Source organism: Planctobacterium sp. AWM4_229, from assembly GCF_056160305.1.
Window position 1 is genome coordinate 57,672 of the sequence record NZ_JBSWWX010000010.1, and the last position, 57,671, is coordinate 115,342.

Sequence of the window (57,671 nt, forward strand, 5' to 3'; positions counted from 1 at the left end):
CCCGGCGCTCGCCTTTTTGCTCAGGCTCTACTGTGTGGATCTTACGCGGAGGTTCTTGAGCGGGAATTGGCTCAAAGTACTTTTCTGCCAATCGCTTAACTTCGTCGGTATCCACGGCCCCGACAAAAACAGTGACAGCATTATTAGGGGCATAAAAGGTTTTGTGGAAGGACTTTAAGTCTTCCATGCTCCAGTTTTCAATATCCGAAGCATGGCCAATTACTGGCCAACTGTAGGGATGGGCGCGAAATGCCGCGTTTTTAACTTCTTCCCAAATAGTTCGGAAATTGCTGTTTTCCAGGCCAGTGGAACGCTCGGAAGTAACTACGCCACGTTCACTTTCCACTATATCCGGATCGAGTGCCAGGTGCTGGATGCGGTCGGCTTCCAAATCAAACATCACTTCGATGGCATCAGCCGGGTACCAGTTTGTGTAAACCGTCAGGTTTTCGCTGGTATAGGCATTGTTTGCTCCGCCATTGGCCTCCATGGTTTGGTCGAACATTTTGGGGCCGTATTTTTTAGCGCCGTTGAACATCATGTGTTCAAAAAAGTGGGCGATTCCGGTTGTGCCGGGATATTCGTTGCGGCTACCCACCTTCCAGAAAATGTACATGTTGGCATTGGGGATGGAATGGTCTTCCATCACCATGATGGTCATTCCGTTTTTAAGCGTGAATTTGGTCACGTCTTCGGGCGACATGGCGGCGTTTGCATTGAGGGCTGAGCCCATCAATAACAGCAGGCCAAAACAGGAGCAAAGTCGTTTGAGCATGGCTAACCTTTGAATGTTGTTATTTTGAGGCAAAACCTTAGCCTGGAATGACCCTAATGGGAATTGGAAGTGAACGCAAATTGCGTATAAATATTTAACCGATGTTGTAGATTATGGTTACAGAATGTTTTGCGCTATGGTTAATTGAATGCTTTTTTAAGAGGCACAGATGAATATCACCATTCTGGCAAACCGCGATTTGCACGCTAACATTGCCCTTAACCTGTTGCGGCCATTGTTTAAACAGCACCAAATCACGCTATTTCTTTCTGAATCGGTGGGCCTGGCAAAACCGGGTTGGCAAATACCACAGGCGCTACAACAGCTTAAATTCATTGAACAAACGTTGTTTAATCAAGTTGTAACGCCATTAGTGGAGCAGCAAAAACATCAAGACCGATATCTTTCATTTAATGAATTTGGTGAGCTTAGTGGCAATGGTTGCCGGAGGCTGGAAAAGATTAATAGTCCTGATGGACTTGAAATTTTTAAAGCCTCTCAGCCTGATTTGGTGCTGTCTATTCGGTTTGGCAAGATTATCAAAGCGCCAATTATCGCTATCCCCAAGCTTGGGGTATTGAATCTACATTCTGGTTTGTTACCCCAATATCAAGGCATTTTAACTACGTTACACGCCCTCATTGCGGATGAACCTGAGGTGGGCTGTACACTGCACTATATTGATTCGGGGGACATTGATACCGGCAATATCATTCAAACTGCCAGTATTAAAGTCGATAAAACCCTATCCCTTTTTGGTCATGTTCTGCAGTTATATCCATTGGGTATCACGATGATCATGGATGCCATTGCAAAGCTTGCTCAGGAACAGTCGCTTGCCAGTGAAGCGCAAGATGTATCAAAACAGCATTATTTTGGCTTGCCAGACACGCAACACTTTGAGGCGCTGGAAAAGCGAGGTTTTGCGCTATGGCAGCACGAAGAGGTGTTGCAAGTGTTGCAGCGCTATCTGACGCCCGAACTAATCAGTGGCTTGTCACTGAATTAATTTAGCTTTTCAGTTTTGCCAGAAAACCGTAGTAGCCTGCAATCAGGCTGATAGTGCCATACCAGAATAACGAAAAATAATATTTAACCGGGTTGCCCTGTTCGGAAACAATTTGTTTATTGGAATTGGTATCGTAATGATATTGGCCATCCAGCAGTGTAGTGACAAAGGCCAATAAAAATGCCAGACAAAAAATACGCGCAATCAAACGCCACTTTTTGTCACTTACCTGTTTGCTGAACCTCAATTTATTTCCTTCAAACTTTTTTCCTTAAACTGGCGGCGGGAGCCAGATGATGCGTCGACCTGTTATCAACTTTTATGGTCGACGCATTAGCACCACTAGCTTCTCCAGCGTTTGGTGAGATCCTGATAATCATCAATGCGACGATCTCGGAAGTAAGGCCAGATGCGGCGCACTGATTCGCAGCGCTTCATATCGAAGGTTACCACCAGGTTTTCTTCTTTATCGACAGGCGCGCTGGCTAAAATCTCTCCTTGCGGGCCAGCAATAAAGCTTTGTCCCCAGAACTGAATACCTGGATCCCCCTCAATCGGCGATGATTCGAATCCGGTGCGGTTGGCCACCATTACCGGCAGTGAGTTGGCAACCGCGTGCCCTCTTTGAATGGTTTGCCAGGCACCAAACTGGCGCTGTTGTTCTTCTGGTGTATCGTTTTTATCCCAACCAATAGCTGTTGGGTATAACAGAATTTCTGCTCCGGCCATGGCCATTAAACGCGCCGCTTCCGGATACCATTGATCCCAGCAAACGAGAACACCTAAGCGACCCACTGAAGTTTCAATAGGGGTAAAACCCAAATCGCCGGGGGTAAAATAAAACTTTTCGTAAAATCCCGGATCATCGGGTATGTGCATTTTGCGGTACTTGCCCACCATGCCCTGTTTGCCATCAAATACTACCGCGGTATTGTGATAAAGACCCGCTGCGCGTTTCTCAAATAAAGACGTCACTAATACGATGTCTAGTTCTGCGGCTATTTGGGTAAAATAATCGGTGGCGGGACCGGGAATGGGTTCCGCCAGATCGAAATACTCGGTATTTTCTTCCTGGCAAAAATACAGGGTGCTGTGTAGCTCTTGTAACATCACCAACTGGCAACCTTTTTGTGCGAGGCGCTCAATCTGTAGTTTACTGGCTTGCCAGTTTTTGCCCTTATCGTTGTCAGCAATAGCTTGCTGTACCAGACCCACTGTAAGCATACGGTCACTCATAAACTGACACTCCGTGATGTAATTGTTCAATAATTTCAGGTTTTAAGGTGTTTGTGGGTACTTGCATACTAATGCAGTGCAAGCTGCCGTATTGTTGTACCAATGCCCGGCAGTTAACTGGCACAACCTTATAGTCCGGGTAGGCTTTTTCCAGTGTTTGTATTGCCAGACTGTCTTCCGGTTCACCATAAATCGGGGCAAACACATGCTTATTGCTCAGCAAATAATTGGCATACGACGCCGGTAATCTGTCGCCGTCGTCATTAAATATTTCCGGTAGCGGTAGTTCAAATATCTCACATTCCGGCAGGGCAGTTCGACACTCTTCCACCAGTGCCGCTAAACCTGCGAAGTGGCTATCTTCCGGGCGGTTAAATGCCGACTGTATCACCAGGTTGTTTTTGTGGGTAAAGCGCACCAGGGTATCGATATGGCCATCGGTATCATCACCTTCAAGGTGACCATTTTGCAGTATCAGCGTTTTGCGGGCGCCTAGCTGCTCGGCAAATAGCTTTTCGTAGTCGCTAAGTCGTATCTCGCCATTGCGCTCAGGATTACTTAAACACAGTGCGGTAGACAGCAGTAAACCGTCGGCATTGATTTCCAACGCTCCACCTTCCAGCACCAGGCCATATTCCGTGATCTGTTTTCTGCACATATCCGCCAGATAAGCACAATTAACGCGGTTGTCTTTGTCGGCATTAAACTTGTTGCCCCAACCATTGAAGGTATAGCTGACAGGGTAACGGTGGCCACCCAGATCACAGGTTAAAAATCCGTAATCGCGGATCCAGGTATCGTTGTACTCAGCAGGCACCAGCATTACCTTAGCGCTGGGGTGCAAGCGCTCCTGTAAAAAGGCAATTTGCTCTGGACGCGCCAGCAGGATCACCGGACAAGAATAGGTGTTGATCTTATTAATAAGCGAGATGTAAGTCTCTTGTACATCTTCCAGCCAGTTTGCCCAATCGGTTTTGGCATCTGGCCAGCTCAGCAAAATCGCTTCCTGGGAAACCCATTCAGGTAACAGTCGAGGTACGGATTCCATAATGTATTTAGTTAGAGATAAAGAGCACAATTATAGCGCGAGAGATGGCAAAAAGTTTAGCTGAGATTTGATAAAAACAAGGGGAAACTGAAAAAGCTTCCCCATCGCAAGGTTTGAATGTGCTGAAGTATTAACGCACGGTCCAGCCGCCATCCAAAACCAATGATTGGCCGGTCATATTGCAAGCTTCTTTGGCCATTAAAAACTGCACTGTGTGGGCAATTTCGCTCACGTCGATAAAGGCTTTTTTAGGCATGGGCTCCAGCATGATATTGTTGATCACTTCTTCTTCACTAATGCCATGAGCTTTGGCCTGATCAGTTATCTGCTTTTCTACCAGTGGCGTTTTGACATAAGCAGGACAGATGGTGTTGATGGTGATGTCGGTATCAGCGGTTTCTAGCGCCATGACTTTAGAAAAGCCGGCCAGACCGTGCTTTGCCGCTACATAGGCAGATTTATAAGGTGATGCAATTAAACCGTGGATAGAACCGATATTGATAATTCGGCCAAAGGCCAGGTTACGCATACCCGGTAATAATGCCCGAGTCAGGCGAGCCGGTCCGGTTAGTAATATATCTAAAATAAGCTGCCAGCGGTCCATGGGGAACTCTTCCAGTTTACTCACGTGCTGAATTCCCGCGTTATTAATGAGGATATCCACGGGGCAATCTAGCTGTTGCACCAGAGCATCTATGTCTGCTTGAGACGTGACATTCAATACATGAGTTTGACAATGAATATCCGACTCCAGTAGCGTCTCCCGTGCTTTAGCCAGAGCATCCACATTCATATCGGTCAAAATGAGTTGGTGCTCTTTACCTAAGATTTTTGCGATGCCAAGGCCAATGCCACTGGCCGCGCCAGTAATAAGAATGGTGTGCTTCATTGTGCGGCTCCTGTCGCGCGCGTTGCTTGCTCCTGGGCTTTCTTCACTAACTGAGTGTTGCTTTGCAGTGCGCCTACAAGGGCCATTACTGTGCTGATTTGTGGGCCGGATTGCTCCGCAAAATCTTCGCCCGTATAGCCCCACCAATCCCAGCAAGCAAGCGGATTGAGAGGGTTATTGGATGCGGTTTGTGGGTATAGCACCACCTGGTTATATTTGTCTGCGGCAGCGTTAAAGCCACCATGGACGATATAGTCAGTGCCGATTGTTGCCTCGTTTTGTTGGCAACCATGAAAACTGACATGCAAGTCACAAGCAGCACCTGATTGACAAGCTTCTGGCACATATAACCAGCCATGCTGAGCCAGTCCGGTGGCCCTTCCGTCAACCTCAAGGTTCTGTGCTACCTTGTATAGTTGACCTTGAGTTCTGTTATTTTCAGGCGTGGAATTCGGGTTCAGCCAGGCCATGATTTCCTGTGCGGAATCGTAATTACACTTACTGATAAAGGGCGTTGTAGTGGTTGCACAATCAACCCCAAAATCCTTTGTGGGTAAGCCGTGATTAAAGGCTTTGTCGGCTACAAACTGGATATTTTGTTCTGCTACTAAGCCCTGATATTGGGTGTGTAGAGTCTCGGTCACTGACGCGCCAACGCGATTATCCAATGTGCCATGTAGTAACCAAACCCGATCACCTTTAAGATTTGCTGGTGCTGCGATTTTATTGTCTTTGGATAAGTTGTTTATGTCGCTTTGTAAATCTTGTTCAGCTAGCGCACTACCATCGGCAAGGCATTGTTTCATGGCTACCATCAGGTTGCCTGCGGAACATCGATAAGGACCAGCCGCCACGATACCTGCGCCTGAAATCTTATCGGCATGGGCAACATGCATCTGATTGGCCATGTAGCCTCCAGAAGACACACCGGAGACGGTGATTTTGGGGCTTAATTTGAGCTCCAATGTTTGCGGCTTTGCCATGCTCATGCTGGATAAAAGTAGCGAAGTCATCAAGCTGATTTGTAGCTTATTGGTTGTTAACTTGAACATGCTTATTGCTCCAGAAATTGTTTGAGGGTGTCAGCCTGTTGTTGCACATTGTAGATGCCATCAAGGTGGCCCCAGTCGCCGTTTATCTCTGCATATTTTGAGGATTTACCTGCTTGTTGCAGTGTCTTATGGGCCTGATGTGCCATTTCAGGGAACAGCAACAAGTCACCGCTGGCGGGCAGAAATAAAGATTTTGCCTGCACTTTTTGCAGCGCTTTCTCTAAATCACCTTCGTGGCCCGCCATAAACAATTGACAGGCCCGCACTAGATACAAAATATGGTTGGCATCCATACTGGCGGCGCGCTTACTCGCTGCGTTATATAGCCAATCTACTACTTTGAAATTGCTGCGGATGTCCATTGCGGGTGACTGTTCCAACGCTGAATGTTCCGGGTTGAGCTGATTGAAAATACGTGGGTGCATGGCTTCCTGGGTGATAATGGCCAGGGATTGAGTTAAGCCCTCCAGCGGAGCTGAGCCGGAATAATAGTTGCCATCCTGCCAGTTCGGATCGCTAATAATGGGGTTGGCCCATTTTTGTAATCCCGCAACCAGCCAGGCATCCGATTGCGCAACCCCTATCACCGATATCATGCGCTCCACCATATCGGGGTAGGCTACAGCCCATTCTATCGCCTGCATAGAACCCATCGAAGGGCCAATCACGGCGTGCAGTTTTTTAATACCTAAGCTGTCCAGTAAGGCTTTTTGGGTGTTAACAAAATCGCGAATGGTTACCACCGGGAAATCTAGTCCCCAGGGTTTACCCGTTGCCGGATTAGTGCTGGCAGGGCCGGTAGTGATCACCTGTTCGCTATAGGCGCTGACGTTTGCCAGAGTGTCCATACTGAGTACAAAATACTGATTGGTGTCGATGGCTTTGCCCGGACCAATAATGGCATCCCAATAGCCTGCATTGGCATCCTCTTCGGCGTATTTACCGGCGGCATGTGAGTTGCCGGTAAAATAATGGGTGATCAGGATCGCGTTAGATTTATCGGCATTCAGTTCACCGTACGACTCCCAGCCAAGCCTGATTTGTGGAATGGTTTTACCATTGCTGGTGGTAAAGTTTTCAAGCTCCAGGGTTTGTTTTTCAACTAAAAAATTGGCCTGACTTATCTGACAGAACAGCAATTGACAGAGGACTAACAAACTGAGTTTTTTGATAAAGGTTGGCTGATTCATAACAAACATCTTCATGCTCAAAATACGATAAACAGGGTTACAGCCAGGGCCAGGCCAATGAGGGGTACAATACCTGTCATGGCAAACATGGACCAGTAGGCGCTGGCGTGGGTTTCTTTACAAATAGCACGAATCGTGGTGACCACATAACCATTGTGGGGCAGTGTATCCAACGCTCCAGAACTGATGGCTACCACTCGATGCAATTGTTCCGGGTTTACACCCTGGTCAATATAGTGGGGCGCCAACAAAGGTAAAGCGATTGCCTGACCACCGGAAGCCGAGCCGGTCAAGCCCGCAATCAACGACACTGCAACCGCCGCGCCGATGAGTTCATTGCCGGGAATTTGGGTCATCACTTCTACCGCTACCTGAAAGGCTTCGGTGTTTTTCACTACTGTGCCAAAACCTACCACCGCTGCGGTATTACCGATGGCGATTAAGCAGCCAGTGGTACCTTCGTTAATGGCATTGTTGAGGCTTCTGAAATACTTAAAACACAGGATCAGGATGCTCAAAACTCCGCCGCCTAAGGCCAGAATCAGGGCTTTGTGACCAAAGTTATCGTGTAAAAAGAAGGATAGTAACAATACCACCAAAAGGGGAATAAAACCCAAGGCGGGATGGGGTAACTTGTCTTTGTCTTGTGGGCTGCTAAGGCCAGGATCATCCTCGCGACTTTCAAAACATTCACCATTGGCAACCGCTTTGCCAATCATCTTTTTCAGCCACCAGTAACCAAAGATAGCCATAAAAATCGCCACCACTAAACTCACTTGCCAGCCGGCATACGGGGTTGTACCTAGATATTTAATAGGGATCCAGTTTTGAATTTCCGGTGAGCCCGCTGATGTCATGGTAAAAGTCACCGAGCCAAACGCCAGTACTGCCGGAATAAAGCGGCGCGGCAAGTTAGCATCTTTAAACAGGCTCAACGCCATCGGATAAACCGAAAAAGCCACTACAAACAGGTTAACTCCGCCGTAGGTTAAAATGGCACAGGCAGCAATTATCGCAAATACCGCGTGCTGCATGCCAAGCTTGCCCACAATCCAGTGAGCCACGCTGTCGGCAAGGCCGGTATCTTCCATAAATTTACCAAACAGAGAACCCAGCAAAAACATAAAAAACCAGGCTGCGATAAAACTGGTAAAGCCCGACATATAGAAACTCACCAAATCTTCATTGCCTGCCAGTAGCGGTAAACCATTTGTCAATGCAACGATAACGGCACACAGCGGCGCGCTGATAAACAAATTCATGCCTCGCATGGTCAGTACAATCAGCAATACGAGGCCACCGATTAAGCCCATCATTCCAATAAATTCTGTCAAAATCTCATACTCCTTGTGCCGTACCCAAACCGGGAAATTGCCCCGCTGTGTCGGCATTGAAAACAGCCGCCACAGTGTTAAAACCACCGTGGAGGCTGTAAAACCCTACAAAACGGACATTGAGATGGAGGAGTTTCAAATGGATTCTGAAACAGGATTGAATTTTTGCATATGGTACTTAAGTACAGCATACCAAATGTAAAAAATTCGTTAATGTAGCTGCGACATTGAGTGAAGGCGGGCTTAACACCGCTTATATCAACGACGTTAACTTATTAATACTTATAAAAAATAACGTTTCGGAGATATGGCATAGCAAAGGGTATGTACTATGAACAACACAACGATTAAAGCAACGCAGACTGAGAAAAGACGGCGCAGCAAGCTGTCACTTGCTGTGCTGGTGGCACTGGCAAGTAGCGGATTATCCGGTAATGCACTGGCTCAAGAGGCTGAACAGGAAAGCAAGGGTCTGGAAAAAATTCAGGTGACTGCGCGAAAAACGGTAGAAAGTATTCAGGAAGTGCCGGTGGCCATCACCTCGGTTTCGGCTGTGGAACTGGCAGAAAAAGGTCTGGCGGAAATCACTGAGATTCAAACTTTATCGCCCAATACCACCTTGCAGCGCAGTCGTGGTACTAACAGTACCCTTACCGCCTTCATCCGCGGCGTAGGTCAGCAAGATCCACTTTGGGGTTATGAGCCAGGCGTCGGTATTTACATTGATGATGTCTATCTTGCTCGTCCTCAAGGTGCAGTGCTGGATATTCTGGATGTGGAGCGCATCGAAGTTTTACGCGGCCCGCAAGGCACGTTGTACGGTAAAAACACCATAGGTGGCGCAGTAAAATACGTCACCAAAGCCATGTCTGGCGATCCCGAATTCTCAATGCAAGGGTCAGTAGGTAGCTATAATCAGCGGGATTTGAAAGTGACCGGGCAATACCCTATCAGCGAACAGTTATACGTGGGCTTTGGTTACGCATCTTTAAACCGCGATGGCTTTGGGGAGTATTTGCAATCAGATTTAGCCGGTCAGGACCGAGAAAATTACAATAAAGAAGTGACGGCAGCGCGCATTACTCTGGAATATAAACCTTCCGATGATTTGTTTTTCCGTTTGGCCTGGGATAAAACCGACGATGACTCCAATGCCAAAGGTGGCTATCGCTTATTACCCAGCTTGTTAACGGATGCGCCAGTACCGGATAGCGTTTATGACTCTTATACCAGTTTACCTACGAGCAACAAGGTGGAACTGGAAGGTGTGAGCTTTACTGCTTCTTGGGATGTGAACGATAACACCACATTGAAGTACGTGTTCTCCGACCGCGAAAGCTATTCTCCCACCAACATCGACTTTGACAATACCCCGCTGCGTATCTTTGATGTACCGGCCATTTATGACGATGAGCAAACCACCCACGAATTACAGCTCAACTATGTCAACGGTGATTTCAGTCTGGTATCGGGCTTGTATCACTACGACGGTGAATCCTGTGGTCAGTTTGAGGCGATTCTCGAAGTGCTGGGGGTAGGGGCATTTGGTACACCGGGTTTGACTCGCGAAGTATCCGGCTGCAGCAACTCTACCAGTAAGGCCGTTTATGCTCAGGGTAGCTTTGATATCTCTGATAAATGGTCCATGACACTCGGTGCACGCTACACCCAGGATGAGCGCGACGCCACGGTAAACAATGGTCTGGTATTTGAAACCGTTTATCCCGAGTCTGGCTGGGTGCCAGGTTATGTGCGCGACGAAGCCACTATTGCCGCGTTTGTGCCTAATGTACTGAATGATGAAGATGACTGGTCGCGCTTTACGCCAAGAGTAGGGATTGAGTACCAACACAGCGACGATGTCATGTTTTATGCCTCGTATGCGCAGGGCTTTAAATCCGGTACCTTTAATCCGCGTGCTACTACCGCAGAACCTGCGGCGGATCCCGAAATTGTGGACACTGTTGAAATTGGTATGAAAAGTGACTGGGGTGACAACTTAAGAGCCAACCTCACCTGGTTCACTCTGGATCACAAAGATCGCCAGTATATTTCAATTTTACCCGGTGATGGCTTTGCTGATTTAAATCAGCGCCTGGCAAATGCCGGTGAGTCAGAAGCAAACGGTATTGAAGCTGAGTTTGTGTACCTGGCCAGTGATGCATTAACCTTCAACCTCAACATCGGCTGGATTGATGCTGACTTCACTGAAGTACTGGATACCGACCCAACTACGGGAGAGCTGTTTGATAAATCCGACCGCTTTACTATTTCTAATACACCGGACCTGACTTATAACCTCGGGCTGAACTACGCCTTTGAAAATCAGTTGGGTGATTTTGTGTTCAACGCCAATTACTACTATCGCGACGATTATGTGTTGTTCGAAGAAGACAGTCTGTTAACACAGGATGGCTATGGCCTGCTCAATATGAGCTTGAACTGGTACAGCGCCAGTGGCGACTGGACCGCCGGACTGCATCTGAAAAATCTGACGGATGAAGAGTACATGGTGGGCGGCTATCAGTTTGTTACACCAGACCCTTCCGACCCTACAGACATCAGTTTATACACGCCGGGCCTTGGCGGGGACAATACCTTGATTGCCTATTATGGCGATCCGCGCACTGTCACCCTGATGGTAGGCTATCGATTCTAAGTGCGGATGTGTGTGCACGTTTGCGGGTGCCCCGGCACCCGCGGTTTTAATAAAGCTACCCGCTTTTTTCAATGCTCCACCCGCGATTTTCCGAACTGTTATTTGTGGCGGATTGTGTCCGCCGCAACCATCAAGTACATTATGGGGATGATGACCTATGACAACCCCTGATGCCGTGAAAGCCATAGTTGCTGATGACCATCCGCTGTTTCGCGCCGCGCTGACCCAGGCGATTTTACAATCGTTAGGGCAATGCCAAATTGTTGAAGCGCAAAGCTTCCCTGAAGTGCGGGATGCCTTAAAGGCGCAACCGGAAGTGGAATTTATCTTTTTAGATTTAAACATGCCCGGCTGTGATGGTTTCAGTGGTTTAACTGAGCTGCGCCATACCTGGCCGGATATTCTGGTGATCATGGTGTCTGGCAATGAAGATCCCGGCATCATTACCCGTGCCATTCATTTGGGGGCCAGTGGTTACATTCCCAAATCCGCGTCCTTGGGTAATATCTCAGAGGCGGTGGATACCGTCGCCAATGGCGAAGTGTGGTTACCGCAGGGCATCGATCTGAATCAAGTAACGGAAACAGAATCCGAAGAAAAGCAACTGGCCGCCAAAGTGGAAAAACTCACACCTGCGCAATTTAAAGTGCTGCAATTACTCAGCGATGGCCTGTTGAACAAACAAATTGCCTGGGAGCTACAGATTCAGGAACGCACGGTAAAACATCACGTTTCCGCCATTTTAGAAAAACTCCAGGTGAACAATCGCACCCAAGCTGGTTTAATACTGCAACAACTACGACAGGTATAACCGCTGTTTGTTATACCATTCTCAATGGAGTTGCCATGCTGATTACAACGGAAACTGTGGGGCCAAATCTAAGTGGGGCACTGTTACTGAAAATTGCCGCAGGTTTGAGCTTTGTTGCTGCCATGCTGCATCTCGCCATTATCATTGGCGGGCCCCAGTGGTATCGCTTTTTCGGGGCAGGGGAGCACATGGCTAATCTGGCGGAAATGGGCAGTTACCAACCCGCCATAACCACCTTGATCATCGCTGCTATTTTATTTGTGTGGGGATTGTATGGCTTATCGGGCGCGGGAGTTATTCCACCACTGCCTCTGCAAAAACTAGCCCTTTGTACTATTACCTTTATCTATCTGGCGCGCGGTCTGGCGGGCTTTACTCTGCCTTTTGTAACTAATCACCCTGCTATCAGCCAAAACCCCATAACTTTCTGGTTGGTGAGTTCCACAGTGTGTACTCTGTTTGGCGTTTTCTATCTGCTTGGCATCATTAAGCGCTGGTCAGTATTGGGGTAAATAAGCAGCATTGTTATTCAGAATTCCATCCCTTTAATTCTCACAGATTTTCAGTTCTCACAATTTTTTCCAGGTCTCCGACACACAGCAGCGCCATTAACAGTTTTCTCAAGTGGGAGTATGATGCAAGTGCAGCATCTTATTCGATGACTAAAAGGAAGTCGTTTTGAACAACAAGTTACTATTTTCTATTGGGGCCGCAATAATCGTATCGGGTCTGGTTTATCATACTTTCGGTGAGAAAACTGAAGAAAGTGCAGTTCAGGAAGTTTCGATTGGTTCGAATAATAAAAATAACTTACCGGAAGATTTGAGTGTTGAGGTTGGTGAAGCCTCTTTGTCGCAAGAGCGGAATTCAGCGCAGGAAAACGAAGGTAATAACACTGGTCTGGAAGGTGAAGAAGAGCTTACTGATAAAGAACTCGCGAATTTTGCCATTAAAAAAATCACTGAAATTGATTTTGGGTTAAGGCCGGACCGCTACTCAATTGAGCAGTTGGCTATCATTGGCAAATATATCAAAGGCATGCCTCTGACTCGCGAAGAGTTGGAAATAAATCTTACCTACTTTCTTGATATTGCGCTTCGAGTCGAAAATGAAAATCCTGGAGGCCCTGTGGGGGGGATAGATTTTGAGGGCAAAAAAGAGTGGGTTGATGCACATGCTTACAACGAGGGCTTTAAGTATTGGAATAGCTTGGTTGAAGATGGTGATGCTCAAGCTGCCAGGCTTCTTGGTCGCTATTACTCCACTGCTGGTTATACAAATGATGCTATATCAACTTACAAATACATTCTTCCGCATCTAAAAACTCAAAAAGACAAAGGCTATATAACCTACCAATTAGCAAACGAATTGAAAGAAAAAGAACCGTTTATCGCTGCGGTGTATTACTGGCTATCAATTTCAGATTTTAATTCAAATCTAACAAACGGAAAACTGCAAAACATTGTAGAGCAATACGACGCTAGACAATTACAAGAACAGATAAATGCCATAAAAATGTCAGCGAACTGGCATACTACGGACGATTAGCCCATTAGAATTTTGTGTTTGGAGAACCTGTAATGCAATTCGACCATATCAATATCAGCGCCCCGGCGGCATTATTGAAACAAGAAAGAGATTTTTTATGTGAAGTTTTTGCGTTGACGGAGGGCTTTCGGCCTGACTTTTCCCGGCCCGGTTATTGGTTGTATCACGGTGATAATGCCCTCTTTCACCTGATGGAAAGCGACCTTCATGGCAAGCCCGAACAACTCGCTCATTTAGATCATGTGGCACTGCGTATGCAGGGGGTAGGCGATTTTTTACAAAAACTAAAGGCATTGGAAATTGACTATAAAATCATGACGCAGGAGCCCTTAGCCATCACTCAAGTGTTCTTTTACACCCCTGCAGGAATTTGCCTGGAAGCTACTTTTAAGGAATCGTTTTAGTCGTTATGGGATATTGAATACACATGCATTGTGAATTAAAGTGGTGTTCCAGTGTCAAAAAATTACCAGTATTGTTGTCACTGTTTTTGTATACTGGCTGTCTGGCTCATCAATGAGCTTATGCAATTGAAAGGAAATTCACTATGAAAACACTAAAAATGTCGTTAATTATGTTGGGCTCAGCACTATTGTTAGGCTGTGCCAGCTCCGCTGAGCAAGCTAAGACACGCTTTGATAAAGACAACGACCCACGGGTTGGCGAGGAAGTGAGCCAGGTATGTTACGCCCGAAATATTTCTGGTTGGAGTAATGTGGACAATGACGATAACGCCTTGTTAGTGAGCATTCGCAACAAAGAAACCTACAAGGTGGCGTTAATTGGTGGCTGCAACCCCGATTGGGCAATCAACAAGGTGGCGGTTATTACGCGTGGTGCCAATGGTTGCATGAGTGCCGGTGACAAACTGGCAACAGATTCCCAATTGAACAAGCAGGCTTCCTGTACTATTCGCGGTATTTATGAATGGAATGCCGACTCTGGAAAAGAGGTCGCGGAGCCAAAAGCGGCTGAGTAGTTCCGTTCAGTACAATACCTCAAAAGGTCAGCATTGCTGGCCTTTTTTGTTTTTTAGCCGTTTCCTTCTCAGTCTTTGTCTTCTTAGCTTTTTTTTTCTATCTTGGCTTACAACTGTCGTAGGTTGCACTGTACTAAAGTACCAGCTCAATTATGTCTTTATTGCACTAAAGTGGGGAAAGCGTTGGGACGGGTAAATTTTTTAGAGGTGCATACTCAATTCCTGGCGTTAACAACTAACTTGTGACAATAGGAATAATTATGAAACGAACCCAACACCAGGCCAGAAAAATGTTTTCTGCCTGTATGCTACTGAGCTTCTCACTGCTTTTCACAAACCCAACACTGGCCGGGAGCTGGCAAAACAATGTCAGCATTGGCGGTTTTAACAAGGTCCACATTTACACGCCCGACAGCACTTCAGCTATCGGTAATGGCAAAGGCTTGTTGTTGGTCTTGCACGGTTGTACTCAATCTATCGATGCTTATTTAACTGCGAATCTGGAAGATGCCGCCGAGCAGTATGGACTGGTGATCGCCGTGCCCGATGCCATGAACAAGGCCGGGTTTAGTTGCTGGTCTTATTGGCAGGGCACTAAATCGCGTGGTGCCGGTGATTATAAAAATCTGATCAGCCTGGCGAATACCCTGTCTGGGGATAGCAGTCGCGGTATTGATAGCGACCAGGTGTATATCGCTGGGCTATCTTCTGGTGCCGCCTTCGCCAATACCACGGCCTGTCTGGCTCCTGATGTTTTCGCGGGTATGGGCATAAGTGCCGGGCCCAGCATAGGCACCAGTTCTAACGGTGCTATTGGCCCTTGTGAAAGTGCTGATGTCGCCGCCCGCTGCGGGCAATACGCGGGTAGTTACAGTAGTCACTTCGCCACGCAGATTGCCTCCATCGCACAAGGGGAAAACGATACTACGGTAAACTTGTGTTACAACCAGCAAAATGCCGACGGCATGGCCCAGTTGTACGGTGTTAGCCAGTTGCCCGGCACTAATACGCTGTCTGAAGGGGCTTCGAATACCGCACGTGAAACTGAGTGGCAGGATGGTCGTGTCACCATGTTGTGGTTCGACAATCTGGATCACTCCTGGTCTGGAGGTCAGGGTTCCAGCGGTTCCTATGTGAATGGCAACAGCATTAATTATGCGAGTTATCTCGGGCAATACTTTCTGGACAATAATCTCAGGGTGGACCGCAACGCCGGACCGGTACTCAGTAATCTGCAGTTTGCGGTTAACGCTGCGCAGATAGTGATCACGGGCACTGCTGTGGATGTTGAAGGTAGTGTTGTGGATGTGAGTGCCACCATCGAAGGCAGCAGTAATGTGAGTGTTAGCGGCAATGTGGATGCGGGGGGCGCGTTTAATTTAACGAGTCCAGCACTGGCAGATGGTCTCTACACTGTGATTGTGGTGGCCACCGATGATGAGGGCAAGCAAGGCGAGCCGCAAACCGGGCAGGTGCGTGTTGGACCTGAGCCGCCCGCAACCGCGCCGCAATTGTCGGATATTGTGGTGAGTGTCGAGGGGCAATGTGCCACTGTGAGTGGCAAGGTGAACGACGTCAACCTGAACCTGGCCGGGGTCGAGGTAAGTTTTGCCAATGGCAGTGTCAGCGCTGAGGTATCTGTACCTGATTTTAGTGCCCAGGCTTGTAATCTACCTGGTGGTGCCAATACTGCTTCGGTGACGGCGACGGATCTGACCAATCTGTCTTCCTCTGAATCCGTGAGCTTTAGTATTGATGCAGGTCAAACCGCCACGTTAGATGAGCATATCAATGCCGGGCGCCTGGATTATACCAACTACGCCAATTGTTACCTTGAATACAGTACTGCGGCATTTAAATTAAATGAAGTCTCTGAAGCGGGTCAATGTCGCTGGCAAGACGATGATGCCTCCTGCACCGGACCGCTGCAGGCGTGCAGTGGAGATGATGGCGGTAATGGCGGCGATGATGGTGGAGATGGCAGCTCGCAATGCAGTGAATTTACCACCGCCAACTATTATCACAAAGTCGCAGGTCGCGCCTACAGTACGGGTAATATTTATCTGCCAGATTATTTTGCCAATGGCAGTGACGATGCCATGGCTGGTTCCACCTGGGGCAACAACACGCTGCACTCTACCGATGGTATTGTGTGGTATCTGGGTACCTGTCCTTAATTTTAATCACTGAACAGGGGCTTGCTGGATCTTGTCTGGCATGGCCCCAAACGCAGAATATCTAAATTTTCTTTGTTGTTTTCATGGTACTTAAGTACAGCATTCAAATGTTAATAAAATGTTTAAAGTGGCGGGATGACATTAAAGCAACATGAATCTGATTCCGTGCAATCTAGAATGAGTCTGAAAAACAAATTAACGGCGTTGACATTGATCCCGGTTATTCTGCTATGCGCCATCCTGATGTTAACGTTTTGGATAACCCTTGCATCCTCCTCTCAGCAGCAGTCCGTTGATACCCGCAATAACTTACTGGCGTTAAAAAAAGCGGAACTTAAGAATTACCTTGCGCTAGCCCAAAGTGGTATTCAAGCTGTGTTGTCGGACCAAAGCCTAAGCGTCGAGCAAGCCAAACTGAAAGCCCAACGTTACATTCAAACCTTGTCTTACGATGGCAATAACTATTTATTTGCTTATGCCGCTAATGGCGACCGAATTGCTCTGGGTAGTAACACTGCGGGAGTAGGAAAAAACTATTGGGATGTGCAGGATCCCAACGGTCGGTACGTGGTGCAGGGGTTGATCGATACTGCTCAAAACCGCGACGGTTATTACCTTTACCACTGGCCCAGAAGCGAAGGTCAGACGCCACTTCCAAAACTCAGCTATACCATCTGGATAGCGCAATTTAACTGGATGGTGGGAACCGGTTTTTATATTGACGATATTGATCAGGAAATAGATAAGATAGAAGCACAAGACAGTGCTGCCATGGCCAGCTCATTGAGTGTCGCCTTACTGGTATCGCTGCTGATGAGTAGCTTGATGGTGTTTATGGTTCGGCTAATGGCGAAACGCATAATGCAGCCGTTAGAAGTGATGAATCATAATTTACAGGAGATTTCCAGCGGTCAGGGGGATTTGACGCGCCGTTTGCATATCCAAAGTCATGATGAAGTAGGGGAGCTTGCTGCGAGTTTTAATCAGTTTGTGGCAAAGATACAGGGAATAGTGAGCCAGGTCTTGATTTGCGCCGACAAGGTAAGAGAGTCAGCGAAATTATTAGATGCGCGCAATGAGCAAATTCACAAATGGGTGACCCTGCAAAATCAGGAGACCGATATGGTCAGTACCGCCATGACCCAGATGACGGCATCCGCCATAGAAATAGCCCGTAGCGCCGAAAATGCCGCCACATCAGCTACTGACGCAGAAGATAAAAGCCAACAAGCCATTGGCGAATTGAATGGTTCAGTAGCTGATGTAAAAACATTAGCAAGTGATGTGAGTCGTGGTGCTGAAGCGATTGCAACTCTTGAACAAAATGTAAAGAATATTGTATCGGTGCTGGATGTGATCCGCAGTATCGCTGAACAAACCAATTTATTGGCGTTAAATGCCGCTATTGAGGCCGCCAGAGCAGGAGAGCAAGGTCGGGGTTTTGCTGTGGTAGCAGATGAAGTGCGTACCTTGGCCAGCCGCACCCAGGAAAGCACTGAGGAAATACAGCTGACCATTGAGCGTTTGCAGCAAACCGCCGAGGCCGCAGTTGATGTGATGCAGCGGGGCCATAGTAAATCTCAGACCACCGTCAACAAAGTCGAATTGGCGGGTGATGGCATTGCCATAATTACCCGTGATATCAGCGCAATGAGCTCCATGATCACGCAAATTGCCACTGCCTCAGAAGAGCAACATCAGGTGAGCGAGGATGTGAATCAACGCATTAGCAATATTGCTGAGTCCAGCGCAGAAACCGAAAAACTCTGCAATCAAAGTGCCACCGACAGCCATACTTTGTCAGCACTGGCCGAGGAACTGGCACTGCTAGTGAACAAGTTTAAGGTTTAAGCTAATACAGTTGAACACGATATCGTCATAACCCTCCTGCTACATCTAACAGGGTGCCAGTGGTGTAGGAGGATTGTTCTGATGCCAGCCAGAAGATGGCTTCGGCCACTTCTTCTGGCCTGCCGCCTCGCTGCAAAGGGAGTTTATTCTTAAGTCGGTTTACCCGATCTGGCTCTCCGCCGGAAGCGTGGATGTCCGTGTAAATCAGACCTGGGCGAACGGCATTCACACGTATTCCTTCATCGGCCAATTCAAGCGCTGCACCTCGTGTAAAACTATCCATGGCACCCTTTGAGGCAGCGTAGTCGACATATTCGTTGGGTGAGCCAGTTTTCGCCGCCAGTGAAGAAACGTTAACGATGGCACCGCCTGTTCCACCTTGTTTAGTGGACATGCGTTTAATGGCTTGCTGGGTGCACAATAAGCAAGACAGCATATTTACCTCCATCACTTGCATTAAACGCTCAGCGGAAATGTCCGTAAGTCTGGCTTGTTGTTTCAGTATTCCAGCGTTGTTCACTAATACTGAAAGGCGTCCCAGGTTATCCGCTTGCGTAAAAAGTTGTCGTACATCCGACTCTTTGGTCACATCCGCTTGTACTGCACAGCATTCAACTCCCATGGCTTGTATCTGCCGCTGCAGCTCTTCGGCTTCCTGCTGTGCTTGTCGATAGTTCAACACTACGGCATAACCCGCTTTAGCAAAACGCAATGCCGTTTGGGCGCCAATGCCTCTGCTGCTGCCAGTAATGAGTACTACCTTGTTTTGCGCCATTCAGGTCTCCTGTAACTGTATCAAATCTCTTTAAAAACGATTCTTTGTCGACAATATTTTCGATATAAATAATTAAAATGTGATTTAAAGACTTTTTGATCCTATATTGTCGACAAAAATGGTTTGTATGGGAGTTGAACTTTGTATCATGTCTTTGGATTAATTAACACTGCTTTTATCTTTATTAGCTTGTATGGCGTTTATTCACAATTACAGACGGTAAAACGGCGTAAATCATCGCAGGCTTGCTCGGGAAATGCCACGCAGCTTTTGTCTCTAAATCAATTTAGTGTGAGCTTTTTGGCCTATCTTTCATTTTTCGTTTATGGTTATTCCATAACCCCCTTTAATCATTATATTGTCTGGCCGCGTTTAATCGCTGCTGTGTTAGTGGCTTTGATCCTATGGGAGATATGGTGTGACCGACGGACCCGTTTATCCCTGGGCATTCTGTGGTTTGCCGTAGTTTGTTTAGTTGTATCGTTATTTGGGCTGTACTTTGGTGATACCTATCAGGATGAAGGGCGTTGGATTGCTACCACTATGATATTGCTAATTTCTGCTTTGCTGGCTCAAGGCTATGCCCATCAGATTAAGCTTATCGTGACTTCCGGTAAAACAGGTGCGGTGGATATTAAAATGAGCCAGTTTATTTTAATGATGGACGTTTCCACTATTGCATTTGCCTTGAGTATGGGGTTAACAACAAGTTGGCCATTGATGGTACTCGCCGTTACCAGTGGTATCACCAAATTGTTTATTATGTATTTGTTTCGCTGGGTAAAATACAGTCCGATTGCAGAAGCACGGCGGAATCAGGAGGAAATGAAAACGCGCTGTAGTTGCTAGCGTAAAAAATAAATTTGGCGTAGTATAGATATTAATATAGTTAAAGTATGAGTAAGCTATGAAAGCATTACTGGGTAATCTTGCGAAGAAAATCAAAGGCGATTCTCAAGGTAATCAACAGTTACGAGACTTTATCGCCAGTAGCTCCAAAGGAAGCCAAGTGATCACACTGTCTAACGGTGAGAAATATACCGTTACTACTTCCCCCCGAGACAAAGCTGTTGCATGAATATTGCTTTCCCGGCATTTTTTATTTTCATATTGATATTGCCGGGTTTTATTCTTCAAAAATCCTACGAAAAAGTCGAAAACACCAGTATTGAGAAAAAGCCATTTGATGTGTCGTCATCTTTGGCTTTTTTTTATGCTTTGATAGTTCATCTGCTGGTAATTACAACACTGGTGCCTTGGTTTGGTGCTCCGATAGATTACGATGTGTGCGTAAAGCTGCTCATCGGTGCAAAATCTTTGTCTGAACAAGATTTAGCGGCTATCAGCGATAATGTGCCTTATATTTTTTCCTACTTCTCCAGCTCATTCATACTGGCCTATGTATTGGGGAAAGTATTCCAAAAATCTGTTTTCAAGCTAAACCCCTACAAATCTTCTCGATTTGCTTTTGATACCCCATGGTATTACGAACTCAAAGGCCAGTTATCCAACTCTCAAAACGCGGAACTCATCAAGGTATCTTGTTTGGTTGAATCAAAGAATGTTGCGTTTCTATATTACGGTGTGCTGGAGGATTTTTATCTCGATTCCGACGGGCAATTGAATCGTATCGTATTATCTGATGCTATGCGAAGACCGATTGAACTGGATGAGGCAAAGGTTGATAGGCAAGAAAAACCAGAACCACCAGACAATGAAACAGAGTTTCAAGAAGCAGAACTTAAGCGACAAGACGAACCAACAAAGTTGCGCTTCTATGAAATTAAAGGGGATAGACTGATACTGAAATATGAGGATATTAAAAATATCAACATTGAGTACCTGTATATCTACAAAGAAGAGTAGCTCTCTCTCCGTTTAACCTAAACCCTTTTTCAACAGTCGCTTTAAGGTTGCAGGTTTTACTGGCTTGGCAATAAAACCAAAGCCCTGCTCCATGGCCATTTCGCGAATGGTTTCTGCCTGGTCGGCACTGTTAATAATGACGGGTACATTGCGTTTTAGTAACTGCTGAATTTGTTGCACCACAGCAATGCCGTTTTCGCCGTTGTCCAGATGGTAGTCGGCTACGATGATGTCTGGGATAAAGTATTGGCACATGGTCAGTGCTTGCGATTCGCTCTCTGCTTTTTCTACTTTGCAGCCCCAGGTTTCCAGGCGCAGTGTCATGGCTTCCAGCAGCGCTGGTTCATTATCAATCACCAGCACGCTAATACCTTGCATGTCGGTTTTACATACCGCTTTAGTGCTGTTGCTTGGAGATGGATTGATATCGCCTTTGATACAGGGCAGGCTGATGCGAAATTCGCTGCCTTGCTTCCAGGTAGAGTTAAAACTTAATTCATGCCCCAATATGCGGCAAATGCGGGAGGCGATTGCCAGTCCGAGACCTAAGCCCTGTCCAGTTTGTTGACGACTGGCCTGTTCAAAATCTTTAAAAATGCGGGCTTTGTCCTCTTCTTTAATGCCTTCTCCTGAATCTTTAACACTGATCACCAGCTGCTTATCCACCAGGCATTGTACCGAGACAAAGCCAGATTCGGTGTAGCGGATAGCGTTAGTAAGCAGGTTTTGTAGCACCCGAACTAACAACCGGGCGTCGGTGCGAGTGAGTTGATGAGGAATATCTGCAGTGAATTGCAGGTTTTTGTTTTCACACATCAAGCGATATTCATCCAACAGTGGTGTGACTAGTTGATAAATATCCACATCTTCTACTTGCGGCGAAATAACCCCAGCATCCAGTTTGGTGAGTTCCAACACTGAATTTACTAGCTGTTCGGCATTTTCTAGCGAGTTTTGAATATTGTTGCTTAGCTCTGCCAGTTCTGGCGTTTGCAGCTTTTCTTTGAGAATAGAGTTAAACAGTGTCGCCGCATTAAATGGCTGCAGTAGATCGTGGCTGATGGCCGCAAAGTAGCGGGTTTTGTCTTCATTAGCCTGTACTGCCAATTGCCGGGCATCTTCCAGACGATGATTCATGGCTTCTAAATCTTGGGTGCGTTGCTTAACCCGTTTTTCCAGGTGTACGTTGAGCTCTTCCAGGGCTTTTTGGTTTTCCACAAATTCGGTGATATCAGTGTAGGTAGTAACAAATCCACCACCGGGTAGTGGGTTGCCCTTCATTTCCAACACTTTACCGGTTTGATGCACACGGCGGAAACTGTAGGGTTTGCCGGAGCGCAAAAAGGCCACCCGCTTTTCTACTTGTTCATTAATTTGCTGTTTGTTTATTTCGCCGAACAGGCCGCGATTGGCATTGAGCTGGATCACTTCTGCCACAGGGCGGCCCACATAAATCTCGCCGTCGGGGTAGTCGAACATATCAATGTATGCCCGGTTCCAGGCCACAATGCGCAGTTCTTTATCGACCACGGATATACCTTGTTCGATATTCTGAATGGTAGACTGCAGCAAGGCGCGGTTAAATTTGTAGACTTCGCTGGCCTCATCCACCAGTTCTACCACTTCGCTCAGGGCGACATTGTTGCTACCGCTGGCGGATTCCAGTACCAACCGTGCTGAAGCACCGCCGATAATGGCAGATAATTCCTGCTCTAATTTATCCAGCAGTGATTTTGGCGCCGAGCGCTGCCAGTCCGGCTTTGCGGTTCCCATGTGGTTGACAAAAAACTCTTCTACCCGTTGTGGCTCTAAAAACCGGGAAAGTAGACTTTGCACGCTGGCCAGACTGAGGTTGTCATAACTGCCTTTTGGGTTATCAGGTCGACTTTGATTGTTGATAAAAATCGATGCTTGTAATTGTTCTGCCACTAGCGGGCGTCGTCGCCAACACAGCCAGAAAAACGTTAGCAGGTTGCCACCTAAACTCACCAGCAGACCATGGCTGATAAAATCCAGCTGCAGTCCAAACATGGCGGTGGGGATCAGGACACTAATGCCCAAAAAACCGGAATGCAGAATGCTGCTATCGGGCGAGCTGGAATACAATAAGGTGGGCAATAGCAGTGTGTATGCCCAAAGCGCAGTCCCCACCAGAATACTGTGCAGCGCGGCTTTTTCGCTGGCGTTGCGCCAGTACAAACCTAGCAATAATGCCGGAGCACATTGCGCCACTAGGGTCATGGCCATCAGCCCGGTATTCGCCAGCAGCCCGTAATCTCGGGTGATTTGGTAATAAAGCCATGCGGATAATAAAACGATGATGATGGTCAATCGGCGAAACAAGATCAGCTTTTGCGGGCTTAAGCGCTCTGCTACCTGCCTTTGCCGGGTTCGGCTAACAAGCCAAGGGGTGATCAAATCATTGGATACCATGATGCTCAGTACAATGGAGGAAACAATCACCATGCTGGTGGCTGCGGCAAATCCCCCCAGGAATGAGATTAGCGTCATTATTGGACTGTCTGCGGCCATGGGCAAAAGCAACATAATGTTATCGGGGGGCACATCGGTGCCTTGGAACCACAGCAATCCAGCGGAGGCAATGGGTAGGGCAAACAGGTTCAGTGCCAGCATGTAAAAGGGAAACAGCCAGCGAGACGGCAACATTTCTTTTTTGCTGGTTTGTTCGATAAAGCACACATGAAACTGACGAGGTAAACAAAACATCATCAACACGCCAATAAAGGTCTGGCTGGCGTAGGTGAACCAGGAAGTGGATTCACTACTGTTAAAATCCAATTGCTCACTTTGCAGACTCAAATCGGCAACCCCATCAAACATGAACCACACCACAAAGATGCCGACAGCAACAAAAGTGAAAAGCTTGATAATTGATTCAAACGCAATGGCCAGCATCAAACCCGGATTGTGCTCGGAGGTACGCACTCTACGAGTACCGAACAAAATCGCGAATACTGCAAGCAATAGGGTAAACAGCAAGGCGCTATTGCCACCCACACTGCTAGTATCGGTAACGATGTTAACGCTGTTGGCAACGGCGCGAATTTGTAGGCTGATATAGGGCACAATAGCAATCACACATACCAAGCTAATTAACGCCGAGATGCGCATAGAGCGACCATAGCGTGTGGCGATAAAATCCGCCATGGAGGTAAGATTATTATCGCGACAGATACGGGCTACTTTTAGCACCAGTGGCCAGGCAAGGATATAAACCAAGATGGCACCTGTGTAGGTAGGTGTTATCCACCATCCGGTTTCCGCGGTTTGCCCCGGCACCCCATAAAACGACCAAGAGGTGCAATACACACCCAAGCCCAAACTGTAAACGGCAGGTTTAGCCTTGAGCCAACGATTAGATTTATCCCCCCACCAGGCAATACCAAACAGCATCAGCAAATAGAGTAGGGCGGCAATCAATAGCAGAGAAGGCGTCAGCATGGCTTGTTATTGGGGTTTTATTGTTTTTGTGACCTTAACGAACCACTTTAGCGAATCCCGACAGGAATGAGAATGGGTAATTGGATCCATGTGATTGTTGGACAAAAAACATGGTCTATTTTCAATGATTGATAGTACTTCTGGTGCTATGTGCTCAGGCTCATATTCAGACGAAATATCATTCGCACTAAACGATAAATAATTTGGTTTTTGATAGGAAAAATTAATGGGTGGAAGAGGTCAAAGAATGCAACTTAATCACTAGTGGTGTTAGACGATACAAGTTCGTCTTTTATCAACCGCATAAAGCCTAAAGCGTCGTGTAACTCGCTTTTTCAGTGGGTTTGAGAGCAGTGTCGCAAATTGACTTTACAGGTTAGACGAATTAAGTTCGTGTTTTAACACGAACTTTGTTCGTCTAATAATAGTTAGAACACTCTAAATTAATTGAGGAATGTGTGAATAGACTAAAGTTTATTACAAGTATTATTGCGAGCTTCTGTAGTTTATATGCAAATGCCGGAGGAAGTTCAGGAGTTGTCAGTTTGGAAGATGCAAGAATACAACTTATATCTAACAACACAGCAAGGGTTTATATTTATGACATCCCAATAGAGGATGGTTGTGAAAGAAAACTTCCTGTTTTGTTATTTGAGGGAGAAAATGCTAATCCACTGGCGAAAGAAATTTATTCAACGTTGTTGATGGCAAAGGCTTCAGGTACAAAGGTTAATATCCAAACAACCGGATGTTGGTCTGGATTATCTACGCCAATAATAACATCAATTTACCTTCATAATTAGACGTGTTCTAACAAGGCAAATTAAACCGGACAAATACTCGCTGGCTGCCCCTCATTCTTCGGGTATTATAGCCAGCAAGTATTTGCCATTTATTTACGACGTTATGTGCTCTTAAAATAGGAAACGGATTATGGATTTATTGGCAATGTCTGACTCTGAAATTTTGCAAATCGCCAACCCCATCTACAATGAGCTAATCGAAGCCTCAAATTCCAGAAATTGGAACGTATTCGTTAAGCACATGCCTTCGGATCTGGTTAGCGATGAGCTGAAATTGGATGTAGAAAACCAATGGGAGAATGTTCCATTTTTAACGGCATTGAGCGAAAAAAGAGAACTATTGGGCATACTTAGAAGAGAGTCCAATGTTCATATTTTGTGGAAACAATGGACTACTATTGATAATACCGAATATCTGGGTGTTCTTGTCTTACAAGACGTGGATGGGGTTGCGAAATCACTCGGCTTTTTCATCAAATAAAGTGTTCATATCAACACGCACATAACAAGAAAATTTAAATACGGACAAATACTCGTTGGCTGGCGTTCATTCTTCACGCAGTCTAGCCAACAAGTATTTGCCCTTTAATTTAGTAGTTAGAGTTAATTCGTTGTTTAGGAAAGTATTCAAATGAATCGTTTATTAGTTTTGCTCTTTTTGCTGTCTGTTTCCGTTACTTCTGCGGCAGCCGGGTATACTGGAGCATTTAAAATAAAGAGAATTAGTTCCATGGGCGCAAGTGGACAATTTACAATATGGGGAGATTGGACAAACGTTGATGGATGTACAAGTTCCTCAAAATGGATTGTTGGGGGGCACTCTACTGATACTGAACAATCTCAGAACTCGAAATTTTCCTTAGCCCTAGCAACTTACATGAGTGATAAAACAATAGAATTATATGTAGATGGCTGTAATTCAAGTAATCAGCCTATAGTAAAAGGTTTATACCTGCCATCCAGATAACTCTAACAAGAAAATTTAAACATGGACAAATACTCGTTGGCTGGCCTTCGTTCCTCAGGCAGTATAGCCAACAAGTATTTGCCCTTTAATTTAGACGTTATGTTTTTAAGGAAAAAAGATTGAAGTTACTTGGTTTGTTTTTCTTGTGTTGGTCCTTTTCAATTTGTTCGATAGCCGAAACTTTTATCGCCAACGGTACTGTTCACTCGATTCACGACAACGCAGACGATTTGTTTGGAGAAGATGCAGATTTTATAACACTTCATAATGTCATAGAACTTGGCTCCTGCCCTAAATATAATGGATTGGTGGTGCTTCGATTACCCGCTTGGGCTAAACGTTCATTTTCAATGGCGCTGGCAGCTAAAATGGCGAATAAAGAGGTTGTAGTATCCATTGATGATACTCGTAAAGATTCTACTGGCGCATGTATTATTCGTTGGTTAAGGATTTCAGACTAAAACATAACAATCGGTGCAAAACGGACACAAAAAAAGTTGGCTGTGTTCGTGCCTCACAAAGTTTAGCCAACGTTTTTATGCTCGTTTAACCGGGCCGTTATATGACCAGGTAAAGGAACCAACTATTTTGAATAATCTAAAAATATTAATAGCTTCAATAGCCACATTTTGTACATTCCATGCAAGTGCGGGACAATGGGTTTATGGTTTAGAAGTAAAAAAATCGTGGCTGGTCCGGGTAACTATCCTAATATACATTTCACGACATCGTTGCCAAATCCAGACAATTGTTCTTCCAACAATGGTTGGGCCTACATGGACCTTAATGAGTCAGAAACTCCTGGAGAGAGGCTCATGTGGTCAATGATTCTCACAGCACTCACTGCGAAATTAAAAGTCGATGTTTATTTATCTGGTTGTATCAGTGGTAAACCTAAGATAGCTACCTTTTCACTAAAGAATTGATAGGTTTTCATATAACAATGGCACGCAAGCAGAAACAAAATAGTTGGCTGGGTTCGCTTCGCTCACAGTATAGCCAACTATTTTGTTCCGCTTAGTGCGGTGTTAGCTTTACAGGGAGCTCCGCATGTCTATCTCGATCAAAGAGCGGCTTGAGTTTTATGAAAATAACTATGAGCCAATAGCTCAATATCATCTTGATAAAGGTGGAAAACTATACATTGGAAATAGCGATAAGGTGTGCCGCTTTTGTGGAAGAGGAGAACCAGAAGTAACATTTAAAGATATAGCTCATGCAGTTCCTGAGTTTTTGGGTAACAAGCAACTGATTTTAAGAAATGAGTGCGATACGTGTAATAAATTTGTTTCGGAAAATCTAGAAGACCATCTAGATAAGTACACAAAGCCTTATCGATTAGCGGCTCAAATAAAAGGGAAGAAGAAAGTCCCAAGCTACAAAACGAAAGATAAGAAATCTAGGTATGAGTTCACTTCTTCTGAAGGAGCAAAGATTATCGACAGAGAGGATAGCAAGTTCGCTAACCTAGATGTTGAAAATAAATCGATTGAAACCAACTTCCATCTTGAACCTCATGTTCCTAGTGCCGTTTTTAAATGCTTAGTAAAAATAGCTTTATCTGTAATAGATGATTCTGAATTACTTCAATTTACAAATGCAATTACTTGGCTATTGTCTCCTGACCATAGTCAGACAATTTGTAAACCACAAATTATTTTAAACGCATTCATTCCTGGGCCAAAACCAAATAAGGGAGTGACGGTATTAGTATTAAGAAGAAAACCGGAAGCTAAGACTTCTCCATACTGTCATCTAGTAATTTGCTTTGGCAATATTTCATATCAAATAGTTGTACCTTCGGATGTAGACATATCTGAAGGTACTAAAACAATTCAACTAACTAGATTCCCTTTGCCATTTGAAATGGATTGGCAGTATGGTGATGTTCAATTTGGTCAAGAAGATCTGACTAGTAGTGAAATTGTAAGAGACAAAATGCTACCGATGACTTTTGGTTTTGATCAGGCTATAAAATTAGATCCAAAACTTGTAAAGTTATAATTGTCAAAAAGCAAAGCTAACAAGTCATTTCAGCAGGACAAAAAACAGCTGGTTTTTGCTCGTGCCTCGCTAATTTTAACCAGCTATTTTATTGCCTCTGAATGAGGCGTTAGCTGCCACACCGAAGTTATGCACAACATCCTGTACATATCCTCTATCTTAAGCTAAAGTTGTACCATATAATGTACAACTTGTGGTGCGAAATGAGAATTGTATCTTTTACCGAGGCCCGAAATAGTCTTAAAGCTGTTTTAGACAATGTAGTTAATGATGCGGATACTACTGTTATCACGCGTCGTGACTCTGAAGATGCTGTTGTGATGTCATTGGAATACTACAATAGTCTCATGGAAACTGTTCATTTGCTTCGCTCGCCAGCCAACGCTGAACATTTAAATCGTTCTATTGCGCAGTTTAAAGAGGGCAAAACGACACAGCGAGAACTTATTGATGAGTAACAGGTTGTTATCATGGACTGATGAAGCCTGGAATAGTTACCTGTATTGGCAAACTCAAGACAAGAAGACTTTGAAACGTATCAATAAACTCATTGTCGATATTCAGCGTTCTCCGTTTGATGGAATTGGAAAACCGGAAGCCCTAAAAGAAAACCTGTCAGGCTTCTGGTCTCGTAGAATAGATGATACAAATCGCTTAGTTTATGCCGTGGATGATAAAGCAATTACCGTTATCTCGTGTCGTTATCATTACTAGTTAATGGCAGCTAGCCAATCAGTTCAAAACGGGCACAAAAAGTGGGCTAGGTTCGGTTCGCGCCTCACGGATTTTAGTCCAAGCGATCTGTACCGTTTAATTTAAAAGTTAGCTATTGCGTTACCTCGTTGGTTTTCACCTTATACGCCATTGTCCCCCGGGTTTAGTCACTTGGTATTTGTATAAAAAATACCAAACATAGAAGTAACAATTACATTAATTAGTTGTTGCTGAAAATAAAGGAACAGAAGCTAACTCCCGTTTTTAATTGAATTAGCTTCTGGTTTTGTTTTTAAACACAACTCTGCTGCTTTATGCGTTTAAATGATTATCCTCAAACCCGAGTTAGCTTAGCGTTTAAGGATATGATCACCGTCAACACAAGTAACAATACAATGGCAGGAACCGCAGTACTAAAAGCTTGAGCAGCCAATAAATGTGAACTTATTGCGCCAATTAGCGCTATTGCAAATCCTGCATAACCCCATTGTTTTAACCATGCAAATTTAGGCTGCAAGATACACACTGCACCAATTAAATAGGCCGAACCTAAAATGTTTAAAAGGTAAATGGGATAACCCAAATCTGTGGTTGCTTGTACTAACGCCGCTTGTCCTGTCAGTTTGGCCAAGCCAGAAGCCGCCATAGATAAGGCAAATAATATTGAAACGGTGTAATAAATAATCTTCTGCTTATTCATTGTGGAGATCCTGTTTGTTCGTTGATAGTGTTATTCTTTCATGTGACTAATTGCATTTAAATAAGTAAACATTCAAAAACATATTGCATATTTGCAATATTAATTTGAATGTAATTAGTCGCAGTTAATGAGAGGATAGGCTGTGGACTGGAACGATTTTAAAGTACTCATTGCGCTTGCGGAAAAACGCACGTTACAAGCGGCGTCAGAGCAATTGAAAGTCAACGCAACCACAGTGTGGCGGCGCATTCAGCAATTAGAAAATAAACTTTCGATTCAGTTATTTGTCGCAGGGCGTCAAGGTTATCAACTGACAGAAGCGGGAGAAACCATTTTAGAAAATGCCAAACGAATGGAGTCTTTGGCTGATGAGATCCTCATTCAAAGCGCGTTAAAACATGAAAAAGTTCAGGGGTTAATACGTATTACTGCACCGTCAACCATGGCCACGGCAACGCTGCCACACTGGATAGGCGAATTTAGGCAAACCTATCCTGATGTTGAGTTCGAAGTATTAGAAAGCGAAACAAGGTTGGATATAGAGCAGCGCGAAGCGGATATTGCAATTAGAGCAAGCCATACTGCACCTGATAGTTTAATTGCTCGAAAAGTTTGGAATATTCCACTGAGTATTTACGCATCAGAACGTTTTTTGCAAAAACACGACGCCGCACAAAATTTTTCCTTATCCGACTTAACCCAATTAGCAGCAATCGACTATGTGCAATTGGACAACCCGGCAGTACGTTGGTATCAAAAACAAATAAAACACAATACCAGGTCAATCTACTGTAATTCTATCGCCACAGCGTTAAACTCAGCACTCAATCATCAGGGCATAGCACTATTGCCAAGAGATGAATCAAATGGACTCATTGAGTTATTGCAACTCGATAGCAAATACGACTCGGCATTGTGGATGTTGGCCAATAAAGACTTGAGAAATACCGCACGGATCAAAACCTTTTGGGAATTTCTGCTCACTAAAGTAGAAGGTTATGAACCTGAATAATCTGGGTTAAATGAGACTAAAAAAGCATTAGAATAAAAACATAGCCAATGATTTTTTTCCGCTTAGCGCGAGGTTATACACTTTGAAGTATCTCATAACGAAGGAATTGCAATGGAAGTTATTAGGAGTAAAGAATTCACGGCAACTAAAGCGTGGGGCGCAAAGGACATTGCCAACATGGACGGCATTACCACTCGTTTACATTGGACTGATCAACCCTACAAATGGCACGTAAATGACGGTGAAGAAGTTTTTGTTGTTATGGATGGCATCGTGGAAATGCTATACAAAGAAAATAATGAAGTTAAGTCTGCAATCCTGAATTCAGGTGATATCTTTTTTGCCTCCGTTGGTACTGAACATGTTGCTCGTCCCAAGGGCGAAGCCAGAATTCTGGTGATTGAACGAGAAGGCAGCGTATAGCAAATTCGTTTGCACTTGGTGTAAATTTAAACTGTTTACAAAAACAGATTGTGTGCCTGTAGTTGTGACACGTTTTCTTCAGTTTGTATTTCAATGTTTAACACATCGCCGCCGGGCTTTATGCGCCATAATCGGCTTGCGCCACATTCAGGTTCTGCTGGTGAGGTCTCAAAATAGTGATACCAGGACTGCCCCTTGCTGGAATCGAGTAGCAGAGTTGCTGTGCATTGCACATCGCGATAAAAAACCTTTGCTGTCTTTCCGCCGGGTAGCAAGTGAAGCCGAACCGGCTGACAATCGGAGTCACATAAGTTCAGATGATAGAACCCGGTAAATTCGGTTATGCCTGATCCTGATGTGCCACTGGCAAATTCCCCGGTATTTGAGGTTTTTGTTGTCAATGACACCGGTATTTCCAGTTGCTTGAAACTCTCAAGGGCCACATCGTAATAGTAAAATAAGGGGCGTTGGGTTACCTGTATCACCTTCACCCAGTTAGATTGGGTATTGGCAGGATAAATAATGCTTTCAACCTCCGGTCTTGGTAGCCATAGAAAAATAGCTGTCCAGATAAATGGTACAACCACAAGAGGTGAAAGCAGCGCGTTTAACACGGGGTTAACCCGTGTTTTTAATTTTTCAGCGCGTATCAAAAAGCGGGTTCTGATATAGGCTGCCAGGCATATAAATACAATGAAGGTACTCACTAATACCGCGTAGGTGGGTAAAAACACCAACGCAAAACTCTTGCGCATCAGGTTTAATGCTTCTTCCGGGATATTTTCCGGTGCCCTGATAAATTGGCGTGCCCAATGAAAAGCAATATCCTGTTCCAGTTTAAAAATATCCATCGCCTTGTGAATTTCCGGCAAGGAGCTGAAGCGATTTCTGGCAACATCGTAAAGGCAACGACTTACGGAAAGTAAAAAGCGTTGCTCTGCATGTAATGATGAATCTTCAGTTGCACGTTCCAGGGCGCATTGATAGACCTCGCTAAGGCGTGCGGCATCATGCCTTGTAAAGCGACTTTGAGATTGCAAAAGCTGCTCAAAATTAGCGATGTTTTGTTTTATAAATGGCGACTCAAGTTCGGTATTTTTGAAACGCTGCAATTCATCCATCACCGAAGAGAATTCATCAAGGTTATCGCGAAATCCGAGATAGATGACTTCTGCTGGGCGCGCTATTTTTTGCGGTAAGCCCGTTTCTGAAACCATCTGAGCCAATTCAACCTCAATCGTTGCTGATGTTTCCAGAGTGTGGCGATAACTATCGTTCAGGCAAACGTGCATTGGCAGGTACAAGCGCACCAGTTGCTTTTGGCTGTAACCCACTAATCCGCCTGATGCAACATAGTTGTCATAATCAGGTAAGGTTCCTTTGCTGAATACCCGGTTTGCCGCGTTACCCAATATACTGCAATGAATGATCTGGTTAGAGGCATTGCGCTCCATAAACAGGTATAACTCTTTCATGCCGATATAGCCCACCATGGTGACCAGGCCAAATATCGCCATTTTCAGGGAAACGCGGTTAAGCGTTTTAGCCGTATTGAGTTTTTTGTTAAGTGACAGGCCAATCAGTACCGACAAACCCAAGCCGATACCCGATATCAGCCGTCCGGTGACTTCCAGCTGATTAAATTCGCTATAGTGCTCAACGTAATAAAGGCTGTTGACCAGCAAGGTCAAAAAGTAGACTTCAGCCAACAGATAGCTCAATACCGCCAGTAACAACCAAGGTTGCCAGGTAAACAGTTTAAGTTTTTGTTGCCAATCCAGTATCATTTCAGTTAACGTTGCCAGTCAGTTTATGGTTGTAACGAAATGGTTTTTTCTGCAGCCATAAGCTTTGCGATAATATCAGGGTTAGTATCTAGTTGAGCGGCAAGATAATATCCTTGGGCAAGTTCGGGTACAGTCCATACAACATCCCAGTTGAGTGGGTCTTGATTAAGTAGCTCTGCTTTACTTTTGAATAAATGCTTATTGGTTACCACAAAATCTGCTTTTCCTGAAAAGAATAACTTAAACACAGAGTTAAGGTTGCTGCTGACTATGAGGTGGCGTCGCTCTTCAAAGCCCAAGGTGGTTAGTGTTTCGTAAACCAGATCCTGGCGCAACACCACAGTTAACCAGTTTTTCGCATCTTCCATGCTTTTAACCTGATATTGACTTATTGGCTTGCGGCCGTAGAAACCATATGTATCTGTTCCTAATTTTTTTATCCAAATAAATTTATCTTCTCGTTCAGCCGTACGCACGATAGAGAAAATGAAGGTATTCTTGCGTTCCTGAGCCATCTTATAGGCTCTTGCCCATGGATAAACTTCCACCGGGGCTTGCGTAAGCCCGGATGCATTTTTCAAGTTTTGTACTAGATCGAAGTGTTCACCGGTAAGCTTATTGTTTTCTATATACTGCAGCGGTGGTAAGTTCTCCGTAACGAATAAAACCTCCGGTTCAGCATTACTGTGAACTGCATGCAGCAATGTGAGTAATGTCAGTATGAATTTGCCAATAGTGAAACGCACCTTAGATGAAAAAATGATACTGTCCTTGATTCCTGTTTGCTGTACTTTACTCTAGTTCAGAGAAAGCTATTCCAGCAAGTTAACATTGAAAACTGAAACAAAAATCGAATCTGCTGAGACTCCGCATGCAGTAAGGTATTTTTTGCGTATATGAAGCGATGGTTTTCGTTTTGTGTTTTAACCTCATATCAAAAGGAATCTTCACAATGGAAAATGACTCAATAGATTTAGTTTCTATCGCCAGCGAACTCGAAACATTCGTGCAAATCTGCGTACCAGATAGCGTCAGAGTGAGTAAATATGGTGGCACGCTCTTTACGCTAAAGCCTGAGGAAAAAGAAGGACAGTTCTGCGGTGTATTTGTTTATTCTGCCCACGTGCAGTTGTCATTGAGTCATGGGCCTCAGTTAAAGGATGAGCGTAAGATACTCAAGGGCACAGGTAAATACCGAAGGCATGTAAATTTTAAAAGTCAGGAGCAACTTGATTATGCTTATCTAAAAGAGCTAATCATTCAGGCTGCTAGTTTTTAACGTCACCCGCTACCAGAACAAACCATTTTTACCTCAAGAAAAATTTGCGCCAGAGAATAATGATGATCCCAACAATAGAAACAGAAAGACTAAGGTTAGTGCCACCAACGCAAGAAGCTTTTAGTGTATATGAAGAGTTCTATGCCGATGCTGAGGCGTCACAAGCCTATGGCGGGCCCATTACAACCGAGCAAGTCTGGGCCAGGTTAAAGGCTGATATTGGTTCCTGGTATTTGCTAGGGTTTGGCGTTTGGGTAATTCAACGCAAATCAGATAATAACTATATTGGCACTTGTGGCTTCTGGCAGGGCAAAGAGTGGCCCAGGGAGTTAACCTGGTGGGTGTCCCCCGAAGGGCGAGGCCAAGGTATCGCAACTGAAGCTTCAAATGCCGCATTATTGCATGCCTATAACGAGTTTGGGTGGGATGTTGTTGAAACCTACATGAATGATGATAACCGGGCAGCCCGCGCTTTAGTTGAAAAATTAGGGGGTAAAAAAGTCAGACGAGAACTGTTTAATGATGGCTTGAGTCGGGATATCTATCAAATACCTAAACCTTGCTGATGAGATAGCGCAAGTGTTTTGACAAGGGATTTATTCAAGGAAGTACTGTGGGTAAAAAGCTGTATTTAATTCCAGGAACCATGTGCAATCAAAAGTTGTGGAACAGATTGCTGCCGCATTTACACGATTCTATTGAGCTTTGTTATTTAGATATACCGCGAGATACAAGCTTAGGTGAACTGGCTGAGCACTATAACCATATCTTGGTCGAAGACAGGGTAAACCTGATTGGATTTTCGCTGGGAGGCTACATTGCAACCCGGTTCTCCATGTTATATCCCGAACGCATTGCAAAATTATTTGTTGTCTCAAATAGCCCTTGCAGCCTCTCCACTGAAGAATTAAAGCAACGCCATGATGTTTTAAAATACGTTGAATCCTATGGCTACAAGGGCATGAGTCGCAAAAAAGCCGCGGCTTTGTTGGATGAAAGCAATCAAATAGAAAGTCTAATCGATTTGATTTTGGAAATGGATAGCGATCTGGGTGAAGCTGAGTTTATCAGTCAGTATCGCTATACGTCACAAAGAGCCGACCTTGCTTCAGCCCTGAAACAGTTCTCTTTTGATACAATCATTTATTACAGTGAACACGACAGATTGGTGAACTCGCGATGGCTCAAAAAACTAGCCAATGTGAATACCAAACTCGCCGTTATCGCCACCTCTGCTTCAGGTCATATGTTACCTCTGGAAAAGCCCCGCGAGTTGGCGAATCATATCAATACCTGGATGCAGTAAGGACACAAAATATGACAAATAAAACTCAAAGGACGTTGCTGCATTTCAGTATTCTGCTGGCGCTATTTAACACTGTGGTTTTCGTTCGCCCACTGTTCGAAGCGGCAGGTGATTATCTTATGGTTATCATCGTGGCGATTTCTTTTTTAGTGGGCCGTAAAGCCCATAACATCGCCGATTTTGCACCAGCTCTGACCCGGTTCAACATGCCTTTACTTTTGTTAATGACAGGGCTGTTGGTGTTACAGATAGCTTATCATCCCGCATTAGAATATGGCTTTTTCAAGCCAGTGACAGCGCTTGTGACACTGCTTGTCATTATTTTGCTTGTGCTAATGGCGTTGTTTATCCCCAGGCGAATCAAGCCCTCTCGCAAAACGCCTGAAAACTGATTGTTTGATGCTGAAAAAATTTCCTTTGGAAACAAAAAAGGTCAGCACTGCTGACCTTTTTTAATAGCGTAAAACTGCATCACACGTGTAGGTAATCCAGGATGCCATCGGCGGCTTTGCGGCCTTCGTCGATGGCGGTTACCACCAAATCTGAACCTCTGACCATATCGCCACCGGCGAAGATCTTCGGGTTACTGGTTTGATAGGCGTATTTGCCTTGGGCGGGGGCGCGAACCCGGCCTTTCTCATCGAGGATGATACCGTAATCAGCGAACCAGTTAGCCGGACTGGGTTGAAAACCAAAGGCCACGATTACTGCATCAGCTTCCAGCACGTGCTCTGAGCCATCCACAGGCTCAGGACGACGGCGCCCGGCGGCATCTGGCGCACCCAATTGAGTTTTTACCAGCTTTACGCCAATGGCTTTACCGGATTCGTCAACGGCAATATCCAGCGGCTGCAAATTAAAGCGAAAATCCACACCTTCTTCGCGAGCATTAGTGACTTCACGACGCGAGCCCGGCATATTGGCTTCGTCGCGTCGATAAGCACAGATCACACTTTCAGCGCCCTGACGAACAGATGTACGCACGCAGTCCATAGCGGTGTCACCACCCCCCAGCACCACTACCTTCTTGCCTTCCATGCTGATGTAATCGGCAGGATCTTTTTCAAGGTTCATGATGCGGTTGGTATTGGCAATCAAAAACGGCAGGGCATCGTATACGCCCGGCGCGGCTTCGTTGTCAAAACCACCTTTCATGTATTTGTAGGTACCCATGCCCAGGAATACAGCGTCGTACTGATCGATGAGATCCTGGAATTGCACGTCTTTACCCACTTCAGTATTGAGTACAAATTCAACACCCATTTCGATAAAGATTTCGCGGCGCAGTTGCACCACTTCTTTTTCCAGTTTGAAAGACGGAATACCAAAAGTCAGCAGGCCACCAATTTCAGGGTATTTATCAAACACCACGGGCTTAACACCATTGCGCACCAGAATATCCGCGCAAGCCAGACCTGCAGGGCCAGCTCCTACAATGGCGACTTTTTTGCCTGTAGGTACTACATCCGACATATCCGGACGCCAACCCATCTTGAACGCGGTGTCGGTGATGTATTTCTCGATACTACCGATGGTAACCGCGCCAAAATCGTCGTTAAGGGTACAAGCGCCTTCACACAGGCGGTCTTGCGGGCATACCCGACCACATACTTCCGGCAAGCTGTTAGTTTTATGAGACAGCTCCGCCGCTTCCAGAATACGTCCTTCGTTAGCTAACTTTAACCACTGAGGGATAAAGTTGTGCACCGGGCACTTCCATTCGCAGTATGGGTTACCGCAGTCCAGGCAGCGATCTGCCTGGCCTTCGGTTTGCGAAGCCGACAGCGGATGATAGATTTCCCCAAAATCTGCGCGGCGCACATGCACCGGTTTTTTTGGAGGATCGATGCGTTCCACATCAACAAATTGATAAACATTCTTAGCCATAAATTACTCCGTTACTGCGCCTGCACTCGTAGCTCATTAGATGAGCGACTGATATGGCCAAGCAGGTTTTTCACATCACTGGTTTTGGGTTTAATGAGTTTGATCTTGCCAAGGTAGTCAGCAAAGTTAGTGAGAATTTTCAGGGCGTGTTCACTGCCTGTTTCTTCGTAATGCTGATCTACTAAGCCGCGCAGATGTTCAGATAAAATGATCTTGTCACTGATATCCAGAATTTCTACCAGCTCCTGGTTAACCCGGTTTTCCAGGTCCCCTTGCTCATCGAGAATATAAGCAAAACCACCCGTCATACCGGCACCAAAGTTAACGCCAATTTTACCTAGTATGGCAACGATACCGCCGGTCATGTATTCACAGGCGTTATCACCTGCGCCTTCCACCACCGCAATGGCACCTGAGTTACGCACCGCCAAACGCTCACCAGCCCGGCCTGCGGCAAAGAGTTTGCCGCCCGTAGCGCCGTATAAACAGGTATTACCAATAATGGCACTGTTGTGAGTATCAAACTCAACACCTGCAGGTGGATGGATCACCAGCTTACCGCCAGTCATGCCTTTACCTACATAGTCGTTGGCATCACCTTCTAAACGCATTTCGAGGCCACCGGCATTCCATACGCCGAAGCTTTGTCCTGCGGTGCCTTTAAAGTTGATGTTTATCGGATAATCCGCCATGCCCTGGTTGCCATAGTGACGGGCAATAAAACCAGACAATGACGCACCCACAGAACGGTCGGTATTGCGAATATTAAAGTTAAGGCTAATACCGGATTTGTTTTGCACCGCAGATTCAGCGCGGGCCAGGATAGCCAGGTTCATATCGCCGTTATCCAGAGGTTTATTGGTGACCTCTGAACAGAACAAACGGGTATGAGAGCCTGCTTCGGCTTTCGCCAACATCGGCTTAAGATTTAGCTTGTGCTGCTTGGCATTGATGCCATCCAACACTTCCAGATACTCAGTGCGACCAATCAAGTCATCCAGGCGTTGCACGCCAAGACTGGCCAAAATCTCGCGCACTTCCTGAGCGATGAACTTAAAGTAATTCATCACCATTTCCGGCAACCCAATGAAGTATTCGCTACGCAGCTTTTCGTCTTGAGTTGCTACGCCGGTCGCACAATTGTTGAGATGGCAGATACGTAAGTACTTACATCCTAACGCCACCATGGGGCCGGTACCAAAGCCAAAGCTTTCAGCGCCAAGGATAGCTGCTTTTATCACATCCAGGCCGGTTTTTAAGCCGCCGTCGGTTTGCACCCGCACTTTGTGACGCAGACCGTTTTCTACCAACGCTTGTTGGGTTTCTGCCAGGCCTAGCTCCCAAGGACAACCTGCGTATTTCACCGAGGTGAGTGGGCTGGCCCCTGTGCCACCGTCATAACCTGATACCGTAATCAAATCGGCATAGGCTTTAGCAACACCAGTGGCAATAGTGCCTACACCTGGCTCTGATACTAACTTAACTGAGATCAGCGCTTTGGGATTCACCTGCTTGAGGTCGAAAATCAGCTGGGCCAGATCCTCGATAGAATAAATATCGTGGTGTGGCGGTGGCGATATCAGGGTGACGCCTGGTACCGAGAAACGCAGTTGCGCGATGTATTTGTTGACCTTGTCGCCAGGTAGTTGTCCGCCTTCACCGGGCTTGGCACCTTGGGCGACTTTGATTTGGATAACATCAGCGTTAACCAGGTAATGGGGAGTTACCCCAAAACGGCCTGATGCCACCTGTTTGATCTTAGAGTTACGGGAGTTACCAAAGCGTTTTGGATCTTCACCGCCTTCACCTGAGTTCGACTGTCCCCCCAAGGTGTTCATGGCAATGGCCAAGGCCTCGTGGGCTTCCGGGCTTAATGCACCGATAGACATGGCGGCGCTATCGAAGCGCGGGTACAAGCTTTCAGCTGGCTCCACCTGTTCCACTGCAATCGGCTCTTTGCCGGTTTTCAAAGCCAACAAATCGCGGAAGTGGGCAGGGGAACGCTGATTTACCAGGTCGGCAAACACGCGATAGTCGGCGTAATCACCGGACTTAACCGCTTTTTGCAAGCTGGTGACCACATCCGGGTTATAGGCGTGATATTCCCCGCCGTGCACGTATTTGAGTAAACCACCGTGGTTGAGTTGCTTGCGTTTAAGCCAGGCGATACGATTTAGGTTCACCAGATCTTGTTCAAAATCACTGAAGCCAGCACCTTGAATGCGCGAAGGCACACCGCGGAAACAAACCTCCATTACTTCGTCGGCAACGCCAACCAGTTCGAACAACTTGGAGCTGCGATAACTGGCCACCGTGGAGATGCCCATTTTGGACATGATTTTAAATAAGCCTTTGTTGATGCCTTTGCGGAAGTTAGTAAAGGCTTGCATATGGCTTACATCCAGTTCGCCTTTTTCCACCATTTGCTCGATGGTTTCATAAGCGAGATAAGGATAAATGGCGGTAGCACCCAAGCCCAATAACACCGCAAAGTGGTGGGGGTCACGGGCTGACGCGGTCTCTACTACGATGTTGGCATCGCAGCGCAGTGATTTATCAACAAGGCGACGCTGTACCGCACCGACGGCCATAGCCGCAGGAATAGGTAAACGGTCTTTTTTGATGTTGCGATCCGACAGCACCACAAACACGGCTTTTTTCTTTTTAACCAGATATTCGGTTTCGTCACAAACCCGCTCAATAGCGCGTTTTAACCCTTCCTCTGGTTTGTAATTCAAATCCACCGCTTCTGAGTAATAATGCTCAGGATCGTATTCTCTTAACTGCACCAGGTCGGTGTAGGTGAGGATAGGGGAATTGAACAATACCCGGTCGGCATAGCCGGAGGTTTCGCTGAATACGTCTTTTTCTCGTCCAATACAGGTGGCTAGTGACATCACGTGATTTTCACGTAATGGATCAATGGGAGGATTCGTCACCTGGGCAAACTGCTGACGGAAATAATCGTACAAAATTCGGGGTTTCGAAGACATCACTGCCATTGGCGTATCGTCGCCCATTGAGCCAACAGCTTCCTGACCGTCTGCAGCCAGTACCTTGATCACTTGTTGCAATTCTTCGTAAGAGTAATTGAATAGTTTGTGGTACACGCCTAACTCATCATCCGAGTAGGTGCGCTTTCCAATCAAGGTTTCTTCGTATTCTTCGATGGGTTTTAAACGGCGAATGTGGTTGCCGATCCATTCCTTGTAGGGATGGCGACCTTTGAGATCTTCGTCGATTTCATTACTGCGCCAGATTTTACCGGTTTTGGTATCTACGGCCAGCATTTCGCCTGGGCCAACCCGGCCTTTTTCCACTACGTCTGTAGGTTTGTAATCCCAGATACCGACTTCTGAAGCAAGGGTAATAAATCCGTCTTTGGTAATTACATAGCGCGCCGGGCGCAGACCATTTCGGTCAAGATTACAGGCCACATGGCGGCCGTTAGTAAGCACGATACCTGCCGGACCATCCCATGGCTCCATGTGCATGGAGTTGAACTCGTAGAAAGCCCGCAAGTTTTCATCCATGGTTTTATCGTTTTGATAGGCTGGTGGCACCAATAAACGCATGGCACGGAATAAATCCATGCCGCCTGCCAAGAATAGCTCCAGCATGTTATCCAGTGACGAGGAATCCGAGCCTTCCATATTTACAAAAGGTGCAGCCTCTTTTAAATCGGGAATGAGCGGCGTGCGGAACTTGTACGTTCTTGCCTGGGCCCAATCGCGATTGCCTCGGATGGTGTTGATTTCACCATTGTGCGCCAGGAAGCGAAATGGCTGTGCCAGTGGCCACTTAGGCAGCGTATTGGTGGAGAAGCGTTGATGGAATACACAAATTGCCGATGCCAGGTCTTTATCGGCAAGATCCAGGTAAAATCTCGGCAGGTCTTTGGGCATTACCAAACCCTTGTATATGGACACCAGATTCGACAGAGAGGCGATGTAAAAATCCTGGTCTTCGGCTAATCGTTTTTCGGCACGGCGACGGGCCATGAATAAACGGCGCTCCAGATCAACTGCACGCCAACCCTGAGGGGCGTTCACAAATACCTGTTTGATCTGAGGTACACAGGAGGAGGCCAAATCACCTAAAACGGATGGATCGGTGGGCACATCGCGCCAACCTAAAACGGCCAGCGTTTCGTTTTCTAACTCTTCATCGAGTATTTCCATTGCTGCCTGGGCTTTTTCATCGTCCTGGCTCAGGAATATCATACCTACCGCATAGTTCTTTGCTAACGTCCAGCCGTTTTCACTAGCGACTTTCTGAAAGAATGCGTCAGGTTTTTGTAATAAAAGTCCACAACCGTCACCAGTTTTACCATCTGCGGCGATACCGCCACGGTGTTGCATGCGGTCCAGGCCATGGATTGCGGTATGCACAAGACGGTGACTCGGCTCACCGTTAACATGGGCTATTAAGCCAAAGCCGCAATTATCCCTACTATCATTGGGATTATATAGTTTCATTAACTCAACTCCTTCAACCTAAGACTGGGCAGGGTAACTGTTCTATAACCCAACGCTGTGTTGGGTTTCTTTCTTTTGTCCGACTTCCGTGTTCTTATATTTGTCGTTTTTGGGGTAATCCAGTCTGGCTCGAATCTTTATGCAAATTATTTTCAAGCGGGCTGGTCAAAATAACTGGATTACAAAAATAAATCAATTCCTGTAATAAAATTACATGGCGGAAAGTGGGATAAAAATCCTGTTTTTTCAGTCTGGATAGTTCTTATGTGATCAAATGTTGCAAAAGGGCTATCAAAACTAGGATAAATGTTTTGTTTCACTGGTTTAAAAAGTAACGAATATCTTATCTTGCCAGTAATTCTTATTCAGAATAGTTTAGAATATTTATGTTTATTATTTGAATAAACAATAATGGTGCTTTTTTGCATCGTGGCGGCGGCATGCAATCCTTGTTAGGATGCCCCAAAAAATAGAGTGATTTGTTTAATGGCACTAAAACAGCAGCAACAATCCAGTCAATCTGAGCAAAGCAAACCTGAGAAAATAGATGGCTGGGCAGAAAAAGCTGCCCGCTGGATATCCCATTGTGGTGCCACCAAGAGTGCGTTGGTACTTTTTGTTATTAGTTTACTGGTCACCTGTATTGGCTCTTTGATTATTCGTTATGCGATAGGTGCGCACATTGAACTGGAAGATTTAATCACCGCTATTGTACTAACCTGCACGTTGGCGCCTATGGTGTTTTTGGTTTTCAGCGCGTTAGTGAAACAGTTGGAGAAATCGCGACAACAGATGCAGGTTGCAGTTGCTGAAATGGAGCGGATGCGAGCAGCGGATGTGCTGCTGCATCAAGAACTACAGGACAATATTAATCGTCTCAATAGTGAAATCGAAGCGCGCCAGCAAGTTCAACTGGACAGAGAAAAGGTCTTTGCAGAATTAGAAAACCAAATGCACAACCGCACGGAAAAAGAAGAGCAGGCGCTGCGCTATTCAATTTTGCTGCGCTCTATCATTGATGCCTCTCCGGACCTTATCTATTACCGCAATGAAGAAGGTAAGTTTGCTGGTTGTAACCGCGTTGCCGAGCAAATGACAGGTAAAACTGAAGAAGAGCTCATGGGGCTGACGCCACACCAGGTTTACGACGAAGAATTAGCGCGCCAGGTGGTGATGAGCGATAACGAAGTACTTGAAAGTAATGCCAGCATTACAGAAGAACTGTGGCTACGCTTTGCTGATGGTCGTCGCCGTTACTACGAAATGCGCAAAGTGCCGTTTTTTGATCCTAAGGGTAATCGTTTGGGGTTGCTAGCTTTTGGGCGTGATATTACCGAACGCAAACAAGCCGCTGATGCGGTTAAAAAAGCCAGTAAAGACAAAACCGCATTTATTGCCACTATTAGCCACGAACTGCGTACACCGCTCAACGGTATTGTGGGCTTGAGTCGCATGTTACGCGATACCCAGTTAAACAAAGAGCAATTCAATTGGGTCAGCACCATTTATGCCAGTGCCATTACTCTGGGCAATATCTTCAATGACATTATTGACCTGGATAAAATCGAGCGAGATCGTCTCGAATTGCAGCTTAAGACCGTTAACCTGAAGGAATTCTCTCAGGAGCTGGGTAGCATCATTGAGTTACTGGCCGCTGACAAAGGCCTGGTGTACAAAACCCATCTGATTGAACCAATTCCCCCTTTTCTGGAAGCTGACGGCACCCGTTTACGTCAGATTTTATGGAACTTACTGTTTAATGCCGTCAAGTTTACTCAGCAGGGGCATGTCGGTCTGACCATTGAAGCGACGATGCCTGAAGATGGCGTTTCTCTGGTGACTTTTAAAATCACCGATACCGGGGTGGGGATCCCGGAAGAGGAATTAGAAAAAATCTTCGCCATGTATTATCAGGTAGACCACCCCAATCACAAGAGTGCCACTGGAACCGGCATTGGCCTTGCGATATGCCAGCAAATGGTATCCATGATGAAGGGCCATATTTCGGTTAATAGTGTACTGGGTGAGGGCACCAGTTTTACCGTTGAAATCCCAATGGAGGTGAGTTCTCAAGGTATTCGCACCCAGCAACTGATGTCGGGCTCTTTGGATATTTTGTTGGTGGAAGACATTCAGCTCAATGTAATGGTGGCTAAAGCTTTGCTGGAAAAACTCGGCCAAAAAGTATCAGTGGCCATGACTGGAGAGGATGCCCTGGAGCAGGTGCGTAACCATCATTATGATCTCATCTTGCTGGATATTCAGTTACCGGATATGAACGGCTTTGAAGTTTGTTCAATACTGTGTGAAGAGGGCTTAATTAAAAATACGCGAGTTGTGGCACTAACCGCTAATGTCATCAAAACTCGTCAGGAATACCTGGATCACGGTATGGACGATGTCATTGCCAAACCCATTAAGAAAAGTCGAGTGATCGAGGTGTTTAATAAGCTGTTTGCTGAAAGCGATCCGCAGCCCAAAAAAGCAGCGTTGCCCGAACCTGGGTTAACACCCGATAAACAATTACATGCCGCATTGGATATGGAATTGCTGGAAATGCTTTTGGATACCATTGGTATCGATATGATGCAAAATAGTTTGACGGTATTTGAACAGATGATGCCCAACTACCTGGAATTACTGCAATTGAGTTTAAGCGCCAAAGAAAAATCAGAAGTCTGTGGTCATGCCCATAAAATTAAAGGGGCTGCGGGGTCTGTAGGATTGGCCGCGGTGCAAAAAGTAGCGAATAAGATCCAACAAGGGGACCATCCAGCTTGGTGGCAAAACGTCTACGACTGGGTGGATGAGTTGCAACAGGCTTACGAGCACGATCTGCAGAAACTGAAAGACTGGATGGCTTCACAAGACAGTGATATTGATTAATGTTGGTTGCTAGCTTGTAGCCATTGATGCCAGGGCGCTATCCACCGCGTCCAGGGCGCCCTCCAGATATCCAGGTTCAGTCTGGCTAAACTCCGAGCCGATGAAATACAGGTTCGACAGCGTTTCATTTTGATAAAGTTGCTGCAGATTGACGTGACTATGTTGCGGAGGTTCGTTCTTATCAGCTCTGCTGCAAATATAGGGATTGTTGCTCCAGTCCATCAAATATTCGGATGTAGGGATAGCCTGTTTTCCATAAATACTGAGTAGTTGTGCCCGGCAAGCTGCTTTTAATTGTTCTGACGCTATTCCTTTGCGTTGTTGTGCTGGAATACCCACAAAACCAAAAAGGGCGGCACTTTGGTCCGGCATAACCGCATCATGCACCTCTACCAGAGGTCCTCTATGACTGATGGCAAAGCCGGAAAATCCTTGTTCTCGCCAGAATGGGGTCTCAAAGGTGGCTATGTACTTTGCTTGTGCTGACATCCAGGTTTGCTGTTGCTGCAAATACTGTACGGCATTATCAGATAACCACTTTTCTGGTGTCAGATGAGTTGTGATCATACGCGGAGGCAATGCCAAAAATAGTCTTCGAGATTCAACTGAGTCTCCGTTGCTCATTGCTGCGCGCCAGCCATTATCGATTTTTTCCAGCGCTTTTACCGGGCTGCTAAAGCGCAGTTTTTGCATCGGTAATTGAGCTTTGAGAGCATTTACTATTTGTTTCATGCCGCCTTTAATCCGATAACTTGACCCTTGCTGATATTCTATTTTTTGCATCGGGGCATAGGCTTCCGTAGGCTGGAATAGAGTGTCGCCATCAATGTATTGTTCGAATACCTCAACTTGTAGCTCTTTAGTCAAAAATTGCATCTTAGCCTGATGGGGCCAAAACCAGGTGGGACCGGCATCTATCGCACAATTTTTAGAAGCTGACTGTATTCTTCCACCAGGTTGGGCACTCGCTTCAAGCAATAAAAAGCGATCCCCCCTTTGCTGCAGGCGCAACGCACAATACAGGCCTGCAAGTCCGCCGCCGATGATCAGGTTGTCAATCATCCCAGGTGCCCGGTTTTTAGTAGAATTGCACTATTTGCCTTAAGCCTGATTTCGGGAGTTTCATTGTTGGCAATGCGAAGCCAATCGCCAGTTGTATGACTATGCGTATTGATGACCACTCCGCCAGCTAAAATCAATATCTCGATCCCCTGTATTGTTGCCGGAGGGCTGATTATTTGCTCCTCGGCAACTGTCACATAACTAACTTGCTCATAGTCGTTAAACAGGATTTGGCCTTGCAAGCCGATATCTAGTGGCTTCTGCTCTTCGATATTGTCAGACAGTGAACAGATCACGGCTTTTTTGTCGTCAGGCTGAAACTGTTGCAGCTTTACCCAAATCATACAGCCATCAACGCTTTTTGGGGCGTGTGACGAGCCGGGTGGGTTGCGCACATAGGTGCCTGCCGGATAATCACCATGTTCGTCAGAAAAGGTACCACTCAATACCAGGAACTCTTCTCCTAGCGGATGAGTGTGGGCCGCGAAATGGCTGTTGGGGTCGTAGGCAACAATACTGGTGGCTCGGGTGGTTTGTTCGCCTCCATCGCGCTCTAACATCAAGCGTTTTACACCCTTTGCGGGGGATGGCAACCAGTTCGATTGACTGACATCTACACGGGCATCCTCGGTGAGCAGATGATTCATTTTCACTGGTGCAACGGCAGCCTCTGGGAGTTTTACCGATTGACTTTGTTGGTAAAGATCCCGCCAATATTTGTCTAACATTGTGTTTCCCCGCATTTAATTCGCATAGATGGGAAAGGCAGCAGATTATTCCCGTTCCCGATTACTCCAATCTTTTAGATTAGGTAGATTGACTTTGGTTGGATCAATTGCGTCCCGCCATTACACCGCCGTCCACATCTAATATAGTGCCTGTTACCCACGATGCTTTTTCTGACAACAGGTAGCTTACTGCGTTGGCTACATCTTCTGCTCGACCAATACGGCCAATAGGGTGAAATTCGTTGAAACCTTGTAGCGCTGACTCGATCTCACTTTCTTCAATGAAAGATTTGTAGATAGTTGAAAGCACTACTGCAGGCGCGACTGCGTTCGCTCGAATATTATACTCAGCGAGTTCCATGGCCAGGTGTTGAGTCAGGGAGTGCAAACCTGCTTTTTGCATAGAGTAAGCTGAAGAAGGTGTGGCTTTTACAGCCTGGTGTGCCCACATCGATCCGATATTTACTATGCTACCACCGCCGTGTTTTTTCATATTCTTAACCACCGCCTGGGTTATAAAATAGAACGCTTTGTTAATGTCCATCTGAGTATTGTAATCGTCAGTACTGGACTCAATAAAAGAAACGGGCTTAAAGAATCCCGCCGCATTCACTAATTTATTAATGTGACGGGAGTCGTTTTCTATAGCTGCAATAAAGCTTTGTACCTGGTCAAAGTCATAAAGATCAACACTCACAGTATTCACTTTGGCACTGAACTCGGCTTCAAGTTCGGCTTTGACTTCCGCCAACTGGCTAGCATTTCTTGCTAACAGAAGCACGTCTTGCCCATCAGCTAAAAGTTGTTGCGCCGTTGCTTTGCCCATACCTGCAGAGCCACCCACGATTAATGCAATTTGTTCAGCCATCATTTTCTCCGATTTTCGTTTTAGAACAATTCAAACTCTTAAAATAAATCTACCTACCGGTAGGTAGGTTTAGTTTGTGTCTGAAATTCATGCTTGTCAATACCTATCTACTGATAGATAATTAAGTCACTGATCTCAGAGAAAAATTAGTCAGACTTGTTATGAACAAAAAACAGCAACTGCTAAAACTTGCGGAAGAAAAGGTACGTAAGGGCGGGTATAACAATTTTAGTTTTCGAGAACTTGCCAATGAAGCCGGAATTAAAAGCGCCAGTGTGCACTATCACTTTGCCACCAAGGCGGACTTGGGAGCAGAGCTGGCGGCGTCATATACAGATAAGTTCATAGCTGCTTTAGGAGAGCCTGATAGCTCGGACGGTAATCCTGTAATGCGCTTTATAGCAGCATTTCGCAACGCACTAAACGTTGACCAGCAAATGTGTTTATGCGGTTTATTTGGTGCCGAAAGCGCTGGACTGCCAGAGAAGGTACAGCGTGAAACACAGTTATTCTTCGAGCGCAATATTCGCTGGTTAAGCCAAGCATTTATGATTTTCTCTCAGTTAGATGAGGCAACAGCGAAGCAGGAAGCTGTAAAATTGCTGGCGCTCCTGGAAGGCGCAATGCTGATGAGTAATACCATGAAGGACAATAGTTTATTCGAACTGGCAATGAATGAATTCGATTATTGACTATTTCAGCAGCCCCCAAGATGATTTTGCTTTGAGTTAATAGCAAAAAAAGGTGATTTTGAAAGTTTGCACAACGCTCAGTTCGAAGCACCGTTCGGGGTTCCCTTTACACGCAGTAAGCTAAGTATTCAGATCACACAACGATGAGAGGTATCAGGGACGATACCTCAGTCAATGCCAGTATAGGGATATACTGTCATTGATGGTCATTGTTGTGCTGAATGCGAAGATTACGCTTTGCGTGTTAAGGGCTGCGGAGGATTCTCAAGGAGTGCCGCAGGCAGCATTCCTTGAGGCGCTGCCGGCGCTCCGGCAAAACAACATTCAAATTCCAATGTATTGGGCTTTTCGAGCAAAGTGATAACTAACAGTTTTAACTGATTGCAATTAAAGATCGCCTGCTGGAACATCTTTGATTTCTGGCCAATAATCATCGGCTTTGACAATATTGCCTGCTATGTCTTTGAGCCAATATTCATGTACCGTTTCATCTTTATTGACATACAGTTGACCATCGACGATTTTGAAAGCTTTGCCATTAACTTCAAACTTTTTACCAAAGCTGGTTCCGGTTGAGCAGTAGCCGCCGTAGGCTGGGGCATACTTTGCTGGGTTAGCGTTGAACAGATCGCGGTTTTGTATTGAGCTGAAACGATAAATCGCGTCTTGGTAGATTGCAGTAATTTCCGCCGTACCGAGGACAGGTTTGTTTTCAGTAAAATAAGCTACGGCGTCATGCCCCGCTAAAATAACACCGTTTTCATCGGTTTGGGTATCGATACCTGCAAAGACGTTAAAGCTGAGTATCAGGGTAAAAAGTGTTGCTAGTAATTGTTTCATGATTTAGGTCCGTTGATTAAAACTGCTTACAAGACCTAAGCGGAATCCAGGATATTTCTGATTTAAAAATTATGAGTTAGCACGTTTTGATTTGAAATTTTTCTGTGGGTCGAACTTTAGTCCAGAAGCCCTACAGTTATTTGAAAGTTTGCCAGTTTCCTGTCCTCTAAAATTGTATTTATATTAACAAATTCATAGGGTTATCGAGTAGAGTATTTTACAAATAAGTTAAGATGATTAGGATAAGTGTGCTAACGAAGTCTAATGTTGTCGTTTCACATCAAAGTAAATAAACCACCCCATTTCCCCTCATGAAGCGCCATTGAAAAACGTTAAGCAAGTTTCCGGTGATTTTCAGGGATGAAAATCAAGTCACGCCTAAGCATGGACGCGCATCGTGACGACGGAAACTTGCAGTTTTTCATTGGACTAAGCGTAATGCGGGGAGCGTTTTTCTTTCGCATACGGTTTCTTTTTAGCAAAAAGACAAATTCATCGGGAATGAATTTGGACAGCTTTAGCTGTCTTCAGGGAAATACAAGGATGTATTTCACAAATGGTATGTGGACCAAAGGGATTTGGTTCAGAAAAGCCATGGATGGCGTCTGTCATGCTACATTGAAGTCAAAATAGATATGGGGATTCTAAAGACTTTAATTCGACAACGTCCTATCAATTTATCACTACTGTCCGAGTAAACTCGGACCTACAAAGGATATTCTGAAGTTTAAACTCTAACCTACAATAGCAGCCAGGTTGCTGTGCCCAGAAAGGCGAAAATACCGACAACGTCGGTAATGGTGGTGAGAATAACACTACCAGCGAGTGCGGGATCAATTTTCAGTCTTTTCATGACGATGGGCAAAATAACACCGGAAAGGCCGGCGGCAATCATGTTGACTAGCATGGCAAAGGCGATAACCAGGCCCAGCATGTAATCCTGTTTCCACAATGCAACAACGGAGGCGATTAATACTGCCCATATCACACCATTGAGAAATCCAATCGCCAGTTCTTTACTGATCAGCCAACGAGAGTTTGAGGCACTGACATGGCCCAATGCCATACCGCGAATAACCAAGGTTAAGGTTTGGTTACCTGCCACACCACCCATGCTTGGCACTATGGTATTTAAAATGGCCAGTACCGCTAGTTGGCTCAAGGTGGCTTCAAATAAATCACTCACCATGGCAGCCATTAAAGCTGTAAACAAGTTAACCCCTAACCAGATTGAGCGACGTTGTGTACTTTTTAAAACGGGCGCAAAGGTATCCTCTTCATCTTCCAAACCCGCCATACTCATCATGGAGTGTTCCGCTTCTTCACGGATAATATCCACCACGTCATCAATGGTAATACGGCCAACCAATTGGTTGTTGGCATCTACTACGGGGGCGGAAAGCCAGTTATGCCGCTCGAATAGTTTGGCGACTTCGGTTTCATCCATGTCTACTTTAATGACTTCCGGCTCTTCCTCCATGATTTCTTCAACACTGATCTCCGGAGCGGCAGTAATGAGGCTGGTGAGTGAAACTGTGCCGATAAGCTTGTCGTAGCGATTGGTGACATAAAGCATGTCGGTATCTTCAGGCAACTCCTGTTTCAGTCTCAAATAACGCAATATGACCTCAACACTCACTTCAGGACGCAAAGTGATGGTATCGGTGTTCATAATGAACCCGGCGGTGCCTTCGCCGTAGGATAGTGCCTGTTCAGCACGAGCTCTGTCCATGCTGTCCATGGATTCCAGAACATCCTGAACTACTCTGTCCGGCAGACCGTGCAGCATTTCTGCAAGGTCATCGGTATCCATATCTTCTAGTGCATCGGCCAGTTTTTCCGGCACCATTTCCCGCATGATACCGTTCCGCACATCCTCAGAGAGTTCTTCCAGAACATCACCGTGATAATCGGTATCTATTAATTTCCATAGCAGGGAACGATTGCGTACGGGGGTCGATTCTAAAAGCAGTGCAACATCGGCCGGGGGAATGCTATGCAGCATTTTGCGCACATGAACAAATAGACCATTGCTCAGCGCTTCGTTAATGGCATCAAGCTGGGTTGTGACGTACTCTTGTTCTATTTTGCTCTGCTCTTTCATATTTTCCTCCTGGAGGAAAAGGGGGGCTGTGTGAGAGCAAACCCATATTGCGTAGTCAATTTAGAGATGAAGGATTTGAAGGAATACACAGAACTGGCGGTACCCTGAGGCGGGTTGTTACTCACCAAATCAGAAAAGAAGAAGTATAATTGCGTCGCTGGCGGCACTTATCGACACTCCTCTGCGCATTCTTCGAACTACCTGTTAATTAGGGCAGGTATTTGTTTTTATTAATATAGTTTAACGTAATAAGACCGTATTAGATATCAGCATTAAATAATATTCGAATTTAACCAGTCAGATTTTTCAGGTACTGCCAAAATCGTTATTCATCTTCATTAAATCGGGCTGAAAATAGTGCCTCAATGGCTTCCATTGCCGCTTCAGCGTCTTCACCTTCGCACACTACTTTGACTTGCTTATTTTGAGACCCCTCCAGCATCATCAGCCCCAGAACACTATTGGCAGATACACTTTTGCCGTCTTTTTGCACCAATATCTCGGCCGAAAATGAGGTAGCAAGCTTTACCAGTTCAGTGGCTGCTCGTGCGTGTAGCCCCAGCTTATTAATGATAGTCAGCTCTTTTTCGATACGGTTCAAGTGTCCAGTTCTCTGTGTCGGGTTTGTACGTCAGGGTGGGCTACCGAAAAATAACGAGATAGTGTTTCAGCCAGAAATACGGAACGATGCTGACCACCGGTGCAACCGATAGCAACGGTTACATAGCTACGGTTATTGCGTTCCAGATGTGGCAACCAGGTTTCAATCAAGTTTTGGATCTGCCCGATCACCTTATTCACAATGGGTTGTGAAGTAAGGTACTGAGCCACCGGGGTATCTTGACCCGTGTAGGGTTTTAATTCAGGTATCCAATGAGGATTGGGTAAAAATCTCACATCAAAAACATAATCTGCGTCTTTTGGGACGCCATTTTTAAAACCAAAGGATTCAAAAACTAATACCAGTCGCGAGGATTTTTTTCCTAATATACGTTCTCTAACAAGCTCTGCTAACTGGTGAATGGATAATTTATCAGTGTCGATGTGCAAATCTGCACGTTCATATATTGGGGTTAACAGTTCGCGCTCTTTAACAATCGCATCTGCAAGGGAGATCTTGTTTTTTGAAAGTGGGTGCAGACGGCGAGTTTCGCTGTAGCGCTTGATCAGCATGTCGTCACTGGCGTCGAGATAAATGATAGTTAAATCGGTTTTATTGGGCAGAAAATCCAGGTTTTCAGCCAATAAATCGGGATCTTTAGGTAAGTTACGCACATCAATACTGACGGCAATTTGATCGTATTCACTCACTACAGCATGAGTTAGCGTGGGCAGCATGCTGACGGGAAGATTATCTACACAGTAGTAACCCAAATCCTCCAAAGCCCTTAATACCACAGACTTTCCGGATCCGGATCGTCCGCTGATCACAATTAGTTTCATACCAGTGCTTCATAAAGTGCGTTGTCTGAATGGCAATTGCGAATAACCTTGATAACCTCTTTATCACTGAGTTTTTGAGCGATACGAGCCAAGGTTTGAAGGTGGCCGTCGGTTTGCTCAGTAGGCACAAGAATCGCAAAAAAAATGTCGACAAGCTGATTGTCGATTGAGTCAAATTCTATACCAGGAGAGCAGGTAATAACAATAGCCAGAGGGGAACTCAGACCATCTACTCGGCCGTGCGGGATAGCGATACCTTGTCCAATACCTGTGCTGCCCATTTTTTCTCGGCATAATAAACTGGCAAGCACATCTTCTTCGTTAAGTGCATCTAGTTTTTCGCTGGCAATGTTGCTGATGATTTGGAGTGCGCGTTTTTTGCTGGTAACAGGGACTGCACAACGCGTGCAGTCCAATGAGAGGATGTCTTTGATTTCCATCCTTGTTTAGGCCTCTTAATGACTCTTGAGTTTTTCTTTGTGTTTTATGACTTGCCTGTCTAGCTTGTCAATCAGTGAGTCAATCGCAGCATACATGTCTTTATGCTCCGACGTGGCAAATACTTCACCTCCATCAAGATGCAGGGTTGCTTCCGCTTTTTGGTTGAGTTTTTCAACGTTTAAGATGACATACACATTGTTTATGTGATCAAAATGTCGCTCAAGCTTGGTAAATTTTGTATCGACATAATCGCGAAGAGAATCGGTGATTTCGACGTGATGACCTGATAAGTTTATTTGCATAATTGGTCGTCCTTCTTGTAGGGAAGTCTATATTAGACTCTTACGTTGGTTAGATGGAGGAATCGAGAGCGATTCCCGGTATTTCGCAATGGTTCGCCGGGCTACCATAATGCCCTGATCGGCAAGCAATTGCGCAATCTTGCTATCACTTAGTGGTTTAGCCTGATTTTCTGCCGCCACAAGCTTTTTGATAAGTGCTCTAATTGCCGTAGAAGAACACTCACCACCATTTTCCGTTGCCACATGACTGGAAAAGAAATATTTGAGTTCGAAAATACCTCTTGGCGTGTGCATGTATTTTTGAGTGGTTACCCGTGAAATCGTGGACTCGTGCATGTCTACCATTTCTGCCACATCGTTTAGTACCATTGGCTTCATCATTTCCGGTCCATGCTCAAAAAAGCCATGTTGTTGCTGCACGATACAATTGGCCACTTTCAGCAAAGTATCGTTACGACTTTCTATGCTCTTGATAAACCATTTGGCTTCTTGCATGTGGGAGCGAATGAATTGACCGTCCGCACTGCTGCGGCTGTTTTTACTCATCGCAGCGTATTGTTGATTGATATTCAACTTAGGTACTGATTCGGGATTGAGTTCCACTACCCAGCGTCCGGATTTTTTAGTGACAGAAACATCTGGAATAACGTAATCCGGCTCTTTGGTATTGAGGGTACTACCAGGATGAGGATTGAGGGTTTGCAGCAGTTTTAATACTTCTTTTAACTGCTCTTCCCGCAGTTTCGATTTTCGAATAAGGGTACGAAAATCTTTGGCCATTAACAAATCAGAATAATCGCAAAGCAGTGATTTGGCCTCTTTCAACCAAGGGGTATCAGCGGGAAATTGCCCCAATTGCACCAACAAGCACTCTTGCGGCGAGATGGAGCCAGAACCCATAGGGTCAAAGTGCTGAATGCGTTTTCTGACACATTCTACTTCGTCCAGCTCAATTTCTTCATCATTGAGACTTTCCAGAATATCCTCAACCGATACGGTGAGATAGCCGCTCTCATCAATGGAGTCGATGATGGCCAATGCAATGGCTTGGTCGGTTTCACTGAAAGGTGTCAGATGCAGTTGCCAAAGCAAGTGATCTTGTATGGATTCGCTGGTTTCTCCCTGGTAAACCTGTTCATCATCGGAACCAACACTGGCAGCAGGGGCTGGTGCAGAAGACGCGCTGTAATACTCGTCCCAGGTACTGTCGATGGGGAGCTCATCGGGCAAATCATTTTTTTCGAATGCGTCGCTAGAATCAATACCGTCAGAGCCATTGAATTCTTTATCGCTGTCTGCGCCGTTTAGATCTGAACTGGATTTTGGCTCTTTGAGTAATTCTAAAGCCTCGTCACTGTTGCCATCTGTAGATTCATCCACTTCCAGAAGTGGGTTGGCGTCCAATGCGTCTTGAATCTCCTGTTGCAGATCCAGCGTTGATAATTGCAACAAGCGAATGGCTTGCTGCAACTGCGGCGTCATTGTTAATTGTTGACTAAATTTTAGTTGTAAAGACGGCTTCATTAAAAATGGTTTTTCCGACTCCAGAATGCGAAATTATCGCAATCCACTTATGAGTTATTGTTTTAGTAACTATAGCCTGAATTGCTCACCCAGGTATACATCTCTTACTTGCTGATTGGCCAAAACCGTTTCCGGTTCGCCCTCAGCGATAACTTGCCCATGGCTGACGATGTAAGCTTGCTCACATACGTCGAGGGTTTCGCGCACATTGTGATCAGTGATCAGAACGCCAATTCCTCTGTCTCGCAGATGGTGAATAATCTTCTTTATATCATTAACAGAGATAGGGTCAACGCCTGCGAAAGGTTCGTCCAGCAAAATAAACTGTGGGTTGGCCGCTAGTGCCCGGGCAATTTCCACTCTGCGACGCTCGCCACCAGACAGGCTCATGCCAAGGTTATGGCGAATATGATTTAAGTTAAATTCATCCAGCAGCTCGTCTGCCAGTTCTTCGCGTTGTTCGTTATCCAGTTCTTTGCGCATTTGCAAAATTGCCATGAGATTCTGGAAAACGCTTAATTTTCTGAAAATCGAAGATTCTTGAGGCAAATAACCAATACCGTGCCGGGCACGGACATGCATCGGCTGTAAAGTCAGTTCGTGTTGGTCTATGAATACTTCACCTTTATCTAAGGTGACCAGACCTACGATCATATAAAATGTCGTGGTTTTTCCAGCGCCATTAGGACCCAATAAGCCCACTATTTGTCCGGTATTCACCTGGATGCTTACATCCCGCACTACCTGTCGGCTTTTATAAGATTTTGCCAAATTGTTAGCATATAAGGTTGGCACTATCAGTGTTTCCTTTTGCGGTTTATGCGTATTTAATTTTTATCGTCAGTTTGAAACACCGTTGTTACCCGGCCATCTGACTCATCACCGCCGGCAATGAGCTGTTCTTTTTCAAGATTAAAACTGATTTTTTCGCCTCTCACCATACTGGTGTCTTGGTGCAGTTCTGCTGAACCGTTCAATTCCAACGTTCGCGACTCAACCACGTAACGTATTTCTTCGGCTTTTGCAGTAATTTTACTGCCATCGTCCATGGTTTGAGAATATACCGCAGGTTTACCGATTGCGATAAAGATCTCCTTTCCCTTGCCATCCTCGGCACTCACTCGCACCTCGTCAGCATCGATGGAAAGTGATCCCTGACGAACTCGCACATCTTCTTTAAACACTGAGGTTTTGCGCTTTCCGTCAACAAATTGTGATTTGGAGTCTACTTTAATGGGAAGCTTAAAATCTTCCTTACCTGCCAGCGCTGTTGTTGAGAATAGTAGGCAAGCGCCACTAATTAACAACAGTCTGCTGATAAATGGTTTCAACATGTTCTTTTAGTTCCAATTTTCGGGTTAACAGATTGACGCTAAGCCCGTTGCTTTTTATGACAAAATCCTGACCCGTAATTATCACCGGATTGTCTGATCTCGCTGTGTTTTTTTCTAAATCGATTTCAACGAAACTGGTTTCTATGGTTTGCACAAAGTCCTGTTCGTTGAGACTTTTGATTACCACATTTTGCTCAAGTTCAATTCGTTGATCACTGTATAGTGTGCCTTCCTTAGCAATGATTTGCCATGGTGAGTCGGTTTCGTCGGTATATATCGTATATTCTGGCTCTTCAAACAAGGTAAACCCGAGAATTTCGTAATGTTCCATAGATGCCGCGAATACTTCGTGATTGATACTTCCCGACTCGTTGTAGAGCGTGCTTTTCATGTTCCGGGCCTGATAGTTGGGATCCCATGCTTCAGGTCGTTCATCAATCACTTCCGGCGCATCAGTCGTGGCTACCATATTGAAATAGATGGTGATGAGCACCAAAAATAAAAGCCCTAAGCTGAGATGAATTCTACTCATACACTACTTGCCTGAATGCCATTCAATTTGTCCTGACTTAAAAGGATCAGGTCACAAAGTTCACGCACACAACCAAATCCACCGGCTGTTCGGGTGACATAATTACTCACCTCAATCACTGAGGGGTGGGCGTCTGCTGGGGCCACTTTAAGGGCGGAAAGGGCAAACATGCCGGTATCGGGAAGATCATCACCAATACTAGCAGTATTTTCAGGGAGGATACTTAATTGTTGTTGCAGATTTTGCAAAGCGGTTTGTTTTTGCTCTTCACCTTGAATGATGTGCTTCACTCCAAGTGCTGTAAAACGTTGGGCAACAATATTCGATTTTCTTCCTGTGATAATAGCCACTTCTATATCCGCGGCCATTAGCGCTTTTAAGCCGTAACCATCTTTAGTGTGAAAGGCTTTCAGTTCCTCACCACTGTTACCCATGTAGATTCGACCGTCGCTAAATACGCCGTCCACATCACAGGCCAGCAATTTTATTTTTTTGCAGAGCCTAAATGTATCCTCTGCAATTTGGCCATAAGGCGTATCTACTGTATTCATTACACGAGTCCTGATTTGATCAAATCAAGCATATTTAAGGCACCAACAGGGCGGTTGTGGGCATCCACCACAATCAGGCTGCTAATATTGCGGTGTTCCATTTCACTCAATGCTTCAGCGGCCAGCATTTCTCGATGGGCCGTAAAACAGTTGCGGGTCATGACTTCACTGATGAGGGTGTTATGCACATCTTTGTGGGCGTCGATGACACGGCGTAAATCACCGTCGGTGAATATGCCGACGAGTTTTCCTTCTGGGTCGACAATGCCAGCGAGACCTAAACTCTTTTGGGTAATAATGACAAGCGCATCGCGAATGCTGCACCCCTCTGAAACAAGCGGTA

Annotated in this window: 57 protein-coding genes (2 of these 57 cut by a window edge); 27 read left to right on the top strand and 30 right to left on the bottom strand. The window is 45.5% G+C overall.

Annotated elements, in window-relative coordinates; genetic code table 11:
- Positions 1–775: the 5' portion of a M16 family metallopeptidase gene (locus tag ACXAGP_RS19575; RefSeq protein ID WP_475263330.1), read on the bottom strand. It extends 572 nt beyond the left edge of the window; only the first 775 of its 1,347 coding nucleotides appear in the window; it begins with the start codon at positions 773–775; its stop codon lies beyond the left edge, outside the window.
- Positions 776–944: 169 nt separating this feature from the next.
- Between ACXAGP_RS19575 and ACXAGP_RS19580 the strand changes: the two genes are divergently transcribed.
- Positions 945–1,784: a formyltransferase family protein gene (locus tag ACXAGP_RS19580; RefSeq protein ID WP_475263331.1), complete on the top strand. Its 840-nt coding sequence runs from the start codon at positions 945–947 to the stop codon at positions 1,782–1,784.
- A 1-nt stretch (position 1,785) separates the two neighbouring features.
- Here ACXAGP_RS19580 and ACXAGP_RS19585 read toward each other — a convergent pair whose 3' ends face one another.
- The 7 genes from ACXAGP_RS19585 to ACXAGP_RS19615 form a co-directional block, all read right to left on the bottom strand.
- Entirely contained in the window at positions 1,786–2,031 is a 246-nt protein-coding gene (locus ACXAGP_RS19585) for a hypothetical protein (protein WP_475263332.1), read from the bottom strand.
- Positions 2,032–2,126: 95 nt separating this feature from the next.
- Entirely contained in the window at positions 2,127–3,020 is an 894-nt protein-coding gene (locus ACXAGP_RS19590) for a carbon-nitrogen hydrolase (RefSeq protein WP_475263333.1), read from the bottom strand.
- A complete protein-coding gene (locus ACXAGP_RS19595) occupies positions 3,013–4,068 on the bottom strand; it encodes an agmatine deiminase family protein (protein ID WP_475263334.1) in 1,056 nt (351 codons plus the stop codon). The genes ACXAGP_RS19590 and ACXAGP_RS19595 overlap by 8 nt, the downstream gene beginning before the upstream one ends.
- A gap of 130 nt (positions 4,069–4,198) precedes the next feature.
- Positions 4,199–4,957, bottom strand: a complete 759-nt coding sequence (locus ACXAGP_RS19600; protein WP_475263336.1) for a 3-hydroxybutyrate dehydrogenase — start codon at positions 4,955–4,957, stop codon at positions 4,199–4,201.
- Positions 4,954–6,009 carry an extracellular catalytic domain type 2 short-chain-length polyhydroxyalkanoate depolymerase gene (locus ACXAGP_RS19605; RefSeq protein WP_475263337.1) on the bottom strand — a complete coding sequence of 352 codons (1,056 nt, stop codon included), beginning with the start codon at positions 6,007–6,009 and terminating at the stop codon, positions 4,954–4,956. The genes ACXAGP_RS19600 and ACXAGP_RS19605 overlap by 4 nt, the downstream gene beginning before the upstream one ends.
- A 2-nt stretch (positions 6,010–6,011) precedes the next feature.
- Positions 6,012–7,199: an E22 family MetX-like putative esterase gene (locus tag ACXAGP_RS19610; protein ID WP_475263338.1), complete on the bottom strand. Its 1,188-nt coding sequence runs from the start codon at positions 7,197–7,199 to the stop codon at positions 6,012–6,014.
- Between the two features lie 17 nt (positions 7,200–7,216).
- Entirely contained in the window at positions 7,217–8,515 is a 1,299-nt protein-coding gene (locus ACXAGP_RS19615; RefSeq protein WP_475263427.1) for a GntP family permease, read from the bottom strand.
- A 349-nt stretch (positions 8,516–8,864) separates the two neighbouring features.
- On the opposite strand from ACXAGP_RS19615, the gene ACXAGP_RS19620 reads away from it, so the two are divergent.
- From ACXAGP_RS19620 to ACXAGP_RS19655, 8 genes are all read left to right on the top strand, one after another.
- Positions 8,865–11,192 carry a TonB-dependent receptor gene (locus ACXAGP_RS19620; RefSeq protein WP_475263339.1) on the top strand — a complete coding sequence of 776 codons (2,328 nt, stop codon included), beginning with the start codon at positions 8,865–8,867 and terminating at the stop codon, positions 11,190–11,192.
- A 157-nt stretch (positions 11,193–11,349) separates the two neighbouring features.
- The gene (locus ACXAGP_RS19625; RefSeq protein WP_475263341.1) at positions 11,350–12,003 is read left to right on the top strand and encodes a response regulator; all 654 of its coding nucleotides are present in this window, start codon (positions 11,350–11,352) and stop codon (positions 12,001–12,003) included.
- A 35-nt stretch (positions 12,004–12,038) separates the two neighbouring features.
- On the top strand, positions 12,039–12,515 hold the full coding sequence (locus ACXAGP_RS19630; RefSeq protein ID WP_475263342.1) for a hypothetical protein: 477 nt from the start codon (positions 12,039–12,041) through the stop codon (positions 12,513–12,515).
- 166 nt (positions 12,516–12,681) lie between these two features.
- Complete coding sequence (locus ACXAGP_RS19635; RefSeq protein ID WP_475263343.1) at positions 12,682–13,551, top strand: hypothetical protein; 870 nt, start codon at positions 12,682–12,684, stop codon at positions 13,549–13,551.
- A 32-nt stretch (positions 13,552–13,583) separates the two neighbouring features.
- Complete coding sequence (locus ACXAGP_RS19640) at positions 13,584–13,955, top strand: VOC family protein (protein WP_475263344.1); 372 nt, start codon at positions 13,584–13,586, stop codon at positions 13,953–13,955.
- 143 nt (positions 13,956–14,098) lie between these two features.
- A complete protein-coding gene (locus tag ACXAGP_RS19645) occupies positions 14,099–14,530 on the top strand; it encodes a DUF6491 family protein (protein WP_475263345.1) in 432 nt (143 codons plus the stop codon).
- 260 nt (positions 14,531–14,790) lie between these two features.
- Positions 14,791–16,707 carry an extracellular catalytic domain type 1 short-chain-length polyhydroxyalkanoate depolymerase gene (locus tag ACXAGP_RS19650; protein ID WP_475263346.1) on the top strand — a complete coding sequence of 639 codons (1,917 nt, stop codon included), beginning with the start codon at positions 14,791–14,793 and terminating at the stop codon, positions 16,705–16,707.
- 135 nt (positions 16,708–16,842) lie between these two features.
- The gene (locus tag ACXAGP_RS19655; RefSeq protein WP_475263348.1) at positions 16,843–18,558 is read left to right on the top strand and encodes a methyl-accepting chemotaxis protein; all 1,716 of its coding nucleotides are present in this window, start codon (positions 16,843–16,845) and stop codon (positions 18,556–18,558) included.
- 25 nt (positions 18,559–18,583) lie between these two features.
- Here ACXAGP_RS19655 and ACXAGP_RS19660 read toward each other — a convergent pair whose 3' ends face one another.
- Entirely contained in the window at positions 18,584–19,333 is a 750-nt protein-coding gene (locus ACXAGP_RS19660) for a glucose 1-dehydrogenase (RefSeq protein WP_475263349.1), read from the bottom strand.
- 270 nt (positions 19,334–19,603) lie between these two features.
- Here ACXAGP_RS19660 and ACXAGP_RS19665 point away from each other — a divergent pair, with 270 nt between their 5' ends.
- The 3 genes from ACXAGP_RS19665 to ACXAGP_RS19675 are packed head-to-tail and all read left to right on the top strand — an operon-like array spanning position 19,604 to position 21,199.
- Complete coding sequence (locus ACXAGP_RS19665; RefSeq protein WP_475263350.1) at positions 19,604–20,182, top strand: hypothetical protein; 579 nt, start codon at positions 19,604–19,606, stop codon at positions 20,180–20,182.
- Positions 20,183–20,240: 58 nt separating this feature from the next.
- Positions 20,241–20,411: a hypothetical protein gene (locus ACXAGP_RS19670; RefSeq protein ID WP_475263351.1), complete on the top strand. Its 171-nt coding sequence runs from the start codon at positions 20,241–20,243 to the stop codon at positions 20,409–20,411.
- Entirely contained in the window at positions 20,408–21,199 is a 792-nt protein-coding gene (locus ACXAGP_RS19675) for a hypothetical protein (protein ID WP_475263353.1), read from the top strand. The genes ACXAGP_RS19670 and ACXAGP_RS19675 overlap by 4 nt, the downstream gene beginning before the upstream one ends.
- 12 nt (positions 21,200–21,211) lie before the next feature.
- On the opposite strand, the gene ACXAGP_RS19680 is transcribed toward ACXAGP_RS19675, so the two are convergent.
- Positions 21,212–24,661: a hybrid sensor histidine kinase/response regulator gene (locus ACXAGP_RS19680; protein WP_475263354.1), complete on the bottom strand. Its 3,450-nt coding sequence runs from the start codon at positions 24,659–24,661 to the stop codon at positions 21,212–21,214.
- Positions 24,662–25,119: 458 nt separating this feature from the next.
- Here ACXAGP_RS19680 and ACXAGP_RS19685 point away from each other — a divergent pair, with 458 nt between their 5' ends.
- The 7 genes from ACXAGP_RS19685 to ACXAGP_RS19715 all read left to right on the top strand — a co-directional run bounded on the left by ACXAGP_RS19685 (position 25,120) and on the right by ACXAGP_RS19715 (position 29,149).
- Complete coding sequence (locus tag ACXAGP_RS19685) at positions 25,120–25,464, top strand: hypothetical protein (RefSeq protein WP_475263356.1); 345 nt, start codon at positions 25,120–25,122, stop codon at positions 25,462–25,464.
- Positions 25,465–25,594: 130 nt separating this feature from the next.
- Positions 25,595–25,945: a hypothetical protein gene (locus tag ACXAGP_RS19690; RefSeq protein ID WP_475263357.1), complete on the top strand. Its 351-nt coding sequence runs from the start codon at positions 25,595–25,597 to the stop codon at positions 25,943–25,945.
- Between the two features lie 150 nt (positions 25,946–26,095).
- Positions 26,096–26,431, top strand: coding sequence for a hypothetical protein (locus ACXAGP_RS19695; protein WP_475263358.1), 336 nt, complete (start codon positions 26,096–26,098; stop codon positions 26,429–26,431).
- A 119-nt stretch (positions 26,432–26,550) separates the two neighbouring features.
- The gene (locus tag ACXAGP_RS19700; protein WP_475263360.1) at positions 26,551–26,892 is read left to right on the top strand and encodes a hypothetical protein; all 342 of its coding nucleotides are present in this window, start codon (positions 26,551–26,553) and stop codon (positions 26,890–26,892) included.
- Between the two features lie 589 nt (positions 26,893–27,481).
- Positions 27,482–28,435 carry an HNH endonuclease gene (locus tag ACXAGP_RS19705; protein WP_475263361.1) on the top strand — a complete coding sequence of 318 codons (954 nt, stop codon included), beginning with the start codon at positions 27,482–27,484 and terminating at the stop codon, positions 28,433–28,435.
- 203 nt (positions 28,436–28,638) lie between these two features.
- On the top strand, positions 28,639–28,893 hold the full coding sequence (locus tag ACXAGP_RS19710) for a type II toxin-antitoxin system Phd/YefM family antitoxin (RefSeq protein WP_475263363.1): 255 nt from the start codon (positions 28,639–28,641) through the stop codon (positions 28,891–28,893).
- Positions 28,886–29,149, top strand: a complete 264-nt coding sequence (locus tag ACXAGP_RS19715) for a Txe/YoeB family addiction module toxin (RefSeq protein ID WP_475263364.1) — start codon at positions 28,886–28,888, stop codon at positions 29,147–29,149. Before ACXAGP_RS19710 ends, ACXAGP_RS19715 begins: the two co-directional genes overlap by 8 nt.
- Positions 29,150–29,483: 334 nt before the next feature.
- Here the strand turns inward: ACXAGP_RS19715 and ACXAGP_RS19720 are convergent, their stop codons facing one another.
- Complete coding sequence (locus ACXAGP_RS19720) at positions 29,484–29,849, bottom strand: DoxX family protein (protein ID WP_475263365.1); 366 nt, start codon at positions 29,847–29,849, stop codon at positions 29,484–29,486.
- 142 nt (positions 29,850–29,991) lie between these two features.
- Here ACXAGP_RS19720 and ACXAGP_RS19725 point away from each other — a divergent pair, with 142 nt between their 5' ends.
- Positions 29,992–30,861, top strand: a complete 870-nt coding sequence (locus tag ACXAGP_RS19725) for a LysR family transcriptional regulator (protein WP_475263367.1) — start codon at positions 29,992–29,994, stop codon at positions 30,859–30,861.
- A 111-nt stretch (positions 30,862–30,972) separates the two neighbouring features.
- Positions 30,973–31,284, top strand: a complete 312-nt coding sequence (locus ACXAGP_RS19730) for a cupin domain-containing protein (RefSeq protein ID WP_475263369.1) — start codon at positions 30,973–30,975, stop codon at positions 31,282–31,284.
- Positions 31,285–31,319: 35 nt separating this feature from the next.
- Here the strand turns inward: ACXAGP_RS19730 and ACXAGP_RS19735 are convergent, their stop codons facing one another.
- Positions 31,320–33,071 carry a hypothetical protein gene (locus ACXAGP_RS19735; RefSeq protein WP_475263371.1) on the bottom strand — a complete coding sequence of 584 codons (1,752 nt, stop codon included), beginning with the start codon at positions 33,069–33,071 and terminating at the stop codon, positions 31,320–31,322.
- Positions 33,072–33,094: 23 nt separating this feature from the next.
- On the bottom strand, positions 33,095–33,817 hold the full coding sequence (locus ACXAGP_RS19740) for a substrate-binding periplasmic protein (protein ID WP_475263372.1): 723 nt from the start codon (positions 33,815–33,817) through the stop codon (positions 33,095–33,097).
- 206 nt (positions 33,818–34,023) lie between these two features.
- Here ACXAGP_RS19740 and ACXAGP_RS19745 point away from each other — a divergent pair, with 206 nt between their 5' ends.
- From ACXAGP_RS19745 to ACXAGP_RS19760, 4 genes are read left to right on the top strand one after another with little or no spacing between them, the layout of a single operon-like run.
- Positions 34,024–34,350 carry a DUF1801 domain-containing protein gene (locus tag ACXAGP_RS19745; RefSeq protein WP_475263374.1) on the top strand — a complete coding sequence of 109 codons (327 nt, stop codon included), beginning with the start codon at positions 34,024–34,026 and terminating at the stop codon, positions 34,348–34,350.
- A 59-nt stretch (positions 34,351–34,409) separates the two neighbouring features.
- Positions 34,410–34,916 carry a GNAT family N-acetyltransferase gene (locus ACXAGP_RS19750; protein WP_475263376.1) on the top strand — a complete coding sequence of 169 codons (507 nt, stop codon included), beginning with the start codon at positions 34,410–34,412 and terminating at the stop codon, positions 34,914–34,916.
- 47 nt (positions 34,917–34,963) lie between these two features.
- A complete protein-coding gene (locus ACXAGP_RS19755) occupies positions 34,964–35,656 on the top strand; it encodes an alpha/beta fold hydrolase (RefSeq protein ID WP_475263378.1) in 693 nt (230 codons plus the stop codon).
- A gap of 11 nt (positions 35,657–35,667) precedes the next feature.
- The gene (locus tag ACXAGP_RS19760; RefSeq protein WP_475263380.1) at positions 35,668–36,048 is read left to right on the top strand and encodes a hypothetical protein; all 381 of its coding nucleotides are present in this window, start codon (positions 35,668–35,670) and stop codon (positions 36,046–36,048) included.
- A gap of 79 nt (positions 36,049–36,127) precedes the next feature.
- Here ACXAGP_RS19760 and ACXAGP_RS19765 read toward each other — a convergent pair whose 3' ends face one another.
- Complete coding sequence (locus ACXAGP_RS19765; RefSeq protein WP_475263382.1) at positions 36,128–37,543, bottom strand: FAD-dependent oxidoreductase; 1,416 nt, start codon at positions 37,541–37,543, stop codon at positions 36,128–36,130.
- Between the two features lie 11 nt (positions 37,544–37,554).
- On the bottom strand, positions 37,555–42,021 hold the full coding sequence (gltB, locus tag ACXAGP_RS19770; RefSeq protein ID WP_475263383.1) for a glutamate synthase large subunit: 4,467 nt from the start codon (positions 42,019–42,021) through the stop codon (positions 37,555–37,557).
- A gap of 486 nt (positions 42,022–42,507) precedes the next feature.
- On the opposite strand from gltB, the gene arcB reads away from it, so the two are divergent.
- Complete coding sequence (arcB, locus tag ACXAGP_RS19775) at positions 42,508–44,907, top strand: aerobic respiration two-component sensor histidine kinase ArcB (RefSeq protein ID WP_475263384.1); 2,400 nt, start codon at positions 42,508–42,510, stop codon at positions 44,905–44,907.
- Positions 44,908–44,916: 9 nt separating this feature from the next.
- Here arcB and ACXAGP_RS19780 read toward each other — a convergent pair whose 3' ends face one another.
- The 3 genes from ACXAGP_RS19780 to ACXAGP_RS19790 form a co-directional block, all read right to left on the bottom strand.
- Positions 44,917–45,969: a flavin monoamine oxidase family protein gene (locus tag ACXAGP_RS19780; protein WP_475263385.1), complete on the bottom strand. Its 1,053-nt coding sequence runs from the start codon at positions 45,967–45,969 to the stop codon at positions 44,917–44,919.
- Positions 45,966–46,697: a cupin domain-containing protein gene (locus ACXAGP_RS19785; RefSeq protein ID WP_475263387.1), complete on the bottom strand. Its 732-nt coding sequence runs from the start codon at positions 46,695–46,697 to the stop codon at positions 45,966–45,968. The genes ACXAGP_RS19780 and ACXAGP_RS19785 overlap by 4 nt, the downstream gene beginning before the upstream one ends.
- Before the next feature lie 103 nt (positions 46,698–46,800).
- Entirely contained in the window at positions 46,801–47,565 is a 765-nt protein-coding gene (locus ACXAGP_RS19790) for an SDR family NAD(P)-dependent oxidoreductase (protein ID WP_475263428.1), read from the bottom strand.
- Positions 47,566–47,726: 161 nt separating this feature from the next.
- Between ACXAGP_RS19790 and ACXAGP_RS19795 the strand changes: the two genes are divergently transcribed.
- Positions 47,727–48,257 (top strand): TetR/AcrR family transcriptional regulator, encoded by a 531-nt coding sequence (locus tag ACXAGP_RS19795; RefSeq protein WP_475263388.1) that lies wholly within the window; start codon positions 47,727–47,729, stop codon positions 48,255–48,257.
- Positions 48,258–48,644: 387 nt separating this feature from the next.
- On the opposite strand, the gene ACXAGP_RS19800 is transcribed toward ACXAGP_RS19795, so the two are convergent.
- The 12 genes from ACXAGP_RS19800 to ACXAGP_RS19855 form a co-directional block, all read right to left on the bottom strand.
- Positions 48,645–49,097, bottom strand: a complete 453-nt coding sequence (locus ACXAGP_RS19800; protein WP_475263389.1) for a YHS domain-containing (seleno)protein — start codon at positions 49,095–49,097, stop codon at positions 48,645–48,647.
- Between the two features lie 739 nt (positions 49,098–49,836).
- Positions 49,837–51,201, bottom strand: a complete 1,365-nt coding sequence (mgtE, locus tag ACXAGP_RS19805) for a magnesium transporter (protein ID WP_475263390.1) — start codon at positions 51,199–51,201, stop codon at positions 49,837–49,839.
- Positions 51,202–51,526: 325 nt separating this feature from the next.
- Positions 51,527–51,802 (bottom strand): HPr family phosphocarrier protein, encoded by a 276-nt coding sequence (locus ACXAGP_RS19810; protein ID WP_475263391.1) that lies wholly within the window; start codon positions 51,800–51,802, stop codon positions 51,527–51,529.
- Positions 51,799–52,644 carry an RNase adapter RapZ gene (rapZ, locus tag ACXAGP_RS19815; RefSeq protein ID WP_475263392.1) on the bottom strand — a complete coding sequence of 282 codons (846 nt, stop codon included), beginning with the start codon at positions 52,642–52,644 and terminating at the stop codon, positions 51,799–51,801. The genes ACXAGP_RS19810 and rapZ overlap by 4 nt, the downstream gene beginning before the upstream one ends.
- Positions 52,641–53,084 carry a PTS IIA-like nitrogen regulatory protein PtsN gene (ptsN, locus tag ACXAGP_RS19820; protein WP_475263393.1) on the bottom strand — a complete coding sequence of 148 codons (444 nt, stop codon included), beginning with the start codon at positions 53,082–53,084 and terminating at the stop codon, positions 52,641–52,643. Before ptsN ends, rapZ begins: the two co-directional genes overlap by 4 nt.
- Before the next feature lie 15 nt (positions 53,085–53,099).
- Positions 53,100–53,387: a ribosome hibernation promoting factor gene (hpf, locus tag ACXAGP_RS19825; RefSeq protein WP_338291162.1), complete on the bottom strand. Its 288-nt coding sequence runs from the start codon at positions 53,385–53,387 to the stop codon at positions 53,100–53,102.
- A gap of 27 nt (positions 53,388–53,414) precedes the next feature.
- Positions 53,415–54,911, bottom strand: a complete 1,497-nt coding sequence (locus ACXAGP_RS19830) for an RNA polymerase factor sigma-54 (RefSeq protein ID WP_475263395.1) — start codon at positions 54,909–54,911, stop codon at positions 53,415–53,417.
- A 69-nt stretch (positions 54,912–54,980) separates the two neighbouring features.
- Positions 54,981–55,706 (bottom strand): LPS export ABC transporter ATP-binding protein, encoded by a 726-nt coding sequence (gene lptB, locus ACXAGP_RS19835; protein ID WP_475263397.1) that lies wholly within the window; start codon positions 55,704–55,706, stop codon positions 54,981–54,983.
- Positions 55,707–55,738: 32 nt separating this feature from the next.
- Positions 55,739–56,245 carry a lipopolysaccharide transport periplasmic protein LptA gene (lptA, locus tag ACXAGP_RS19840; protein ID WP_475263398.1) on the bottom strand — a complete coding sequence of 169 codons (507 nt, stop codon included), beginning with the start codon at positions 56,243–56,245 and terminating at the stop codon, positions 55,739–55,741.
- Entirely contained in the window at positions 56,208–56,777 is a 570-nt protein-coding gene (gene lptC / locus ACXAGP_RS19845; RefSeq protein ID WP_475263399.1) for an LPS export ABC transporter periplasmic protein LptC, read from the bottom strand. The genes lptA and lptC overlap by 38 nt, the downstream gene beginning before the upstream one ends.
- Positions 56,774–57,328 (bottom strand): 3-deoxy-manno-octulosonate-8-phosphatase KdsC, encoded by a 555-nt coding sequence (gene kdsC / locus ACXAGP_RS19850; protein WP_475263400.1) that lies wholly within the window; start codon positions 57,326–57,328, stop codon positions 56,774–56,776. The genes lptC and kdsC overlap by 4 nt, the downstream gene beginning before the upstream one ends.
- On the bottom strand, positions 57,328–57,671 hold the 3' portion of the coding sequence (locus tag ACXAGP_RS19855) for a KpsF/GutQ family sugar-phosphate isomerase (protein ID WP_475263401.1). The gene runs 634 nt beyond the window's last position; the window shows 344 of its 978 coding nt (coding positions 635–978); the start codon falls outside the window, past its right edge; the stop codon is at positions 57,328–57,330. Before ACXAGP_RS19855 ends, kdsC begins: the two co-directional genes overlap by 1 nt.

Coding starts and splice junctions, on each gene's coding strand:
- ACXAGP_RS19580 (WP_475263331.1), top strand. CDS start 945: ATGAATATCACCATTCTGGCAAACCGCGATTTGCACGCTAACATTGCC.
- ACXAGP_RS19590 (WP_475263333.1), bottom strand. CDS start 3,020: ATGAGTGACCGTATGCTTACAGTGGGTCTGGTACAGCAAGCTATTGCT.
- ACXAGP_RS19595 (WP_475263334.1), bottom strand. CDS start 4,068: ATGGAATCCGTACCTCGACTGTTACCTGAATGGGTTTCCCAGGAAGCG.
- ACXAGP_RS19600 (WP_475263336.1), bottom strand. CDS start 4,957: ATGAAGCACACCATTCTTATTACTGGCGCGGCCAGTGGCATTGGCCTT.
- ACXAGP_RS19605 (WP_475263337.1), bottom strand. CDS start 6,009: ATGTTCAAGTTAACAACCAATAAGCTACAAATCAGCTTGATGACTTCG.
- ACXAGP_RS19610 (WP_475263338.1), bottom strand. CDS start 7,199: ATGAATCAGCCAACCTTTATCAAAAAACTCAGTTTGTTAGTCCTCTGT.
- ACXAGP_RS19615 (WP_475263427.1), bottom strand. CDS start 8,515: ATGATGGGCTTAATCGGTGGCCTCGTATTGCTGATTGTACTGACCATG.
- ACXAGP_RS19620 (WP_475263339.1), top strand. CDS start 8,865: ATGAACAACACAACGATTAAAGCAACGCAGACTGAGAAAAGACGGCGC.
- ACXAGP_RS19625 (WP_475263341.1), top strand. CDS start 11,350: ATGACAACCCCTGATGCCGTGAAAGCCATAGTTGCTGATGACCATCCG.
- ACXAGP_RS19630 (WP_475263342.1), top strand. CDS start 12,039: ATGCTGATTACAACGGAAACTGTGGGGCCAAATCTAAGTGGGGCACTG.
- ACXAGP_RS19640 (WP_475263344.1), top strand. CDS start 13,584: ATGCAATTCGACCATATCAATATCAGCGCCCCGGCGGCATTATTGAAA.
- ACXAGP_RS19645 (WP_475263345.1), top strand. CDS start 14,099: ATGAAAACACTAAAAATGTCGTTAATTATGTTGGGCTCAGCACTATTG.
- ACXAGP_RS19650 (WP_475263346.1), top strand. CDS start 14,791: ATGAAACGAACCCAACACCAGGCCAGAAAAATGTTTTCTGCCTGTATG.
- ACXAGP_RS19655 (WP_475263348.1), top strand. CDS start 16,843: ATGACATTAAAGCAACATGAATCTGATTCCGTGCAATCTAGAATGAGT.
- ACXAGP_RS19660 (WP_475263349.1), bottom strand. CDS start 19,333: ATGGCGCAAAACAAGGTAGTACTCATTACTGGCAGCAGCAGAGGCATT.
- ACXAGP_RS19670 (WP_475263351.1), top strand. CDS start 20,241: ATGAAAGCATTACTGGGTAATCTTGCGAAGAAAATCAAAGGCGATTCT.
- ACXAGP_RS19675 (WP_475263353.1), top strand. CDS start 20,408: ATGAATATTGCTTTCCCGGCATTTTTTATTTTCATATTGATATTGCCG.
- ACXAGP_RS19680 (WP_475263354.1), bottom strand. CDS start 24,661: ATGCTGACGCCTTCTCTGCTATTGATTGCCGCCCTACTCTATTTGCTG.
- ACXAGP_RS19690 (WP_475263357.1), top strand. CDS start 25,595: ATGGATTTATTGGCAATGTCTGACTCTGAAATTTTGCAAATCGCCAAC.
- ACXAGP_RS19695 (WP_475263358.1), top strand. CDS start 26,096: ATGAATCGTTTATTAGTTTTGCTCTTTTTGCTGTCTGTTTCCGTTACT.
- ACXAGP_RS19705 (WP_475263361.1), top strand. CDS start 27,482: ATGTCTATCTCGATCAAAGAGCGGCTTGAGTTTTATGAAAATAACTAT.
- ACXAGP_RS19710 (WP_475263363.1), top strand. CDS start 28,639: ATGAGAATTGTATCTTTTACCGAGGCCCGAAATAGTCTTAAAGCTGTT.
- ACXAGP_RS19715 (WP_475263364.1), top strand. CDS start 28,886: ATGAGTAACAGGTTGTTATCATGGACTGATGAAGCCTGGAATAGTTAC.
- ACXAGP_RS19720 (WP_475263365.1), bottom strand. CDS start 29,849: ATGAATAAGCAGAAGATTATTTATTACACCGTTTCAATATTATTTGCC.
- ACXAGP_RS19730 (WP_475263369.1), top strand. CDS start 30,973: ATGGAAGTTATTAGGAGTAAAGAATTCACGGCAACTAAAGCGTGGGGC.
- ACXAGP_RS19735 (WP_475263371.1), bottom strand. CDS start 33,071: ATGATACTGGATTGGCAACAAAAACTTAAACTGTTTACCTGGCAACCT.
- ACXAGP_RS19745 (WP_475263374.1), top strand. CDS start 34,024: ATGGAAAATGACTCAATAGATTTAGTTTCTATCGCCAGCGAACTCGAA.
- ACXAGP_RS19750 (WP_475263376.1), top strand. CDS start 34,410: ATGATGATCCCAACAATAGAAACAGAAAGACTAAGGTTAGTGCCACCA.
- ACXAGP_RS19760 (WP_475263380.1), top strand. CDS start 35,668: ATGACAAATAAAACTCAAAGGACGTTGCTGCATTTCAGTATTCTGCTG.
- ACXAGP_RS19765 (WP_475263382.1), bottom strand. CDS start 37,543: ATGGCTAAGAATGTTTATCAATTTGTTGATGTGGAACGCATCGATCCT.
- gltB (WP_475263383.1), bottom strand. CDS start 42,021: ATGAAACTATATAATCCCAATGATAGTAGGGATAATTGCGGCTTTGGC.
- arcB (WP_475263384.1), top strand. CDS start 42,508: ATGGCACTAAAACAGCAGCAACAATCCAGTCAATCTGAGCAAAGCAAA.
- ACXAGP_RS19780 (WP_475263385.1), bottom strand. CDS start 45,969: ATGATTGACAACCTGATCATCGGCGGCGGACTTGCAGGCCTGTATTGT.
- ACXAGP_RS19785 (WP_475263387.1), bottom strand. CDS start 46,697: ATGTTAGACAAATATTGGCGGGATCTTTACCAACAAAGTCAATCGGTA.
- ACXAGP_RS19790 (WP_475263428.1), bottom strand. CDS start 47,565: ATGGCTGAACAAATTGCATTAATCGTGGGTGGCTCTGCAGGTATGGGC.
- ACXAGP_RS19795 (WP_475263388.1), top strand. CDS start 47,727: ATGAACAAAAAACAGCAACTGCTAAAACTTGCGGAAGAAAAGGTACGT.
- ACXAGP_RS19800 (WP_475263389.1), bottom strand. CDS start 49,097: ATGAAACAATTACTAGCAACACTTTTTACCCTGATACTCAGCTTTAAC.
- mgtE (WP_475263390.1), bottom strand. CDS start 51,201: ATGAAAGAGCAGAGCAAAATAGAACAAGAGTACGTCACAACCCAGCTT.
- rapZ (WP_475263392.1), bottom strand. CDS start 52,644: ATGAAACTAATTGTGATCAGCGGACGATCCGGATCCGGAAAGTCTGTG.
- ptsN (WP_475263393.1), bottom strand. CDS start 53,084: ATGGAAATCAAAGACATCCTCTCATTGGACTGCACGCGTTGTGCAGTC.
- hpf (WP_338291162.1), bottom strand. CDS start 53,387: ATGCAAATAAACTTATCAGGTCATCACGTCGAAATCACCGATTCTCTT.
- ACXAGP_RS19830 (WP_475263395.1), bottom strand. CDS start 54,911: ATGAAGCCGTCTTTACAACTAAAATTTAGTCAACAATTAACAATGACG.
- lptA (WP_475263398.1), bottom strand. CDS start 56,245: ATGTTGAAACCATTTATCAGCAGACTGTTGTTAATTAGTGGCGCTTGC.
- lptC (WP_475263399.1), bottom strand. CDS start 56,777: ATGAGTAGAATTCATCTCAGCTTAGGGCTTTTATTTTTGGTGCTCATC.
- kdsC (WP_475263400.1), bottom strand. CDS start 57,328: ATGAATACAGTAGATACGCCTTATGGCCAAATTGCAGAGGATACATTT.